The organism is Mycobacteriales bacterium (assembly GCA_035504215.1).
GTDB lineage: Bacteria > Actinomycetota > Actinomycetes > JAFAQI01 > JAFAQI01 > DATAUK01.
The window spans coordinates 1-40,508 of record DATJSI010000016.1; the positions used below are offsets into that span (position 1 = coordinate 1).

The 40,508-nt window shown below is 70.4% G+C and carries 37 protein-coding genes and 3 tRNA genes; 18 read left to right on the top strand and 22 right to left on the bottom strand.

Going from position 1 to position 40,508, the window contains the following annotated elements; genetic code table 11:
- Positions 1–145: 145 nt before the first annotated feature.
- The 3 genes from VME70_01425 to VME70_01435 all read right to left on the bottom strand — a co-directional run bounded on the left by VME70_01425 (position 146) and on the right by VME70_01435 (position 1,172).
- Positions 146–219: transfer RNA gene (locus tag VME70_01425), tRNA-Val, on the bottom strand.
- Between the two features lie 54 nt (positions 220–273).
- A complete protein-coding gene (locus VME70_01430; protein HTW18855.1) occupies positions 274–723 on the bottom strand; it encodes a peroxiredoxin in 450 nt (149 codons plus the stop codon).
- Between the two features lie 8 nt (positions 724–731).
- Positions 732–1,172 (bottom strand): DUF3052 domain-containing protein, encoded by a 441-nt coding sequence (locus VME70_01435; protein ID HTW18856.1) that lies wholly within the window; start codon positions 1,170–1,172, stop codon positions 732–734.
- A gap of 187 nt (positions 1,173–1,359) precedes the next feature.
- Here VME70_01435 and aceE point away from each other — a divergent pair, with 187 nt between their 5' ends.
- From aceE to VME70_01465, 6 genes are all read left to right on the top strand, one after another.
- Positions 1,360–4,092, top strand: coding sequence for a pyruvate dehydrogenase (acetyl-transferring), homodimeric type (aceE, locus tag VME70_01440; protein HTW18857.1), 2,733 nt, complete (start codon positions 1,360–1,362; stop codon positions 4,090–4,092).
- Between the two features lie 93 nt (positions 4,093–4,185).
- Positions 4,186–5,028 carry a hypothetical protein gene (locus tag VME70_01445; protein HTW18858.1) on the top strand — a complete coding sequence of 281 codons (843 nt, stop codon included), beginning with the start codon at positions 4,186–4,188 and terminating at the stop codon, positions 5,026–5,028.
- Positions 5,029–5,097: 69 nt separating this feature from the next.
- Positions 5,098–5,913 (top strand): dienelactone hydrolase family protein, encoded by an 816-nt coding sequence (locus VME70_01450; GenBank protein ID HTW18859.1) that lies wholly within the window; start codon positions 5,098–5,100, stop codon positions 5,911–5,913.
- Positions 5,910–7,361: an FGGY family carbohydrate kinase gene (locus tag VME70_01455; protein ID HTW18860.1), complete on the top strand. Its 1,452-nt coding sequence runs from the start codon at positions 5,910–5,912 to the stop codon at positions 7,359–7,361. Before VME70_01450 ends, VME70_01455 begins: the two co-directional genes overlap by 4 nt.
- The gene (locus VME70_01460) at positions 7,358–8,746 is read left to right on the top strand and encodes an NAD(P)/FAD-dependent oxidoreductase (GenBank protein HTW18861.1); all 1,389 of its coding nucleotides are present in this window, start codon (positions 7,358–7,360) and stop codon (positions 8,744–8,746) included. The genes VME70_01455 and VME70_01460 overlap by 4 nt, the downstream gene beginning before the upstream one ends.
- A complete protein-coding gene (locus tag VME70_01465) occupies positions 8,743–9,987 on the top strand; it encodes an FAD-dependent oxidoreductase (protein ID HTW18862.1) in 1,245 nt (414 codons plus the stop codon). The genes VME70_01460 and VME70_01465 overlap by 4 nt, the downstream gene beginning before the upstream one ends.
- A 76-nt stretch (positions 9,988–10,063) precedes the next feature.
- Here the strand turns inward: VME70_01465 and VME70_01470 are convergent, their stop codons facing one another.
- Positions 10,064–10,555 (bottom strand): DUF3145 domain-containing protein, encoded by a 492-nt coding sequence (locus VME70_01470; GenBank protein ID HTW18863.1) that lies wholly within the window; start codon positions 10,553–10,555, stop codon positions 10,064–10,066.
- Positions 10,556–10,807: 252 nt separating this feature from the next.
- Between VME70_01470 and VME70_01475 the strand changes: the two genes are divergently transcribed.
- Positions 10,808–11,365 carry a permease-like cell division protein FtsX gene (locus VME70_01475; protein HTW18864.1) on the top strand — a complete coding sequence of 186 codons (558 nt, stop codon included), beginning with the start codon at positions 10,808–10,810 and terminating at the stop codon, positions 11,363–11,365.
- A gap of 495 nt (positions 11,366–11,860) precedes the next feature.
- Here the strand turns inward: VME70_01475 and VME70_01480 are convergent, their stop codons facing one another.
- Genes VME70_01480 through VME70_01495 form a run of 4 tightly spaced genes read right to left on the bottom strand, consistent with a single transcriptional unit; the run spans position 11,861 to position 15,859 of the window.
- Positions 11,861–12,982, bottom strand: a complete 1,122-nt coding sequence (locus tag VME70_01480; GenBank protein ID HTW18865.1) for a 5-methyltetrahydropteroyltriglutamate--homocysteine S-methyltransferase — start codon at positions 12,980–12,982, stop codon at positions 11,861–11,863.
- Positions 12,979–14,235, bottom strand: coding sequence for an MFS transporter (locus VME70_01485; GenBank protein ID HTW18866.1), 1,257 nt, complete (start codon positions 14,233–14,235; stop codon positions 12,979–12,981). Before VME70_01485 ends, VME70_01480 begins: the two co-directional genes overlap by 4 nt.
- Positions 14,235–15,401 (bottom strand): 4-hydroxybenzoate 3-monooxygenase, encoded by a 1,167-nt coding sequence (locus VME70_01490; protein ID HTW18867.1) that lies wholly within the window; start codon positions 15,399–15,401, stop codon positions 14,235–14,237. Before VME70_01490 ends, VME70_01485 begins: the two co-directional genes overlap by 1 nt.
- A 44-nt stretch (positions 15,402–15,445) precedes the next feature.
- Entirely contained in the window at positions 15,446–15,859 is a 414-nt protein-coding gene (locus tag VME70_01495) for an aldehyde dehydrogenase family protein (protein ID HTW18868.1), read from the bottom strand.
- Positions 15,860–16,006: 147 nt separating this feature from the next.
- On the opposite strand from VME70_01495, the gene VME70_01500 reads away from it, so the two are divergent.
- From VME70_01500 to pcaC, 7 genes are read left to right on the top strand one after another with little or no spacing between them, the layout of a single operon-like run.
- Complete coding sequence (locus tag VME70_01500; protein HTW18869.1) at positions 16,007–16,897, top strand: CoA-transferase; 891 nt, start codon at positions 16,007–16,009, stop codon at positions 16,895–16,897.
- On the top strand, positions 16,894–17,679 hold the full coding sequence (locus VME70_01505) for a CoA-transferase (GenBank protein HTW18870.1): 786 nt from the start codon (positions 16,894–16,896) through the stop codon (positions 17,677–17,679). Before VME70_01500 ends, VME70_01505 begins: the two co-directional genes overlap by 4 nt.
- Positions 17,680–17,684: 5 nt before the next feature.
- Positions 17,685–18,398 (top strand): protocatechuate 3,4-dioxygenase subunit beta, encoded by a 714-nt coding sequence (pcaH, locus tag VME70_01510; protein ID HTW18871.1) that lies wholly within the window; start codon positions 17,685–17,687, stop codon positions 18,396–18,398.
- Positions 18,391–18,960 (top strand): protocatechuate 3,4-dioxygenase subunit alpha, encoded by a 570-nt coding sequence (pcaG, locus tag VME70_01515; protein HTW18872.1) that lies wholly within the window; start codon positions 18,391–18,393, stop codon positions 18,958–18,960. Before pcaH ends, pcaG begins: the two co-directional genes overlap by 8 nt.
- A complete protein-coding gene (locus VME70_01520) occupies positions 18,953–20,122 on the top strand; it encodes a lyase family protein (protein ID HTW18873.1) in 1,170 nt (389 codons plus the stop codon). Before pcaG ends, VME70_01520 begins: the two co-directional genes overlap by 8 nt.
- Positions 20,119–20,886 (top strand): 3-oxoadipate enol-lactonase, encoded by a 768-nt coding sequence (pcaD, locus tag VME70_01525; protein HTW18874.1) that lies wholly within the window; start codon positions 20,119–20,121, stop codon positions 20,884–20,886. Before VME70_01520 ends, pcaD begins: the two co-directional genes overlap by 4 nt.
- A 5-nt stretch (positions 20,887–20,891) precedes the next feature.
- Positions 20,892–21,266: a 4-carboxymuconolactone decarboxylase gene (gene pcaC / locus VME70_01530; GenBank protein HTW18875.1), complete on the top strand. Its 375-nt coding sequence runs from the start codon at positions 20,892–20,894 to the stop codon at positions 21,264–21,266.
- A gap of 7 nt (positions 21,267–21,273) precedes the next feature.
- On the opposite strand, the gene VME70_01535 is transcribed toward pcaC, so the two are convergent.
- Together VME70_01535 and VME70_01540 are read right to left on the bottom strand one after the other, a co-directional pair.
- The gene (locus VME70_01535; protein ID HTW18876.1) at positions 21,274–22,152 is read right to left on the bottom strand and encodes a cation diffusion facilitator family transporter; all 879 of its coding nucleotides are present in this window, start codon (positions 22,150–22,152) and stop codon (positions 21,274–21,276) included.
- 35 nt (positions 22,153–22,187) lie between these two features.
- Entirely contained in the window at positions 22,188–22,661 is a 474-nt protein-coding gene (locus VME70_01540) for a GNAT family N-acetyltransferase (GenBank protein ID HTW18877.1), read from the bottom strand.
- A 127-nt stretch (positions 22,662–22,788) separates the two neighbouring features.
- On the opposite strand from VME70_01540, the gene VME70_01545 reads away from it, so the two are divergent.
- Positions 22,789–23,427: a PadR family transcriptional regulator gene (locus VME70_01545; GenBank protein ID HTW18878.1), complete on the top strand. Its 639-nt coding sequence runs from the start codon at positions 22,789–22,791 to the stop codon at positions 23,425–23,427.
- 84 nt (positions 23,428–23,511) lie between these two features.
- Here VME70_01545 and VME70_01550 read toward each other — a convergent pair whose 3' ends face one another.
- The 4 genes from VME70_01550 to VME70_01565 form a co-directional block, all read right to left on the bottom strand.
- Complete coding sequence (locus VME70_01550) at positions 23,512–24,060, bottom strand: ferric reductase-like transmembrane domain-containing protein (protein ID HTW18879.1); 549 nt, start codon at positions 24,058–24,060, stop codon at positions 23,512–23,514.
- Complete coding sequence (locus tag VME70_01555; protein HTW18880.1) at positions 24,057–25,016, bottom strand: FAD:protein FMN transferase; 960 nt, start codon at positions 25,014–25,016, stop codon at positions 24,057–24,059. The genes VME70_01550 and VME70_01555 overlap by 4 nt, the downstream gene beginning before the upstream one ends.
- Entirely contained in the window at positions 25,013–25,321 is a 309-nt protein-coding gene (locus VME70_01560) for a hypothetical protein (protein HTW18881.1), read from the bottom strand. Before VME70_01560 ends, VME70_01555 begins: the two co-directional genes overlap by 4 nt.
- An 81-nt stretch (positions 25,322–25,402) precedes the next feature.
- Positions 25,403–26,311 carry a hypothetical protein gene (locus VME70_01565; protein ID HTW18882.1) on the bottom strand — a complete coding sequence of 303 codons (909 nt, stop codon included), beginning with the start codon at positions 26,309–26,311 and terminating at the stop codon, positions 25,403–25,405.
- Positions 26,312–26,330: 19 nt separating this feature from the next.
- Here VME70_01565 and VME70_01570 point away from each other — a divergent pair, with 19 nt between their 5' ends.
- Positions 26,331–28,211 carry a glycosyltransferase gene (locus tag VME70_01570; protein HTW18883.1) on the top strand — a complete coding sequence of 627 codons (1,881 nt, stop codon included), beginning with the start codon at positions 26,331–26,333 and terminating at the stop codon, positions 28,209–28,211.
- Between the two features lie 45 nt (positions 28,212–28,256).
- Here VME70_01570 and VME70_01575 read toward each other — a convergent pair whose 3' ends face one another.
- The 3 genes from VME70_01575 to VME70_01585 form a co-directional block, all read right to left on the bottom strand.
- Positions 28,257–31,757, bottom strand: a complete 3,501-nt coding sequence (locus tag VME70_01575) for an adenylate/guanylate cyclase domain-containing protein (GenBank protein ID HTW18884.1) — start codon at positions 31,755–31,757, stop codon at positions 28,257–28,259.
- 113 nt (positions 31,758–31,870) lie between these two features.
- Positions 31,871–31,944, bottom strand: a tRNA-Ile gene (locus tag VME70_01580).
- 27 nt (positions 31,945–31,971) lie between these two features.
- Positions 31,972–32,047, bottom strand: a tRNA-Asn gene (locus VME70_01585).
- Between the two features lie 118 nt (positions 32,048–32,165).
- On the opposite strand from VME70_01585, the gene VME70_01590 reads away from it, so the two are divergent.
- Together VME70_01590 and VME70_01595 are read left to right on the top strand one after the other, a co-directional pair.
- Entirely contained in the window at positions 32,166–32,609 is a 444-nt protein-coding gene (locus tag VME70_01590) for a transcriptional regulator (protein HTW18885.1), read from the top strand.
- Between the two features lie 4 nt (positions 32,610–32,613).
- Positions 32,614–33,042, top strand: a complete 429-nt coding sequence (locus tag VME70_01595) for a DUF3817 domain-containing protein (protein ID HTW18886.1) — start codon at positions 32,614–32,616, stop codon at positions 33,040–33,042.
- On the opposite strand, the gene VME70_01600 is transcribed toward VME70_01595, so the two are convergent.
- The 5 genes from VME70_01600 to ppdK form a co-directional block, all read right to left on the bottom strand.
- The gene (locus tag VME70_01600; GenBank protein HTW18887.1) at positions 33,013–33,714 is read right to left on the bottom strand and encodes a DUF5336 domain-containing protein; all 702 of its coding nucleotides are present in this window, start codon (positions 33,712–33,714) and stop codon (positions 33,013–33,015) included. The genes VME70_01595 and VME70_01600 overlap by 30 nt on opposite strands.
- A 166-nt stretch (positions 33,715–33,880) precedes the next feature.
- Positions 33,881–35,758 (bottom strand): DNA primase, encoded by a 1,878-nt coding sequence (gene dnaG, locus VME70_01605; GenBank protein ID HTW18888.1) that lies wholly within the window; start codon positions 35,756–35,758, stop codon positions 33,881–33,883.
- Positions 35,759–35,809: 51 nt separating this feature from the next.
- Complete coding sequence (locus VME70_01610; protein ID HTW18889.1) at positions 35,810–36,268, bottom strand: GNAT family N-acetyltransferase; 459 nt, start codon at positions 36,266–36,268, stop codon at positions 35,810–35,812.
- On the bottom strand, positions 36,265–37,506 hold the full coding sequence (locus tag VME70_01615) for a deoxyguanosinetriphosphate triphosphohydrolase (GenBank protein ID HTW18890.1): 1,242 nt from the start codon (positions 37,504–37,506) through the stop codon (positions 36,265–36,267). Before VME70_01615 ends, VME70_01610 begins: the two co-directional genes overlap by 4 nt.
- A gap of 56 nt (positions 37,507–37,562) precedes the next feature.
- Positions 37,563–40,253, bottom strand: a complete 2,691-nt coding sequence (gene ppdK, locus VME70_01620; GenBank protein ID HTW18891.1) for a pyruvate, phosphate dikinase — start codon at positions 40,251–40,253, stop codon at positions 37,563–37,565.
- Positions 40,254–40,508 lie beyond the last annotated feature (255 nt).

Here is a 40,508-nt window from a genome sequence, read left to right on the forward strand (position 1 = left end):
CGAGATCCTGCGCGACCTGCTCATCGACCCACGCAAGAACTACCAACCCCGAGGCATCCCACCCGGCCCAGCACCCAAAAAGCGATAACCCGAACCTGCACAATGCAGGTTCAGGCCATTCCGATGTCCCGAGACATCACAGAAGTGGTCCCAGCAGGACTCGAACCTGCGACCTCCTCGTTGTAAGCGAGGCGCTCTAGCCAACTGAGCTATAGGACCGTCGGGTCAGGATACGAGCCGGATCGCCTCGCATCGGGGAAGGCGTGCTGCCCCCTAAAGCTCAGCGAGCGCTTTCACGTAGTCCGTGATCCGTCGTGCCGTGTCGATCTCGTTGCGCACGCTCCAGCGCACGATGCCCGCACGGTCGATGACGAAGCTCGCCCGCACCGCCGCGCCGAGCACCGGTTCGAGCGCGTCGTACGCCGTGGCTACCGCGCCGTGCGGCCAGAAGTCCGAGCAGAGCGGGAACTCGATGCCCTCCCGGTCGGAGAACTCACGCAGGGCCGGCACCGGATCGCAGGAGACAGCGAGGACATCCGCGCCGAGGCTGTCCCACGTCAGCGCGTTGTCCCGAAGCTCGCGCAGCTCGCCCCCGCAGACCTGCGTGAAGGCGAACGGGTAGAAGACGAGCAGGACATGGCGGGCGCCCCGGCGGTTGGCCAGGGTCTGCTCCCGGCCGTGCTGGTCGCGCAGTGCGAACTCCGGGGCGGCGTCGCCGGCCACCGGCATGGTCAGCGGCCCTTGCCCCGCGCGGCCTTGGGCGCGACCAGCCGCGCACCGTTCCAGTCGCTGCCGGCCGAGATGCTCGAGGTCTGCTGAAGGCCCGCGGTCGGCGCGGCCTCGCTGACGTCACTCGGCTCGACGTGACCGTCGCGACCCGCCTTCGGGGTCAGCAGCCAGATCACCCCGTTGTCGGTGAGTGGCGTGAGCGCATCGACGAGCGCGTCGACCAGGTCGCCGTCGCCGTCGCGCCACCACAGCACGACCACGTCCACGACGTCGTCGTACTCCTCGTCAACCAGCTCGGATCCGGCACAACCGGCGATCGTCTGCCGGAAAGCCTCGTCGCAGTCGTCGTCCCACCCGAGCTCCTGGACGACCGATCCCGTCACGATGCCGAGCTTGTCCGCGACGCCGCGCGGGCCCGCCGCACCGCCGGCGGTGACGCTCACGTGCCTTCTCCTCCTTCGCGGACCGGTCGGCCTCGCTCGACCGCAATTCGGTCGATGAGGCACAGTCCACCCGCTGAACGCGCCAAACGCAAGTGACAAGCCGGTACGTCGCCCGGTTGGGCCGACCGGGCGACCGCTTCGGCGGGCGGTCCGACATCAGGCCGGCCACTCGGCGTACCGTCGCTGCATGGCGAAAGGACGTAACCGCTACTCGGTGATCAGCGACGGGCTACCGAGCCAGATCCCCGACGTCGACCCGGCGGAGACCCAGGAGTGGCTGGACTCCCTCGACGGCGTCATCGACGCGGCCGGACCGCGCCGGGCCCGGTTCCTCATGCTGAAGCTGCTCGAGCGCGCCCGCGAGCGGCAGGTCGGCGTGCCCGCGCTGCGCTCGACCGACTACGTCAACACCATCCCGGCCGAGGCGGAGCCGTGGTTCCCGGGCGACGAGTACGTCGAGCGCCGGATCCGCGCCTACATCCGCTGGAACGCCGCGATCATGGTCAGCCGGGCGAACACCCTGACCAACGTCGGCGGCCACATCGCCACCTACGCCTCCTCCGCCAGCCTCTACGAGGTCGGCTTCAACCACTTCTTCCGCGGCAAGGAGGGCGGCGAGTCCGGCGACCAGGTCTACATCCAGGGCCACGGCTCCCCAGGCATGTACGCCCGCGCATTCCTCGAGGGCCGGCTGACCACCGAGCAGCTCGACGGGTTCCGCCAGGAGATCAGCCGGCACGGCCTTCCGTCGTACCCGCACCCGCGGCTGATGCCGGACTTCTGGGAGTTCCCGACCGTCTCGATGGGGCTGTCTCCGCTGGAGGCGATCTACCAGGCGCGGTTCAACCGATACCTGCACGACCGCCAGATCAAGGACACGTCGCGCTCGCACGTGTGGGCGTTCGCCGGCGACGGCGAGATGGACGAGGTCGAGTCGCTCGGCGCGCTCGGGGTCGCCGCTCGCGAAGAGCTCGACAACCTGACCTTCGTCGTCAACTGCAACCTGCAGCGCCTCGACGGGCCGGTGCGCGGCAACGGCAAGATCATCCAGGAGCTCGAGTCCTACTTCCGCGGCGCCGGCTGGCACGTGATCAAGGTGGTCTGGGGTCGCGAGTGGGACGAGCTGCTCGCGCGCGACGCCGACGGCGTACTCGTCAACGCGATGAACACCACGCCGGACGGTCAGTTCCAGAAGTACTCGGTCAGCGACGGCGCCTTCATCCGCGACGACTTCTTCGGCCGTGACCCACGGCTGCGCAAGATGGTCGAGCACCTGTCCGACGACGAGCTCACCCGGCTCTCCCGCGGCGGTCACGACTACCACAAGGTGTACGCCGCCTTCAAAGCCGCGCGCGAGCACGTCGGCCAGCCGACTGTGATCCTCGCCCACACGATCAAGGGCTGGACGCTCGGCAAGGACTTCGAGGCGCGCAACGCCACGCACCAGATGAAGAAGCTGACCAAGCCGGAGCTCAAGGAGTTCCGCGACCGGCTCTACCTGGAGATCCCGGACTCGGCGCTCGACGGCGACCTGCCGCCGTACTACCACCCGGGCAAGGACAGCGACGAGATCTCCTACATGCTCGAGCGCCGTCGTGCCCTCGGCGGGTTCCTGCCCCAGCGCCTCGACCGCTCCAAGCCGCTCGTGCTCCCCGGCGACAAGGTCTACGACGTGTTCCGGAAGGGGTCCGGCAAGCAAGCGGTCGCAACGACGATGGCGTTCGTCCGCCTGCTGAAGGACCTGATGAAGGACCCGGAGATCGGCAAGCGGTTCGTGCCCGTCATCCCCGACGAGGCGCGGACGTTCGGCATCGACGCGATGTTCCCCACCGCCAAGATCTACTCGACGCACGGCCAGCGCTACGACCCCGTCGACGCCGACATGCTGCTCTCCTACCGCGAGGACACCCGCGGCCAGATCCTGCACGAGGGCATCAGCGAAGCAGGGTCGATGGCGAGTGTCATCGCAGCGGGTTCGTCGTACGCGACGCACAGCGAGCCGATGATCCCGGTCTACGTCTTCTACTCGATGTTCGGCTTCCAGCGCACCGGCGACCTGATGTGGGCGATGGCGGACCAGCTGTGCAGTGGCTTCCTGCTCGGCGCCACTGCCGGGCGTACGACCCTGAACGGCGAGGGCCTGCAGCACGAGGACGGTCACTCGCTGCTGCTCGCGGCCACCAACCCGGCCTGCGTGTCCTACGACCCGGCCTTCGCCTACGAGGTCGCGATCATCGTCAAGGAAGCGCTCAACCGGATGTACGGCGACCGCAGCAAGGGTGACGACCACCGGCACGTCTTCTACTACCTCACCGTCTACAACGAGCCGATGCCGCAGCCGGCCACGCCGGAGATCGACAACCTCGACGAGCAGGTCCTCCGTGGGCTCTATCGCTTCGCCGCCGCGCCCGAGGTCAGGGGCAACGGCGACGCGCCGCGCGCGCAGCTGATCGCCAGCGGCACCGCGCTGCACTGGGTTCTCGACGCGCAGGCCAAGCTCGCGGCCGACTGGGGGGTTGCCGCCGACGTCTGGAGTGCGACGTCGTGGACCGAGCTGCGCCGCGAGGCGCTCGAGTGCGATCTGCAGAACCGGCTGGCCGCCGCGGCGGGTGGCGAGGCCGAGCACCGGACCCCGTGGATCACCCACCAGCTCGAGGACGTGCCGGGCCCGGTGATCGCGGTCAGCGACTGGATGCGCGCCGTGCCCGACCAGATCGCACAATGGGTGCCCGGCGACTGGTCCTCACTCGGCACCGACGGCTTCGGCCGCTCCGACACGCGACCTGCGCTGCGCCGGTACTTCTCCGTCGACGCGGAGTCCGTGGTGCTCGCGACGCTGACGGAGCTGGCCAGGCTCGGCGAGGTCAAACCGGAGGCGCCGGCGGAGGCCATCGCGAAATACGGGCTGAACCAGGACTAAACCGCCCGATATCGCTGCTCGCTCCCCCGGCGTGTTCTCCCGGGCGTGAGCGTGCACGCGACGGAGGATTCTCCTCGAAGCCGAGGAGAGCTCGTGAGCCGTCGCCGTACCACCGAAGTGATCGCGTGCCTCGACGTGCATCCCAACGCCGGGGAGATCCGCGCGATCCTCTCCCGCCTGCCCTGCCTGCCCGACAGCGCCCTGCCGCTGCTGGCGAGCGCATGGCACAACACGACGCTGCTCGCCGAGGGTCGCCGCCGCGCGCTCGAGCCCGACTCGCCGTTGGTCGTCGAGGTGCTCGCCTGCTTCGAGACCGTGCAGTCGCTGTACGCCGAGGAGATCCGCGGCGGCGAGGACTACCTCACCGTGGATCCCGAGGTCACCTCCACCGCGCTCAAGGCGATCCGCGACGCGATCGCCGCCGCCTACGCCCGACCGGTCCTCACCGAGGCCGAGCACGCAGCGCTCATGCTGGCCTGGCGCAGCGTCTACCCGACCGATCTGGTGGCCGACCCGGATCTGGGTGTGCGAGCCGGGGACGTGACCGCGCTGCTCTCCGCGCTCCCGCGGCTCGCGGCGCGATGCCATGACGCCGGCGCGGCCGGCGAGTACGCCTCGATCCTGATGGCGGGCTCGGTGGCCGACGAGGAGATCCGCTGCGCGGCCCGGGACGAGGCGTGGCACGCGGCGATCCTGACGTCGAAGCGCCGGGTCTGGCAGCTGATCCGGCGCAGCGGCACCGAAAGCATCACGCGCTACTGCACGATCTGCCGGCAGCGCCGTCGCGACGAGGACACGACCCGAGTGCTGACCCTCTGCATCGACGCCGCCTGCGGGCTGGTGGTCGCCGGCGCCCTCGAGGAGGACATCGTCGACGTCCTCACCGCTCCGGTCAGCTGTCTGCTCCCGGCCCAGCGCCCGGCGTCCGGCAGCTGATCTCACCGCCACGCACAACACAGGGGCGGCTCGCGTGACGCGGGATCGGCCACGGGGGACGATGCGCTGGTGACGGACGCCCTCGCCGACTTCGAGCGGGAGAGCTTCGAAGCCCTCGGCACGACCCGCGACATCTACCGGATCGGCACCGGCCCGGCCGTCATCGTGATCTCCGAGCTCCCCGGCATCACTCCGCTCGTCGCCGAGTTCGGCCGCAAGGTCGCGGCCCGAGGGTGCACCGCCGTACTCCCGCACTTGTTCGGTACGCCGGGAGCGCCGCCAGCACTGCCGTACAACATGCGGGTCCTCGCCGGCACCTGCATCTCACGGGAGTTCACGATGCTCGCGCACAACCGGGCCAGCCCGGTGACAGTCTGGCTGCGCGCGCTCGCCAAGGCCGAGCACGAGCGGTGCGGCGGACCTGGCGTCGGCGCGGTCGGCATGTGCCTGACCGGCGGGTTCGCGCTCGCCATGATGGTCGACGACACGGTCGTCGCACCGGTGCTGAGCCAGCCGTCCCTGCCGTTCCCGATCGGGAGGCAGCGCAAGGCCGAGCTCGGGATCTCGCCCGCCGACCTGGCCAGGGTCAAGCAGCGCGTCGCCGACGGGACCTGCGTGCTCGGGCTGCGCTTCTCAGGTGACCTCTCGAGCCCCAAGGAGCGTTTCGAGACGCTGCACCGCGAGCTCGGCGCCGGGTTCATCGCGGTGGAGCTCGACTCCTCGGCCGGCAATCCCCATGGGCACCCGAAGGCGGCACACTCGGTGCTCACCGAGCACCTCGACGACCGCGAGGGCACACCGACCCGCGCCGCACTCGACCAGGTTCTCGACTTCTTCACCGAACGGTTGCACCCGCACCGGACGAGCGAGTCCGCTCCGCGATGAGCGGACCGGACTCCGGCGGCGCGATCCTCGCCGTCGACCAGGGCACGTCGTCGACGAAGGCGCTGGTGGTCGCACCGGACGGGTCGGTGCTCGCGGTCGCCCAGGTGGCCGTGCATCCGAAGCCGGTCGGCGATGACGGGGTCGAGCAGGATCCTGCGGAGCTGTACGAGTCGGTCGTTGAAGCCGGGCGACGCGCGCTCGCGAGCTCCGGCGTCGACGTCGTTACGATCGGCTTCGCGAACCAGGGCGAGACGGTCATGGCATGGGACCGCACCACCGGTGACCCGCTCGCGCCCGCGCTGTCGTGGCAGGACCGGCGCTCGGCTGCGATCTGTGCCGACCTGTCGGCGCACGCCGACCGGCTGCTCGAGCTGACCGGGCTGCCGCTGGACCCGTACTTCGCCGGCCCGAAGGTTCGCTGGCTGCGAGAACACGGCATCGCCGATGGCGTGGTCACGACGACGGACACGTGGTTGCTGCACCGCCTGACCGGCGCGTTCGTCACCGACGTGACCACTGCATCGCGGACCGCGTTGCTGGACCTGACGCGACGCGAGTGGTCCGCCGAGGCGTGCGAGCTGTTCGGCGTCGATCCCGATCTGCTCCCCGATGTGGTGGGCTGCACCGCAACGGTCGGGCACACCTACGCCTTCGGTCCGTCGTTGCCCGTGACCGGTCTCGCCGTCGACCAGCAGGCAGCACTGTACGGCGAGGGCTGCCTGCGTCCGGGCGATTCGAAGTGCACGTACGGCACCGGCGCATTCCTGCTCGCGAACGCCGGACCCGGTCGCCCGCGCTCGACCCACGGGCTGTCCGCGTCGGTCGGGTGGGACGACCGCGGTGACATCGTCTACTGCCTCGACGGCCAGCTCTACACCGTGGGCTCGATGGTCGACTGGCTGGTCGGTCGACGGCTGCTCGCCGGGCCGGCGGACCTCGACCCGGTCGCGTCGAGCGTGCCCGATGCCGGCGGCGTGGTCTGCGTACCGGCCCTCGCCGGCCTGGGAGCGCCGTACTGGACGCCGCAGGCGCGCGCGTCGTTCGAGGGGGTGTCGCTCGCGACGACCGATGCGCATCTGGTCCGCGCGGTTGTCGATGGCATCGCCGGACAGGTGGCGCTGCTCGCGCAGGCTGCGGCGGCGGACCTCGGCGAGGCGATCGGCCTGCTCCGCGTCGACGGTGGCCTCACCGCATCGCGGGTGCTCATGCAGACCCAGGCCGACCTGCTGCAGGCGCCGGTGGAGGTCTATCCCTCGCCGCATGCAACCGCGCTCGGTGTGGCCCAGCTCGCCCGACGTGGTCTCGGCGAGCCGGTGGTGCCGGTGACCGTACCCGGCGAGCGCTACGAGCCGCGAATCGGAGCCGATGAAGCGGCGGCCCGCCTCGATCGGCTGGCCGCGTCGATCTCGCGCGCGATCGAGGCCACGCCGTCCGGCGGCGACCGTTGACGGACGGGGCGGGGTACGACGTCGCCGTGATCGGCGCCGGCGTGGTCGGCTGCGCGATCGCCCGGCGACTCGGCCGCACCTCGCGGTCGGTCGCGCTGATCGACGCACGGTTGGACGTCGGCGACGCCACCAGCAAGGCCAACACCGCGATCCTGCACACCGGCTTCGACGCGCCGGTCGGCAGCCTCGAGGCGAGGTTGGTGCGCGACGGCCACCGCCTGCTCGCGGCCTACGCCGGACAGGTCGGGATACCCGTCGAGCGGACGGGCGCGCACGTGGTGGCGTGGACCGACGACCAGCACGCCGCGCTCAACGGGCTGCACGAGAAGGCGTTGGCCAACGGGTACGACGCCGCCGAGCTGATCGATGCTGCTTCCCTGTACGACGCCGAGCCCCATCTCGGCGCGGGAGCGTTGGGAGCACTACGGATCGCTGACGAGTCGGTGATCTGCCCGTGGACGACGACGCTCGCCTACGCGACGGAGGCGGTCGAGTGCGGCGTCGAGCTCAGACTCGACGAGGCGGTCAGCGGCATTTCGACCGATGCCGACGGCCACATGATCGCGACGTCCCGCGGCGTCCTTCGTGCGGCGTGGGTAGTCAACGCCGCGGGTCTGCGCAGCGACGAGATCGACCGGATGTTCGGCGGCTCCGGCTTTACCGTCACGCCGCGCCGGGGACAGCTCGTCGTGTTCGACAAGCTCGCCCGGCGCCTGGTCCGCTCGATCGTCCTGCCGATTCCGACCGGCACCACGAAGGGCGTTCTCGTCAACCCGACGATTTACGGCAACCTCCTGGTCGGGCCGACCGCCGAGGATCTCGACGACAAGTCCGACACCGCCACCACGCACGACGCGCTGCGCGCCTTGGTGGCCGCGGGCGTTGCGATCGTTCCCGGGCTGGCCGGCGAGGAGGTCACGAACAGCTACTCCGGGCTGCGTGCCGCGACCGAGCATCGCGACTACCAGATCCGGATCGCTTCCGAGCAGCGTTACGTGTGCGTCGGCGGCATCCGCTCCACCGGCTTGACCGCATCGCTGGCGATCGCCGAACACGTCGCTGGACTGCTCGACGCGGCCGGAGTCGATGTCGGCGAGCGGGCCGGTCTGCCACCACCGCCGCGGATGCCGAACCTCGGCGAGGCTTCCGAACGGCCGGCGCTGTCACCGAGCCGCGTGGCGGCAGATCCCGAGTACGGCCGGATCGTCTGCTTCTGCGAACGCGTGAGCCGCGGCGAGGTACGCGACGCGCTGCACTCACCGCTACCGCCGCGCGACCGCGGCGGCCTGGCCCGCCGGACCCGGGCGACGAACGGGCGCTGCCAAGGCTTCTACTGCGGTGCCGAGATCGCCGCGCTGCTCGGCGCGGGCCGGGGCGGGCGATGAGCGAAGAGGTGGTCGGCGTCGTCGTGGTCGGCGCGGGACCGGCCGGGCTGGCGGCCGCTCGTGCGCTACGCGCGGGTGGCGTCCCCGATGTCCTCGTCATCGACCGCGAACGCTCCGCCGGCGGCGTGCCTCGGCACTGTCACCACACCGGCTTCGGGCTGCGTGACCTGCACCGGTCGCTGACCGGTCCGCGCTATGCCGCCGAGCTGGTCCGTCGTACGACGGCAACGGGGGCCCGGATCGAGACGGAGACGATGGCAACCGGCTGGGCCGCACCGGGCGCGCTGTCGGTGACCGCGCCGTCAGGGATCCGGACGTTGACCGCGCATGCCGTCGTGCTCGCGACCGGCGCGCGGGAACGACCGCGCGCGGCCCGGTTGGTCGCCGGCGACCGCGGCGACGGCGTGTTCACCACCGGCCAGCTCCAGCAGTGGGTGTACGAGCAGCACCTCCCGGTCGGTCACCGGGCCGTCGTGGTCGGCGGCGAACACGTGTCCTACTCGGCGGTGCTCACGCTGCGGCACGCCGGCGCGCGAACCGTGGCAATGGTCACCGAACACTCCCGCCACCAGACCTATCCGGCCTTCGCGCGCGCAGTGCGAATCGGTCTGCGGGTGCCGCTGGTCACCGGCACGGAAGTCCTTGCGGTCCACGGCCGGCCGCGCGTTGCGGGCGTCGAGCTGCGCAACGTCGCTACGGGCGCGATCTCGACGATCGATGCGGACACCATCGTGTTCACCGGTGACTGGGTCCCCGACCACGAGCTCGCCCGGACGGCAGGCATCGATGTCGACCCGGGTTCCAAGGCACCGGTGGTCGACCTCGCCGGAGCGACTTCTGCGACCGCGGTGTACGCCGCCGGCAACCTGGTGCATCCGGCCGAGACCGCGGACATCGCCGCGCTCCGTGGCGCGGCGGTCGGGACCGCACTCGCCCGCCGCCTCACCGGCGTTGACCCGCCAGCCCGCAAGGCAACCAGCTCGATCGTGGTCGAGCCGCCGTTGCTCTGGGCCGCACCAGGACGGATCTCGTCGAGCCTCGGCACGTTGCCGCCGTACGGACTCGTGCTGCGGACCGCCGAACGGCGCCGACGCGCGACGGTCGTCGTCGAGCAGGGCAGCCGCGAGCTCGCGCGATTCCGCGTCCGGGTCGTGGTGCCGAATCGCTCGCTGCGCGTGCCGCTCGACTGGGCAGCACAGGCCAAGCTGGGCGGTGGCCCGGTCAGCGTTCGACTGACGTAGCCGCCGCGTCACGACGAGTCGACCGCATAGAACGGGGCGCAGAAGTCCGGACGTCCGTCGCCGTTCCGGCGGGCGGTCAGACGGCCGAGCTCAGCCAGCGCACGGGCGTGCCGTCGCCCGCGCAGCGATAGGGCTCGAGCTCCTCGTCCCATGCCTTGCCGAGCAACCGCTGGATCGCGTGCACGAGCGAGGGCGAGTCGGCCGCCTCGGCGAGCACCGCGCGCAGCCGGTCCTCCTGGACGAGCACGTCGCCGTTCGCGCTCATCGCGGTCCGGTAGATGCCGAGATCCGGGGTCATCGCGTAGCGCTCGCCGTCGCATCCCTCGCTCGGCTCCTCGGTGACCTCGGCCCGGACGAGCGGCCAACCCCGAAGGGCCGCGGCGATCCGGCCCGCCGTACCGCTCGGTCCGCGCCAGCCTGACTGCGCGCGCTGGCAGCCGGGCTGGATCGGCTGGTCGTGCCAGTCGAGCCGAACCGGTACGCCGAGGACGCCGGCGATCGCCCACTCCACGTGGGGCCGCACCGCAGGCGGGCAGGAATGCACGAACAGCACACCTCGAGCGCTCACCGTGACCTCCGTCGTGTCGGGAATCGCCTTCCCCAGCGGCCCGAGACGACGCACGCGGCAGCCCGCATGTGTGCTCCCACCAGTGTGCCTCATCCGTCACAGGAGTACCAGCATCGCGCTGAGATCACGCTCGGATAGGTTCGATGTCGTGCGCTACCTCGCCCTGCTGGTCCTTGGGGTCGTCTTCCTGACCGGGCTGGTCTGGTGGGTGGTCTTCATCGGCAACACCCTGTTGCACCTGATCCGCCGGCGGTGAACCCTCGCCGGCTTCGTCTGGCCGGTGCGCTGGCCGGCCTCGCGCTGGTCGCGGCCTGCGGGTCGAGCGGGCCGGTCGACAGCCCGCCGACCGCGGCGCCGGGCGTCGGCGGCGCCGGTTCCGCGCCCGACATCCAGAAGTTCCTGCAACTGCCGGTCGCCACGCCGAGCGTGTGCCCGAGCAACGAGAACGGGACCACGATCGGCCGCGCCTCACCCTGGGTCGGCCACGTCGACCTCTCGATCTTCCTCTCGACACCGGTCAGCGCGGCGCAGACCTCGCGGGTCCGCCAGGTGCTCGCCAAGAGCATGCTCGTGCACCGCTTGTACTTCGAGTCCCAGTCGGAGGCGTACGCCGAGTTCCAGCGGCTCTACACCTGTTGGGCATCCGTCTCACGTTCGCAGACGCCGCCGTCGTACCGCGTCCTGCTGCTGCCCAGCATCACGCTGCAGCAACGCAACGGCCTGGTGCAGCAGCTGGTCAACCTGGCCGGTGTCGACTCGGTCAGCTGCGACCCGAACGTCCCCTGCACCCAGATCCACCGCACCACCTAACGCCCCGATGTGTGACGGGCTACGTACAGCCCGCTGTACCCACCCCGTCACAATCCAGCGGGCAGCCGCTGAGGGCAGCGTGCACAGCGCGTGAATCGGCCGGCCCATCCTTGTTGGCGAAGTACCAGCGCCTGTTGGATCGCGACCTCACAGGGGCGCTCGACGATGTCCGCCCAGCCGTATCGCAGCTGACGAAGGCCACGCATTTCACTGCTGTTGTCGCGACGCATGTCGCGCCAGATCTCGTGAGCCCGATCGTGGCCGAGTCGACCGTCGACCTCGACATGCAGACGAAACTCGCCTCGCACTCAGCCAGCCCGACGGCGCCAGCACTCGCGGCACCCAAACCGGGACGTCGGCCGGGATAGGTCACGGATACGAGCCTCGGGTACGGACCTGAGCGGCGCAACCACGCAAGACGATCTGTGGACGCGGTCGCAATCGATTCGTGACGGACTGGATACAACCGGCTGTACGTAGCCGGTCACAAACCCGTTAGGACCAGACCTCGGAGGCGGTTTCGACGATCAGGCGGAGCTTCGCCACCTGCTCGTCGTAGCTCAACGAGTTGCCTTCGACGGTCGAGGAGAAGCCGCACTGCGGCGAGAGGCAGAGCTGCTCGAGCGGAACGTACGTCGAGGCCTCGTCGATCCGCCGCTTCAGGTCGTCCTTGGATTCGAGCGCTCCCCGTTTCGTGGTCACGAGACCGAGGACGACGTGCTTTTCTTCGGGGACGAAGCGCAGCGGCTCGAACCCGCCCGATCGGGCGTCGTCGTACTCCAGGAAGAACCCGTCCACGTCGAGTCCGCCGAACAGTGCCTCCGCGACGAAGTCGTAACCGCCTTCGGCCGCCCATGAGGACTGGAAGTTGCCGCGGCACATGTGAGTCGTGATGCGCATGCCTTCCGGCTTCGCGGCGATGACCCGGTTGAGATTGCGGATGTACAGCTCGTGCTGGTGCTCGCGGTCGCCGCCGAGCGAAGCGATCAGCTCGCGCTGTCGAGGGTCGTTGAGATAGGCAAGGCTCGTGTCGTCGAGCTGCAGGTACTGGCAGCCCAGCTCGCCGAGGCGGCGAACCTCTTCGGCGTACGCCGCGGTGAGGTCGTCCCAGAATGTGTCGAGATCCGGATAGACGGACTCGTCGATCGCTGCCCGGCCGCCGCGGTAGTGCACCATGCTCGGCGACGGGATGGTGAGCTTCGGTGTCACGCCCTCGCCGGCCTGCTCGCGCAGGAAGCGGAAGTGGTCGGCGAAGATGGTGTCGTTCAGCCGGACCCGATCCGCGATTCGCAACGCGGCCGGAGCGAAGTCGATCGTGCCGTTGTCGTTGAAGAACTGCACGCGCATCTTCTCGTTGGCCTGCGTGACGCCGCCGAGTGAGTAGATGAAGTCCATGTGCCACGCGGTACGACGGAACTCGCCATCGGTCGCCGACTGCAGGCCGACGTCGCGCTGCATTGCGACGACATCGCGGATCGCGTCGTCCTCGATTGCGCGCAGCTCGTCCGCGTCGATCTCTCCGGCGGCCTCGCTCGCCCGGGCCTTCATCAACCGCTCTGGTCGCAACAGGCTGCCCACGTGATCGGCTCTGAACGGTGGCTCGCTGCGTCGGGTCATGGTCCCTGCCTTTCGTCGTCGACGCCGACGGTGATGCCCGCCCCTGCCGTCACATAGCCGGTCGAACCGGCCGCCAGACCCGACACGAGCTGCGGAATCGTGAGGACCAGTAGGAAGACCAGCGGGGCACCCCACCCACCGGTCCACGAGTGCAGGGCGCCAACGAACAGCGGGCCAAGGCCGGCGATGAGGTAGCCGACCGACTGCGCCATCGATGACAACTGCGCGGTGGACCCGTGGCTTCGGGTCCGCATGACGATGAGCAGCAAGCCGACGGCGAACGCCGCGCCCTGGCCGATCCCGAGCAGCACGACCCACAGCACCGCGGGTTTCGTCGGCGCCAGCCACAAGCCGAGAAAGCCGATCGCGGTGAAGCCGGTGGCGAACGCGACCGAGACGCGCTGGTCGCGGGCCCGTTCCGCGTACGTCGGCAGCACCAGCGCGATCGGTAGCTGCACGAACGCGGTCAGCGACAGCAGGCCTCCGGCAGAAGCCGCCGAGTAGCCGTGGTCCTGGTAGAGCGACGGCAACCAGTTGAGTACGGCGTAGAAGCTCAGCGACTGCATCCCGAAGAACGCGGTCACGGCCCAGGCCATCGGGTCGCGCCAGAGCCCGGGAGCCGGCCGCTCCGGCTCGGCCACGAGCGGCCGGTCGGCGCGAGCGTGCGGCAACCAGAGCAGGAAGGCGATCGCGGCGGCCGCGACCCAGATCCCGAGTCCACCCCGCCAGCCGTGCCCGATCGCGTCGGCGATCGGCACCGTCAGGCCCGCCCCGATCGCGGCGGAGCCAACGACAGCGGTCGTGTACAGCCCCATCATGGTGCCGGTCGCCTCGGGAAAGTCCCGCTTGACGAGCACCGGCAGCAGCACGTTGGCGGTCGCGATGCCGGCCGCCGCGATCACCGTCCCGATGAACAGCGTCGCGATGTCGGGGCCGATGCGGATGACCAGGCCTACGGTCACCGTCGCGACGACGGCCAGCACCGCGCGATGCAAGCCCAGCCGGCGCGCAATCCGGGGGGCGACGAGTGCGAGCAGGCCGAAGCAGAACACCGGCGCCGCCGTGAGCGCCGACGCGCCTGCCGACGACAGCCCGAGCGAGTGCTGAACCTGGTCGAGGATCGGTCCTACGCTCGCGACGGCAAGTCGCTGGTTCAGTGCGACGACCACGACCGCGATGGCGAAGCCGATCGGCACGGCCCGCCCGGCCATGCCCGCCCGGCCTCGGTCCGGGCCGTTCTCAACAGTCGTCATCACGAGATCGGCATCCCGACATAGTTCTCGGCGATGCTGCGGCGGGCCGCCTCCGACCCGACGACGTAACGCAGGCGAGCGAGCTGCCGCCGGTCCTCGAACGGGTCCGGGTTGGTGTGCATCATCGCCGTCATCTCGTTCGAGAAGTCCTGGGCCCGCCACACCCGACGAAGGACGACGTCGGAGTAGTCGTCGAGTCCGGTGGCGTTCCCGTCACGCAGGAAGTCGACGATCCGTGGAGCGAGGATCGCGACGTCGGCGATGGCCAGGTTCAGGCCCTTGGCTCCGGTCGGCGGCACGATGTGCCCGGCATCGCCGGCCAGCAGTAGCCGGCCGTGGCGCATCGGCTCGGCGACGACGCTGCGCATCGGTGTGACGCCCCTTTCGAGAATCGGGCCCTCGTGCAGCGTCCAACCGTCGACCCCGAGCCGAGCCTGCAGCTCGGCCCAGATCTCGTCGTCCGTCCACGCCGCAACGTCCTCGTCCGGGGCACATTGCAGATACAGCCGGCTCACGGTCGGCGAACGCAGGCTGTGCAACGCAAAACCCCGCTCGTGGCGCGCGTAGATCAACTCGTCGCACGACGGCGCGACGGCAGCAAGAATCCCAAGCCAGGCGAACGGATACTCGCGCTCGAACACCCGGCACCGTGGCGCAACCAGCGGCCGCGAGACCCCGTGAAAGCCGTCCGCGCCGACGACCAGGTCGCACTCCAGCGTCTCGGTCGAGCCGTCCGGCGCGCGCACCCTCACCGTGGGCAGATCTGCGTCGATGCCGTCGATCGCGACGCACTCGGTGTCGAACCGCAACGGCAGAGCGGAACCGACTCTGGCCGCGACCAGATCCTTGACCACCTCCTGCTGGCCGTAGATGACGATGGTGCGACCACCGGTGAGGTCGGACAGCGCGATCCGGTGACGATCGCCGTCGACCTGCAGCAGCACGCCGTGATGCACCAGGCCTTCGAGACGAGCACGTTCGCCGACCCCTGCTTCATCGAGCAGGTCGACGGTCGACTGCTCGAGCACGCCGGCCCGCACCCGGTGCTCGACGTACTCCTGACTTCGGGACTCGACGATGACGGTGTCGATGCCTTCGAGCTCGAGCAGCCGGCCGAGCGTGAGCCCCGCCGGACCCGCACCGATGATCCCGACCTGGGTGCGCATGCTTCGAACCTAGACGGGCTGCGCGCGTGGAGATCGGACGGCCGCTAGAACGGGTGCGGCGGCACCTCGCTGCGCACCGTGACCCACTGGGTCTCGGTGAAGGCCTCGATGTTGGCGTCCGCGCCGCCGAAACGCGAGCCGGTGCCGGACGCTCCCACGCCGCCGAACGGGATCTGTGCCTCGTCGCACCAACGGATCTCCTCGCGGTTCGCTTCGACCAGCTCGCCCGCGCGACGCAAGATTGCCGCCCGCTCCTGGAACGGCGTCGCCGCCCAGCCCGGCTGCGCCTTCGCCGCAATCGCGGCGGCCTGCTCGACGTCGGCCGCACTTGCCAGGCCGATGCTGCCGAGGGTCGAGCCAGTGGCCGGCTCGACGACGTCCCGTGACCCGCCGAGCGCCTCATGCCATCCGTCGGAGGAGATCTGGCCGGTCCAGGCGGCCGAGTCCAACCACGCCATGTTGCGCCATCTAGAGAACCAACGTTCGCGAAGCGAACGGTTACTCTGATGCCGCAAACCCTACCGTGGCGCCGGGCGGCGTCAGCGCGGCTTCGGGGCCCGGCCCCCCGCGTTGACGACCCGAGTAGGTTCACGATAGGTACGGCGGTGCGTAATGCGCACACGTTTGCGACCGGCTCCGACATCGTCGACGGGAGACCAGGTATGGCCCGGGTCGTCTCTCTTCGCGATGCGATCGCCGGCCTGGTCGAGGACGGCGACACGGTGGCCCTGGAGGGCTTCACTCATCTCATCCCGTTCGCCGCAGCGCACGAGGTCATCCGCCAGGGCCGCAAGGATCTGAGTCTCGTGCGGCTCACGCCGGACCTGATCTACGACCAGATGATCGGCATGGGTTGCGCCCGGAAGCTGATCTTCTCCTGGGGCGGCAACCCGGGCGTCGGCTCGCTGCACCGCTTCCGCGACGCGGTCGCCGAGGGCTGGCCGGTGCCGCTCGAGGTCGAGGAACACAGCCATGCGGGCATGGCGAACCGCTACGTCGCAGGCGCGTCGGGTTTGCCGTTCGCCGTTCTGCGCGGTTACCGCGGCACTGACCTGATGGACCAGACCGAGAACATCGCGCCGATCACCTGCCCGTTCACGGGCGAGGTCCTGACAACGGTTCCGGCGCTCAACCCCGACGTGACCGTGACGCATGCGCAGCGCGCCGACCGGGCCGGAAACGTCCAGATGTGGGGCATCACCGGCGTACAAAAGGAGGCGCTGCTCGCGGCGCGATCGACGCTCGTGACGGTCGAGGAGGTCGTGGACGAGCTCGCCCCGATGCCCGGCCAGGTGATCATTCCGTCGTGGGCGCTCACCTACGTCGCGGTGGCGCCGAACGGTGCCCACCCGTCGTACGCCGACGGCTACTACGAGCGGGACAACGCCTTCTACCGCGAGTGGGATGCGATCAGCCGCGACCGCACGCGATTCCGGCAATGGATGGCGGACCATGTGCTCGAGGCCGGCTCGGGCGCCGGCGTGGCGGCGATATGACGGCGGTGGACACCGCGGGCGGTTGGACCGCCGACGAGATGATGACGGTCGCGGCCGCCCGCCAGCTGCGCTCGGCCACGACCTGCTTCGTCGGCATCGGGCTGCCCAGCACCGCCGCGAACCTCGCGCGCACGCTGTACGCGCCGGACCTCGTCCTGATCTACGAGTCGGGCTGTCTGGGCGCGAAGCCGAACCGGCTGCCGGCCTCGATCGGCGACGGGATCCTCGCCGAGACCGCGACGGCCGTCATCACGGTGCCCGAGGTGTTCAACTACTGGCTGCAGCCCGGGCGGATCGATGTCGGGTTCCTCGCAGCGGCCCAGCTCGACCGCTTCGCCAACATCAACACGACCGTGATCGGCGATTACGCCATGCCCAGCGTCCGGCTGCCGGGCGCCGGCGGCGCGCCGGAGATCGCGGCGTCCTGCCGCGAAGGCATCATCGTCGTGCGGCAGAACCGGCGGACGTTCGTCGAGAAGCTCGACTTCCTGACCTCGGTCGGCTTCGGCAGTGGTCCGGGCGATCGCGAGGCGCTCGGCCTTCGCGGGCGCGGCCCGCGTACGGTCATCACCGACATCGGAGTGCTCGAGCCCGACCCCGAAAGCTGCGAGCTCACGCTGACCGCGCTGCACCCCGGCTCGACCGTCGAGCAGGCGAAGGACGCGACCGGCTGGGATCTCGTCGTCGCGCGGACGCTGCACGAGACCGAGCCGCCAGGGGCCGACGAGCTCGCTGCGCTTCGCCGGTTGACTACCACGCTCGAGACGAACGGAACGCCGTGACCCAGCTGGATCTCCCGTCGTACCGGCGCGAGCCGGGCGTGCACCCTCCGCTCGCGTCGCCGGACTACCGGTCGACGCGGTTGCGCAGCCCTCGTACGCCGCTCGTGCTGCTGCCGGGCTCCCTGACCGAGGTGACCGGGCCGCTGTTCGCCGGAGATCGCATCGCACCGAACGACGACGACCTCACCCGCCAGCACGAGGGCGAGCCGATCGGCCAGCGGATCATCGTCCACGGCTACGTGCGAGACGGCGACGGTCGCGCCGTTGCGGACACGTTGGTCGAGATCTGGCAGGCGAACGCCGGCGGTCGCTACCGGCACGTCGTCGACAACTGGCCCAGCCCGCTCGACCCGAACTTCTCCGGCTACGGGCGAGTCGTCACCGACACCGACGGCCACTACCGGTTCACCACGATCAGGCCGGGCATCTACCCCTGGGGCAACCACCCGAACGCGTGGCGACCGGCGCACATCCACTTCTCGCTGTTCGGCCGGGCGTTCGCCCAGCGGCTGGTCACCCAGATGTACTTCCCCGACGATCCGATGTTCTCGCGTGACCCGATCTTCAACTCGATCCCCGACGAGCGGGCAAGGCAGCGGCTGATCTCGCACTATGACCACGGCACGACCCAGGACTCCTGGGCAATCGGCTACCGGTTCGACATCGTGCTGCGCGGACGGGACGACACGCCCTTCGAGACCGAGCCCGACGATGACTGAGCGCTTCGAGCTGACCCCATCGCAGACCGTCGGGCCGTTCCTTTCGATCGGCCTGACCTGGTCCGATGGGCCCCACGTCGTCCGGGCCGGGACGCCCGGCGCGATCGAGATCTTCGGCTACCTGTACGACGGCGACGCAGCCCCGGTCCCGGACGGGTTGGTCGAGACCTGGCAGGCCGACCCGGACGGCCGGTTCGCCCACCCCGACGATCCGCGCGGCGCCGCCGCCGGCCAGCCGGGTTTCCGTGGCTTCGGCCGGTGCGCCACCGACGCAGCGGGCAGATGGTGGGTTCGCACGCTCAAGCCGGGTCCGTTGCCGGCTCCCGACGGTCGGACCGAGGCGCCGCATCTCGACGTTTCGGTGTTCGCCCGCGGTCTGCTCGACCGGGTGGTCACCCGCATCTACTTCCCGGACGAGCCCGCAGCCAACGATGCGGACCCCGTCCTCTCGGCGGTAGACCCCGCCCGACGTGCGACGCTGATCGCGACGCCTGACGGTGACAAGCTGCAGTTCGACATCCACCTGCAGGGCGAGGATGAAACCGTCTTCTTCGATGTCTGAGCGCGGCCTGATGGCGCCGCTGTTCGGCGACCCCGAGGTCGACACGGCGATCGGTGACGCCGCGCTCGCCCGGGCGATGCTGACCGCCGAGGCCGCGCTGGCACAGGCGTGCGAGCAGGCCGGCGTGATCCCCCGCGGCGCGGGATCGGCCATCGCCTCCGCCTGTGCCGGTCTCGAGGTCGACATCGTGGAGCTCGGCGGAGCAGCGCGGTCGAGCGGCAACCCGGTCGTGCCGCTGGTCTCCCTGGTCCGGGACGCGGTCGATCCGAGCCATCGGCCGTCGGTCCACGCCGGTGCCACCAGTCAGGACATCCTGGACACCGCCCTGATGCTGTTGTGCAGGGACGGCGTGGTCCTCACGGTCAACCGCTTACGGACCGCCATCGCCTCGTGCGTCCTGCTGTGCCGGGATCATCGCGACACGGTGATGCTCGGCCGCACCCTGGGTCAGGCCGCCGCGCCGACGACATTTGGGCGCAAGTGCGCAGGCTGGCTGGTAGCGCTCGGCGAAAGCACCGATCGGCTCGAGGTCGTCGCACGGGACCGGCTCGCCGTACAGCTCGGCGGGCCGGTCGGCATCCTCGCGGCGTACGGCGACAAGGGCGCCGAGGTCGTTGCCGCGTTCGCGAGCCGGCTCGGCCTGCCGGCTCCGTTGCTGCCGTGGCACACCGACCGCGGGCGGGTCCACGAGCTGGCCGGCGCGATCGGTGCGGTCTCGGCGGCAGCGGCCAAGGTCGCCGGCGATGTCGTCCTGATGGCGCAGGCCGAGCTGGGCGAGGTGACGCTCGCCACCTCGGGAGGCTCGTCGTCCATGCCGCACAAGCAGAACCCGGTGACGGCGATCCTCGTGAACGCGGGCGCCATGCGGGTGCCGGGATTGGTCGCGACCCTGCTCGCGGTCGGCAGCCATGAGCACGAGCGCGCCTCCGGTCAGTGGCATGCCGAGTGGGAGCCATTACGAGAGCTGGTCTCGCTGGCCGGCGGCATCGCGGCGAACACGGCCGATCTGCTGGCCGACTTGCAACCACACCCGGATCGAATGCGCGCGAACCTCGACGCCGTCGCTGAGTCAATCGCACCCGCCGCCGATCCGCAGACCGTCCTCGGCTCAGCCGGGGCCATGGTCGACCGCGCACTGGCGACGTACGGCGTGACGCGGTGACCGCTCGGCTCGGCTACTCGATCACCGGAGCGGAGCAGGCACCGGTGCTGGTTCTCGGGAGCTCGCTCGGCACCACTCGCGCGATGTGGGACCGGCAGATCCCGGCCCTGTCCGAGCAGCACCGCGTCGTCGCGTTCGACCACCGCGGGCACGGCGAGTCCGAGGTGCCCGACGGTCCGTACTCGATCTCCGAACTCGGCGCGGACGTGCTCGCGCTGCTCGACGAGCTCGGGATCGCGCGGTTCAGCTATGCCGGGCTGTCGCTCGGCGGAATGGTCGGCATGTGGCTCGCCTCCGAGGCGCCGGACCGGGTCGACCGGCTGGCGCTGCTCTGCACGTCGCCGGCTCTGGACGCCTTGCCGGCCTGGCGTGACCGCGCGGCCTCGGTCCGGACCGACGGGATGGCGGCCGTCACCGACGTCGTGCTCGGCCGCTGGTTCACCCCCGGGTACGCCGCCGCGCACCCCGACGTCGTGGACACCTACCGCGCCATGCTGCGCACGACGCCGCCCGACGGTTACGCCGGGTGTTGCGACGCCATCGGGCCGATGGACCTTCGGTCCCGCCTCGCCGCGATCACCGCACCGACGCTCTCGATCGGCGGCGCCGAGGACCCGGCGATCCCGCCGGTACACGCAGAGCGAATGGCGGCCGCCGTCCCGCACGCCAGCCTGGAGATCGTGCCGGGCGCCGCACACCTCGCCAACGTCGAGCGGGCCGACGAGATCACCGCTCTCCTGCTCGACCACTTCGGAGGCGAATGATCCAGATGGATGATCGGGAACGGCACGAAGCCGGGATGCGCACGCGTCGCGAGGTGCTCGGCGACGAGCACGTCGACCGCGCGATCGCGCGAACCGACGACTTCGACGGCGACTTCCAGGACTTCATCACCCGGGTCGCATGGGGCGATGTCTGGCAGCGGCCCGGCCTCGACCGGCGGACCCGAAGCTGCATCACGATCGCAATGCTCGCCGCGCTCGGACGCGACGACGAGCTGGCCATGCACGTCCAAGCGGCGATCCGCAACGGTGTCACCCGCGAACAGATCGCGGAGGTCCTGCTTCACACGGCGGTCTATGCCGGAGTTCCGGCCGCGAACGCCGGCTTCCGCGCCGCTCGCACTGCATTTGAAAGCTCCTGACGCCGGGTCAGTGCGTGGCGGCCTCGTGCTCGCTGTGCCCGGCGGGTTCGAGCTGGAAGGTCGAGTGCTCGACATCGAAGTGGCCGGACAGGCACGCCTGCAGGTGGTCGAGCAGGATCGGAGCCTGACCAGTCGCGAAGCACTCGTCGGTGATCACGACGTGCACCGACAGGGCCGGCAGTCCCGAGGTCACGGTCCACACGTGCAGATCGTGCAGGTCGACGACGTACGGCGACTCGAGGACGTGCGTGCGGACCAGCGCAAGGTCGACCTCTGTCGGCGCCGCCTCGAGCAGCACCCGGCCGGAGTCAGCGATCAGGCCACGAGCCGCGCGCAGCAGCAGGAGTACGACGACCAGCGACGCGATCGGGTCGGCTCGCTGCCAGCCGGTCGTCACCACGACCACGCCCGCAATGATCGTCGCCGCGAAGGCGTAGGCGTCGGTGAGCACATGTGCCACTACGCCCGCGACGTTCATCGAGCGGCGGTCCGCTCGAGCGAGCACCGAAGCAACCGCGACGTTGACCACGAGCCCGATCACGGCAACCACGACGATCGTGCCGCCGCCGACGGTGACCGGAGTGACCAGCCGGCGGATCGCCTCGACCGTGACGATGACGGCCACCACGAGCAACGTGATCCCGTTGAACGCCGCCGAGAGGATCTCGGCGCGCGCCAGGCCGAACGTCCAGTGCCCTCGAGCCGGCCGGCGCGCGAGCCGCGCGGCAACCAAGGCGGCACCGAGCGCCAGCACATCGGTCGCCAGGTGGCCCGCGTCGGCGAGCAGCGCGAGGGAGTGCACGAGCAGCGCGGCAACCAGCTCGCCGAGCAGGAACGCCAGCAGCAGAGCGAACGCGACGAACAGCAACCGTTCGTCGCGTTTCATCCTTCGATGGTCCCATGCAGCGAGCGCCGGCAGCCTCAGCGCAAGATCGGCAACCGGTAGCCGAGCAGTTCCGGGTACGGCGGGAAGGGCGAGCGCAGGACCCGCCCGTCGGGGTTCCAGCCGCGCCGCTCGTAGAAGCGGCGGGCCCGGTGGTTGTCCGCCATCACGTCGAGCTCCGCGGCCGGGCAGCCGGCCGCGCCGATGATCTCGATCACCCGGTCGTGCAGCCGGCCGGCGACCCCGGTGCCCCAGTGCTCCGGGACCACGAACAGCGCCTCGAGCCGCGGCGGGCTCGCACTCGCCGTACCCACGATCTCGCCCTCGACGACGGCGAGCAGGACCCCGGCATCGCTGGCCAGCCGGGTGACCCACTCCGCCCTGACCACGTCGTCCGGGAACGGGTACACGTCCTGGCGAAAGATGTGGGCGTAGCCGGCCAACGCCGAACGGCGCTGCACGCCCAGGCAGGCCTCGGCGTCGGCGCCCGTTGCCGCCCGCAGATCGATCACCCGCCCATTCAAGCCGGAATCACCTTGGGAATATCCGAGCCAACGTGATATGTTGTCGATATATCGCGAGCGTACGCGAGGCACAGAGCGTGCCCCGGAGCGCCGCGACCTAGACAGGAGAACTGACATGAGACACGACCACCATCACGACCACGACTCACCACACGCCCGCGAGCACGACTTCGCCGGCCGCTACGAGCGGGGCGAGCGGCGCGCGCACCGGCACGACCGCGGTCGCGGGCGCGACCGGAGCTGGGGCAGCCCGCGCGGGCGCGGCTTCGGCGGCCCGTTCGAAGGCGGCCGGCGCGCCGGCCGCGGCGATGTCCGGGCGGCGATCCTCGCCCTGCTCGCCGAGTCCCCGATGCACGGCTACCAGGTGATCCAGGAGATCGCCGAGCGCAGCAACGGTGCGTGGACGCCGAGCCCCGGCTCGGTCTACCCGGCGCTGCAGATGCTGCAGGACGAGGGCCTGGTCAGCGCGACCGAGTCCGACGGCAAGCGGGTGTTCACGCTGACGGACACCGGTCGCACCGAGGCCGCCGCCCGCGGCGACGGCCCGCTGCCCTGGGAGGCGGCGGCGCGCGGCGAGCGCGGCCCGGCGAGCGATCTGCGGTCTGTCGTCATGCAGGTCGCAGCAGCCGTGCGCCAGATCGGAGTGGCCGGCAGCGACGCCCAGATCCAGAAGGCGATCCAGCTGCTCGGATCCACCCGGCGCGAGCTGTACCGCATCCTCGCGGAGGACGACACCGACACCACCGAGTCGTGAGCCACTCGACCGGTTCGGCGTACGCACAATTGGCGTACGCCGAACCGGCGTCCCGGCCCCTGAGCGTCCCCTGGCTCTGAGCGCTCAGACCGCCGGCGTGAGCTTCGGCGCGAGCGCCACCCAGCACCGCCAAACCACTGCGGTGACCACGGCACAGATCGTCACGAGCACGACGTCGAGCAAAACACCGCTGCGCAGGTCCGACGCGGCTCCGATGCCATGAACGGCGGCGATCGGCCAGATCGCATAGGCCAGCCAATGCACCGCTCGCCAGGTGTGAAAGCCGATCCGCCGGCGCAACAGGCTCGTCGCGACCACCGCAACTCCGAGGTCGAGAGCGAGCGCACCCAGTCCAAGCCAGACGGCTTCGTAGTGCGACGTGAACGGCACGATGACCGCAGCCAGGCTGATCGGCACGAACGGGTCGATCACGGCCGAGCCGACATGGATGACCAGCAGCGCGACAGCGAACAGCGCGGCGTTGCGATGGAAACCGACGCCGGCGAACCTGGGCAGGCCCGGGATCCTTCCCTTCCGCCCGATCGTCGCTCCGAGCACCACGACCAGCGACAGGACAACGAAGGACACCAGCCCGGTCGCCCGCGACAGGTACCACAGCGCCTGCGCGTTCACGGCCGGTCGCTTTCCACCGGCCACCCGGGCAGGAGCGTGACGTGCCCGTCGCGGTCGACGATGCGCGCCGCCAGGCCGAGGCCCACGAGCCAGTCGACAGCGGACCAACCGCGGACGATAGCGGCGGTACTCGCCACGTTGGCAGCCAGGCAGGTCGGCGCCGCGACGGTGACGGTCCGCCACGGGGAGGGCACCGGTACGCCGGTGCGCGGGTCGAGGATGTGATGCAGCACGCGCCCGCCACGAACCCAGCGACGGGCAGTGGTGCTCGACGTGGCGAGCCCACCCGAGGGCAACGACACCACCTGCGTCGGACCGGTCGGCTCCGCGCCGACCGGCCCGGTCACGTCCTGCACGCGCACACTCCACCCACCCGGCGGCGGCGTCCCTGCTGCCGCGACATCGCCGCCCAGCGCGACCAGCACTCCCCTGCCGTCGAGTGCATCCGCGATCCGGCCCGCCGCACGATCGGCGCAGAACGCCTTCGCGGTCGCCCCGAGGTCGAGCAGCACACCGCGCGGCACTCGCAGCGTGAGCGCCGACCGGTCCAGCCCGATCCGTCGCCAGCCGTGCGTGGACCGCCGGACAACGGTGACGGGCCCGGCGTCGGTCGGGATCGCCGCGTAATCCCGGTCGTAGCCGAGCTGTTCCATTGCCCGGCCCACGGTCGGATCGACGTCGCCGTCGCTCGCCGCGGCCGCCCACAGCGCGGCGTCAACCGCCTCGGCCAGCAACGCACTGATCGGAACCGGCCGGCCGGCACTGTCGGCACAGACCCGGGACAGTTCGCTGTCGGTGCGAAACCGGCTGCACACCCGATCGATCGCGCTGAGCTCGGCATCAAGAATCGTCGTCGCCACGGCCAGGTCGCGCGGCTCGCCGACGACCAGGCGCACCGCGCAGCCGAGCGCGGACCAGTCGGCGGCCGTCTCGGCGGCCGCGATCGCGGGCGTCACGATCCACCCGACGTCGCCTGCGGAGCCGACGACGACGCACTGAGCCCGGACGAGTCCGAACCGACCGAACCATTCGAATGGTTCGACTCGGACCTGCCGAACAACTCGCTCGAGGAACGCCGATCGGAGGTGGATCCGCCGGTGGTCGAGTCACTTGTCGAGCTGGCGCCGGCTTGCGCATGCGCGTCGTGCACCGCGACGACGGCAACTCCGCTGACGCCGAGCGCCACCAGGCCGACCGTCGCCTGTTGGAGGCGGCGAAGGCCGCGGGCTCGCGCGCTGCCTGGACGAAGCTTCGCTGTCATGGGTTCTTTGTGTCAGCCGGCACTGAACGGCCAGTGACCGTTGTCTGTGGCCCGGCTGTGAGCCCGCCCGGGCAGCCGGGCTCAGCGGAACGGGAGCGGGATGCGCTGCCACCGGGACACCAGTGACCACTGCCGTCCCGACGTGTCGATCCGCCACCTGGTTCGGCGCCGGCGCACGGTGCGCCGGCCGATCGACCGGACCAGTGGCGTCGCATCGCCGCCGAGGCCAGTGCTTCGGTGCAGCTCACCGTGGTCGATCGCCAAGCTGATCCGCCACCGTCCCGAACCCGCAGCGAGCGCGGCGAGGCTGATCGAGACCGACCACCCGGACCACGCGCGCCGAGTGAGCTCGGTGCCGGTGCCCGAGACCTGATCCGGGCGCCGGTGCCGGGCGCCCTCGACCACGACGTCCGGAACCCCGTCGCGGTGCAACACCGCGGTGATCCGCTCGCCCGCACTCGTCGACACGTTCCTGGACAGGTACGCCGTACCAGCCAACGACAGCGCGTCGGGAGTAAGGCTGACGTCGTCGACGCGAACCTGCAGCTTCACCGCTTCGGACAGCTCGTAGCACTCCTCCGGCGCGCCATAGCGCGGGTCGCGGAAGCCGGGCAGCCACGCGAACACGCGGGCCCCGTCAATATGGACGTAGGCCGGCGTGATCCGCTCGACCCCCTCCCTGACCAGCCGGGTGGCCTCGGTCAGCAGGTCCCATGCGGCCTGGTCGGCGCCCGCCACGATCAGCCGGTACGCGGTTCGCGGCCGCGTGTTGAGCGCATCCCACGCCGCCGGATCGGTCTCCGACAGCGCGCGCCGGATCGAGTCCAGCAGGTCGGCGGGCGGCTGGTCGAAGCTGCCGTGGGTGGAAACCAGCACGTCGTAGAAGGCGGCCAGCTCACGGGTCCTCGCGGTGGTGTCGCTGGTGTCGGCCAGCCGCTCGGCGAGAACCGCGAGCGCGTCACCGACCTGCGCCGAACCCGTCATTTCCACCCATCTATGATCCAACAGCGTGCAGCCGGACGTGAGTGTGGTGGTGCCGGTCTTCAATCCGGGGCCGAACCTGGACTATTGCGTCGGGTCGGTGCTCGGCCAGACGCTGGACCCGCGGCGTCACGAGCTGATCCTCGTGGACGACGGTTCGACCGACGGCTCGGCGCCGCGCGTCGACCAGATCGCCGCCGCACATCCGGATCGCATCAGGGCCACGCACATCCCGAGCTCCGGATGGGCGAGCCGGCCGCGCAACGTGGGCATCGAGATGGCGCGCGGTCGCTACGTTCAGCTGCTCGACAACGACGACACCCTAGCTCCGGACGCGCTGCGGCGTGAGCTCGAGGTCGCCGACAGCTCCGACGCCGACATCGTGATCGGCCGGTTCGCGAGCAACTTTCGCGGTCTCAACCACTGGTTGTTCAGAGAGACGGTGACCGGACGCACGCTCGCGGACTTTCCGATGGAGTACAGCCTGACGCCGCACAAGCTGTTCCGTCGCGAGTTCCTCGACCAGAACGCCCTGCGATTCGTCGAGGACATCCGCAACCTCGAGGACCAGATCTTCTGCATGCAGGCCTACGTCAAGGCCCGATCCGTCGCCCTGGTCGCCGACACGCTCTGCTACCACTACGAGCAGCGGCGTGGTCCGGGTCGGAACGCAGGCACCCGACGGCTGGACGCAGCGGCGTACTACGCCGCACTCGAGAGGGTCTTCGACGTCATCGACTCGGGAGTCGAGGACCCGACGCTACGGCTGCGGCTCTACCTGCGGTTCTACCGCGACGAGATGCTCCGGCGGCTGCGCGAGGACAACCTGCTGCGCTACCCGGTCCCCTACCGCGACCGGATGCAGGCGACGATCCTCGACCTCGCCCGCCGCCGCATTCCCGCGGAGCTGCATCCCACGCTCCCCGCACTGCTGCGCACCCAGTCCCGGCTGTTCCTTGACGACGACATCGAGGGGATGGTCGAGTACTCGAAGCAGCTCGTGGCGCTGACCCTCGACGCCCGGTGCGAAGACCCGGTCTGGGAGCAGGGACGGCTTTCGGTTCGCGCGCATGGCCGACTCATGCTGCGTGACCAGCCGTTCCGGCTCGAGCAGCACGACGGCGGCTGGGCGCTTCCGGAGGCGATCGCCCCGTCGGTGCGGCTCGAGGACCGCCGGCTGCTCGACCTCAACGACGAGGGATACACCGAGCTCAGCCTGGTCGCGCGCAGTGACGGCGCCTCCTGGTCGGCCGGTGCCGACATCGCGGTGACGATCGACGCGGACGGGTCCGTCCGCGTCGATGCGATCGCCGAGATCGACCCCGATCGCGTGGTCGGAGGCGGTCGGCTGGGACCAGGGCTTTGGGACCTCAAGCTGCGCGTGCAGTTCGCCGGGCTGACGCGCACCGCCATGCTCGGCATCGACCGACCCGCCGACTCGCCGCCCGGCGAGCCGTCCGCGTGGCTGACTTCGCAAGGTTCAGTCGAACCGTACTGGACGAACAAGACCGTCCGGCTCTCGCTCGACGTCGACCAGTGGATGCATCCACTCGCCGCCAAGGTCGGACGCCCGCTTCACGCGCGTGGCGGCCGGGGCCGCTCACTGTTGCTCGATGCGCCGCGGCTGCAGGGTCCGCAGGGTCACGTCGTACCCGCCGAGTGCATCCTGACCGCCGCCGGAAAGAACCCGGCCGACGGCCGGCGCCGGGCCAAGGTCAGCGTTTCCCCGTCCGGTGGCGTCGTCGAGGTCGAGCCTGCGCACGGTCGGCACGGTGCCCATCCCGATCGGAACGGCAACCTCCCCGGCTGGACGACCTGGTTGCGGATCGGAGCGCCCGGCACCGGGCCCATGATCGAGGTCGACCCCTCCAACGAGGCCACCGCAGCAGGGTCCGGCCCGCCGGCGTGACGTTCGCCCGATCGCGCGGGCGGTCTGTCGCGATCGCTGAAAGGCTCAGGGCACCAGGACGGAGCGAAGCTCCGCGACTTGACGGAGCGCGCGGGTCGCCCCCGCCGCAACCAGCACCGGCTCAGCCAGGTCCACCAGGCTTTCCGCTCCGGGCGCCTCGCGCTCGACCAGCGCGGCGGCGAGGTCGAGACGTGTCCGGGCGGCCCAGTACGCCGCTCCCATCGCCTCGAACGTTGCGATCGCGTCGGCGAGCAGCTGGTCGGGCGCGTCGCTCAGCAACGCTGCTGCGCGCAGGTTGGTCCCGTGCAGCAGCCGGAACCGCTGGCCGATGGCGATCTGTTCGAACTCGTTGCTGAGCTCGGTGAGCTCGGACAGCGAGTCCGCCTCGGCGAGCATGTCGACTGCGAGGGCGTACCCGAGGGGGACGTCCTCGTTGGCGGGCTCCACCTCCGCCATGGTGCGCACCGCCTTGACCGCGATCGCCGAGCCCGAGACCAGGTCTCCTTCGAGCGCGGTCGCGACGGCCACTCGCATCTGCTGCCAGCCGTTGATCACCGGATCGCGGGACAGGACCTCGTCCGGAGTGAGCATGAGGGAGGCGTCGTCCGAACCCCAGGCGATGCAGGCAGCCCCTGCGGCCAGATAGATCTCCCAATCCACCAGCTCCGTCGCGGCTTCTGCGGCGTGTGTCGCGATCACCTCGCGCGCTTGCGCCCAGGCCCCCGTTGCGATCGCGGACGCCACGTAGTGACCCATCGCAGCGATGACGCTCGTTCCCCGGCGCCGGCCCTCGGTGATGACCTCGGCCGAGATGCGCATCGCCTCGGCGGGGTCGTCGTGAGCAATGCTTGTGGCGAGGTTCAGCCTCGGTGCGATGTTGTCCGCGCTGCGGTTGTTTTCGGAAGCAACAGCAGCCCGCCGGACGACGACCGCCAGCCGACGGAACCCGCCGATCGACAACCACATCGAGATGGTGTCGAGGAACTCCGCGAACTCGGCATCGTCGGCGTAGCGCTCGATGTCGCCAAGAGCTGCCGTCACTGCTTGCTCCGCGATTTCGGCATCTCCGGAGTTCTGCGCGCAAAGGCACAACAACCGGCTGGCCGTACCGAGGTGCGCCACCCGGTGCGGCCGGCCGATGCTCTGCTCGAAGACCTCTCTCGCCAGCGGAAGCGCGGCGTCGCCGTTGCTGGCGGTGAGGTAGAGCTGCGCGGCAGCGAGCTTCACCCACAGCTCGTCGTCGATGGCGCCCAGGCGCGAGGCAGCCTGCGAAGCCCGTTGCGCCCATTCGAGCGCGTGCTCGCGATGCGCGCCGCTTCTCGCTGCCAGGCGAGCGCCGGCGATCGCGGCTTTGACGAGCAGGTCGTCCGGAGGGTCGAGCGCCATGAGCCGGTCGTAGTGCGAGAACGCGAGACCCGGCGAGCCCACCATTGCCGCCTGTTGTGCGGCTTGGTCGAGCAGCAATGCCGCGGATCCCTTGAGCTCGGCGTTGTCGGCTTCGTCGGGCATCGCCTCGAAGGCATCCAGATAGTGCGCTGCGATGACGCCCGCCAGCGACTCCGCATCCGGCTGGGCAGCCAGGAACCGAGCCACCTCGATGTGGCGCGCCCGGCGATCGCGCCGCGCAAGCGTGTCGTAGGCGACCGACCGCAGCAGCGCCTGGACGAATCGGTACTGCCCGCGCTCGGGTGACCGCGGGTCGTTGTCGATGCTGAAGATCTCTTTACGTCGAAGCGAGTCGAGGCAGACGTCGAGGTCGGCGTCGGCCTGAACGAGTGCAGCGATGGCCGCGCGGGTGAACGACTGCCCGAGAACGCTGGCGTCCCGCACGACGCGACGTTCCAGCTCTGACAGCGCGTCGAGCCGCGCCGCCAGCAGGGCCTGCAGGCTCGCCGGCGGCCCGATCGCGGCCAGGTCCAGCGTGGCCGCCGACTGTGCGTCGATGACGAAGCTGCCGCCGGACGGCGTCGCGATCTCACGGTCGATCAGTGCGCGAATGGTCTCGACGGCGTACAGCGGCACGCCTTCGGCGCGTTGGACGAGCTCCGCGCGCACCGCCTCCGGGAGGTTCGTGACCAGGCCGGAGACGAGCCGGTCCATCGCAACGTCCGGCAACGGCTCGAGAAACACCGTGGTCGACCGACGCCCGACGCCCGTGCCGGGATGTCGCTCCGTGACCTCGGTCCGGGCCAGAACCAGGATCATGATCGGTGCCTGGCCCACCTCGAGAATGTGGTCGATGAAGGCCCGCAGCCCGTCGTCGGCCCATTGGTAGTCCTCGATGACGATCGTGACCGACGATGCCCGGTCGTCCGGTAGCGCCTCGAGGAACGATCGCCAGCAGGCGAACAGGTCGGCCTGCTCGAACCCCCGGTCACTGAGGCCGAGCAGGCTCTCGAGCCTCGGCTGCAGGAACTCGCGCTCAGCCGGGTCCGGGACGTGCTCGCGCAGCCGCTGGTCGAGTGCCTGCCGAACGTCGGCCTCCACGCTCGCGTCGGTCAGCCGCAGCAGGTACCGGACCAGCTCGGCGATCACCCGGCCGGCAACCCCCTCGCCGTAGGACAAGCAACGTGCGCGCATCCACCAGGTCGTCGTGGTCGGGATCGCGTCGACGTACTTCTCGAACTCCCAGGCCAGTCGCGACTTGCCGATGCCGGGCTCACCGGTGACCAGGACGAGTCGCGGCCGGCCCTCCTCCGACGTGGCGTGGAAGAGCTCCTTCACCAGCCGAAGCTCGCGGTCACGCCCGACGAACGGGCCCTCGAGGCCGTCGACCCGCTGGTCGCCGCCGACCACTGCCGTGGTCCGGGTTGCGTGGAAAAGCTCGACCGGCTTCGCCTTGCCCTTCAGCTCGTGCGATCCCACCGACTCGTAGGCGAGCGACGCGGTGGTCAGCGACCGGGTGGTGTCGTCGACCCACACCTGACCGGGAGCCGCGATGGACTGGACCCGAGCGGCCGTGTTCACCGCGTCCCCGGCGACCACGCCCTCGCCGACCGCTCCGAGCGTCACCGCGACCTGACCGGTGGTGATGCCGACCCGCATGTTCAACGCTGGAACGCCGAGCTCCTCGCCCACCGCCGTCACCGCGCTGGTCAGGTCGAGGCCGGCGCGCACCGCCCGCTCAGCGTCGTCCTCGCGCGTGGCCGGCACACCCCAGATCGCGAACACGGCATCGCCGATGAACTTCTCGATCACTCCGCCGTAGCGCTCGACCACCGCGCGAACCGCCGCGAAGTACGCCGAGAGAAGTTCGCGGGCCGCCTCCGGGTCGAGTCCCTCGGCGATGGTCGTGAAGCCGACGAGGTCGCCGAACAACATCGAGACCACCCGGCGCTCGGTGGCCGGAAGCGGCCGATCCGCTGCCGCCCCGGGCGGCTCCGTCGTCGCAAGCGGGCTCCCGCACTCACTGCAGAACCTCGCCGGAGCGAGCGGCACGGTGCCGCACTGCGGGCACGGAACGAGCAGGGGCGCTCCGCACTCATGGCAGAACTTCGCACCCGCGACGTTGGGCGTCCCGCACGCCGTACACAAACGGTCCGCCATATCGTGACGCTAGCGCGCAGCACAAGCCCCGGGCAGGAGAAATGGCGCGCGCGCAAAAAGGATCAAGGAAATGAATGCGACGCGACCGTTCGCGGCGCAAAATCCGCGTTCGGTGGGGTGGGCAGGACTCGAACCTGCGGCCTAGGGATTATGAGTCCCCAGCTCTAACCAGCTGAGCTACCACCCCTGGTGGAGCCACCTCGGTGGTGGGCGATGGCTCCCGCACCTGGACTCGAACCAGGAACCTATCGGTTAACAGCCGAACGCTCTGCCAATTGAGCTATGCGGGAATGATCCTGCGATTGACCGGGCCAACCGACTAGCCAGATTAGCGCACCGCGCGGCGCCGGGCATGGCGTCCGCGGCGGCCGAGCGGCACGACCTGATCCGGCTGGTTACGCTGGGACCGTGCGCAAGATCCTGCTCTCGCCGAAGTGGTGGGGTCTGCACCTGTTCGTCGTGGTCCTCGTGTTGGTCTTCCTTCGCCTCGGCCTCTGGCAATGGCACCGCGCCCAGTCGCCGAGCGGCGGGATCCAGAACTGGGCATACGCCTTCCAGTGGCCGCTGTTTGCGGCGTTCGGGATTGTGCTGTGGTGGAGGACCTTGCGGATCGAGGCTGCGGGCGAAGCGGACGAGACCGGCACGAAGCCGCGTCCGCTGTCATCGCGGTTCGCCGCGCCCCCGCTGCCCAAACCCGAGATCGAGCACCGCGACGGCGTCCGGATCGGCATCACCACCCCCCCCGCGGAGGTGGACGAGGATGACGACGAGGTGAACGCGTACAACGCGTACCTCGCCCGGCTCAACGCCCGGGCGGAAGCCCTCACCACCGGACAGCGACGGAGTACCTGACAACGTGAGCACCCGACTGCTCGACGTGCACAGCGTCGAGGCCGCACTGCTGCGCTACCGGATCATCGCGCTGGTCGTCAGCGTGCTGCTCGTGCTGCTGTTCTTCGTCGGCCTGCCGCTGCAGTTCGCCGCCAACCAGGGCGGCGTCGACGCAGTGGTCGGCACCGTGCACGGCGTGTTCTGCTACCCGCTCTACATCCTGCTGACTCTCGACCTGACCCGCCGCGTGCGGATGACGCCGATCCAGCTCATCCTCACCATCCTGGCGGGCACGGTGCCGCTCGCGTCGTTCTATGCCGAGCGGCGTACGACGGCATACGTGCGGGCCCGACAGGCGGCCTTGACGGAGCAGGCCTCGCCAACCGCCGCAACGGCCGTCGATGCCCCCGGCGCGACGGTCGACTCAGACGGGAGCGGGGTCGTCGCCGGCTGACGGCTCGGTCGACTGCGCCGGCGGGGCCGGTGGCTGCATCGGCGGGGCCGGTGGCGCCGGCGGCGGCGCGTAGGTCGGCGTCGAGTAACCGGCTGTCGGCGCGCCACCCATCGGCGCGGGTCCGCCCGTCATCGGTGCGGCGCCTCCGGCGCCGGCCGCGCCGAACTGGTGCCACGGCACCTGCTCCTCGCTGCTCAGCGCGCTGATCACCGCGCACGCCGCGTTGAGCAGCACGATGATCAACAGCAGGTAGCCACCCCACTTGACTCCTTCGGAGGCGCTGATGCCGGCACCGAAGGAATGGTGGTGATGCGGAAGCGTGAACAGCCGGATCAAGTACAGCAACGCGCCGAGTGCACACAGCCCGGCCGCGATCCAGCGCAACCCGATCGGCAGGCTCGGCGCCGACGATGACGCGAAGATCGCGATCGCTGCCACGATCGTGCCGAGCAGGATCAGCAGCAGTGCAAGCGTCGAGTAGCTGTGCCACGCCGTCACGGTGCTGCTCGTCTGGCCGAAGGTAGAGACGTTGATGCCGAGCACCGAGCCGGAGACCTTCACTCCGTAATAGGGAAAGAAGGAGAAGATGAAAGCGAGCAAGCCGGTCGCGAGCACACCGAGATCGAACGGCGGCAACGACTTGAGGTCGGGCATCGGGCTGGACTGCGACATAGCGGATCCCCCAAGCTGGCGTCGGTAGTCGGCGACATCCTGTCGCCCGGCCCGCCAGAACACAAGCACCACGCCGTAAGCGGCAAAGCCGACCTAAGCGGCCGCAAGCCGCCGATCTGCGGGCGACGAGGACAACGCCGCGAGCCGCCGCCTGGGTCGTCGCACGCTAGAGCTCGCCGGCGCCTCGGCTGCGGAGCCCCTTCTTCTGCTGTTCGAGCACGATCAGCTCGCCGAACATCCGGTTGTACTCCGTCGCCTGCTCCACCGGGTTGAGCCGCTGCAGCCGGGACTTCAGCTCCTGGACCCGGCGGGTGAGCGCCATCTCCTCGAGCCGTACGACGAGCGCGCCGGCGTACCGGGCGTCGTCCTCCTCGACCGACTGCATCGGCTCGACCGCGAGCTCGGTGACCAGCTCGCGAACGGCGTCCACCTCTGCCGCCTCCTGCACGGACGCCACCCACTCGGCGCCACCGGCGGCCGCGGACACGCCGCCGGCCTTGCCGATCGCAGCGCGGACGGCGGCGTAGGCGGGCGAGGTGAAGCATTCCTCGCCCAAGGCGTCGAACGCCGGCCCGGCCAGGGCCGGTCGTTGGACCGCGAGCTTGGCAACCTCCCGCTCCACGACCAGGCGTGGGTCGCGCGGATCGGGGCGGGTGTGCACGGCGCGGGAGCCACCACGTCGGGAGCCCGACGAGGCGTCGGCGCCCTGCACGGGCGGGCGGCCGCCACCGTGGCGGACCCGCTCGAGCACGGGCTCGACCTCCATGCCGAGCCAACCGGCCAGCCGGCGGGCGTACTCGTCGCGCAGCGAGACATCCTTCAGCCCGGCGACCACCGGCGCCGTCGCAGCGAGCGCCTGGACCCGGCCCTCGGGAATCGAGAGGTCGAAGCGTTCGAGGGTGACCCGGATCGCGAACTCGGCAAGCGGGATGTGGCTCGCGATCAGGTCACGCACGGCGAGGTCGCCGCGTTGCTGGCGCAGCTCGCACGGGTCGAGCCCGTCCGGCTGCACCGCGACGAAGGTCTGCGTCACGAACTTCTGGTCTCCGGCGAACGCCTTCAACGCCGCGTTGCGGCCGGCCTCGTCCCCGTCGAAGGTGAAGATCACGCGCCCTCGCAGCTCGTCCTGGTCCATGAGCATCCGGCGCAGGATCTGCACGTGCTCCTCGCCGAACGCCGTCCCGCAGGTGGCGACCGCGGTCCGCTCGCCGGCGAGATGGCAGGCCATTACGTCGGTGTAGCCCTCGACGACCACCGCCTTCAGCGTCGTCGCGATCTCGTGCTTGGCAAGGTCGACGCCGTAGAGCACCTGGCTCTTCTTGTACAGCGGCGTCTCCGGGGTGTTCAGGTACTTCGGGCCGTTGTCGTCCTCGCGCAGCCGGCGGGCGCCGAAGCCGATCACGTCACCCTTGCGGTCGCGGATCGGCCAGACCAACCGGCCGCGGAAGCGGTCGATCAAGCCCCGCTGGCCCTGGCTGGCGAGGCCTGCCGTCGACAGCTCCGCGTCGCTGAAACCGGCCGCGCGCAGATGCTTGATCGTGATGTCCCAGCCGTTGGGCGCGTAGCCGACGCCGAAATGCGCCCACGCCGCCTCGTCGAAGCCACGTTCGGCGAGGAAGCGCCGGCCGATCTCGGCCTCGGGCGAATTGAGCTGCGAGCCGAAGTACGCCGCCGCGGCCGCGTTGACGTCGAGCAGCCGCTGGCGTTGACCGTGATGGGCGCCCGGAGCGGATCCGCCCTCCTCGCGCCGCAGCTCCACGCCGGCACGGCGAGCGAGCATCTCCATCGCATCGGAGAAGTCGAGATGCTCGATCTGGCGCACGAAGGTGATGACGTCGCCAGAGGCACCGCAGCCAAAGCACTTGTAGAAGCCGAGGGCGGGGTTGACCGTGAACGACGGCGTCTTCTCGTCGTGGAACGGGCAGAGTCCCTTCAGCCGGCCGGCCCCCGCGCTGCGCAGCGCGACGTGGTCGGCAACGACCTGCTCGAGCGACACCCGTTCGCGGACCGCCGCGATGTCCTCGTCGCGGATCCGTCCGGGCACTGGTCCTCCGTCGCTGTGGTCGGTCGGCGGGGGAAGACGCCGCGACCTACTTTACGGCGGCCCGCCGACGTCGCCCGGTGCGAGCCGCCGGATCACCACCCGGTGCGGCAGGTCGTCGGGACCGTGGTTGAACACCGGTCCGGTCGCCACCCATCCCAGCCGACGGTAGAACTCCAGCGCGCTGACCCGGCCGTTCGCCCACAGCTTCGAGGCGCCGGCCGAGGCGGCAACCCTGGTCGCCTCCTCCAGCACGGCCCGGCCGATCCCCCGGCCCTGATGGTCGGGGAGGACGGCCATGCCGCGCATCCGCCACGACCGCTCGTCCCCGTCGTACGGCTCCGGCTGGACGGTGACCGTTCCGACCGCGACGCCGTCTTCGAAGGCCGCGACATGCACCGTCTCCGGGTCGTGGTCGCGCGGGTTGGGCACCCTCGGCACCGTCGGCCGGAGCACGCCGAGGCGCAGGTCGAGGACCTCCTCGGTCACGGCCCTGCGCACGGTGACGGTCATCCGGAGGGCACCCGGGCACCGAGCTGCCGCTCGTGCCACAACACGGCGGTTCGGTCGGTCAGGGATGCGACCTGGTCGACGACCACGCGCAGGCGGGCCGCGTCGTCCGGCGCGGCTCGGTACGCGTCGTGCAGCCACGGCTCGAGGGAGTCCGGCGCCGAGGCGCACAGGGCCCCGAGCAGCTCGGCCAGCTGCTCCCGCTGGCGCTGCTGGGTGCGGATCGCAGCGTCGCGTTGCATGACATAGCGGTCGGCGATCGCCTTGAGCACCGCGCACTCCGCTCTCGTGGCATCGGGGACGACCAGCTGGCCGTCGTAGCGCTGGACCGGACGTCCCTCGGCGCGGTCCAGCGTGGCCACGGTCGCGGCGCTGCACAGCCGGGCGATCAGCTCGCTCGTCATGCGCTTCAGCGCCACCATTGCCCGCATCGAGCCGTCGAAGTCTGCCAGCCAGTAGTCCTGTGCACGCAGGCGCTCGAACGCCGCGGTCAGCGCCGCGACGTCGACCTCGAGGTACGACGTACGAGCGACTGCCACGATCTGCGCCGCATGCTCGCGTTCGTCGAGCACGCGGAGAGGAACGTGCCCGGCCTGGACACCATCCTCGAGGTCGTGGACCGAGTAGGCCACGTCGTCCGCCCAGTCCATGATCTGCGCCTCGACGCAGCGCGCCGGACCGGCGCGACCGGAGCGCATCCACGTGAACACCGGGAGGTCATCGGCGTAGACGCCGAACTTGCGCGAGCCCGGCTGTCTGGTCCATGGGTACTTGGAGGCCGCGTCCAGCGTCGCGCGGGTCAGGTTGAGCCCGGCTCCGGCTCCGGCCCGGTCGACGACCTTCGCCTCCAGCCGGGTCAGCACCCGGAAGCTCTGCGCGTTGCCCTCGAAGCCACCGATCCCGGCTGCGAACTCGTCGAGCGCCGCCTCGCCGTTGTGGCCGAACGGCGGGTGGCCGAGGTCGTGCGCGAGGCACGCCGCGTCGACGAGGTCGGGGTCGGCGCCGAGAGCGCCGGCGAGCTCGCGGCCGATCTGCGCGCACTCCAAGGAGTGCGTCAGCCGGGTGCGAGGGAAGTCGCTCTCGCCGACGACGACGACCTGGGTGCGTCCCGCCAACCGGCGCAGCGCCGCCGAGTGCAGCACCCGGGCGCGGTCGCGGACGAAGTCGTCCCGACTGCCGGGCGACTGTTTGGGCGGCTCCGGCACCAGCCGGGCACGCGACTCGTCGTCGTACCCGTTCACGTCACACCCGCCCGGCGCTCGTCGTCGTAGCTGCGCGAGCGATCATGCCAACCCGGTCAGCGACTGTCGCTGCCCTGGGCATCCAGCGCGGCCCGACCGGCCTCGAGCCGCGCAACGGGAACGCGGAACGGCGAGCACGAGACGTAGTCGAGACCGGCATGGTGGAAGAAGTGCACGGACTCGGGGTCGCCGCCGTGCTCACCGCACACGCCGACGTGCAGGTCAGGTCGGACCGCCCGGCCCTCCTCGACGGCGATCCGCACCATCCGGCCGATCCCCTCGGGGTCGAGCGTCTCGAACGGGCTGACCCCGAAGATGCCGAGGTCGATGTAGCGCGGGAAGAATGCACCTTCCACGTCATCTCGGCTGAAGCCCCAACCCATCTGGGTGAGGTCGTTGGTGCCGAAGGAGAAGAACTCGGCCGCCTCGGCGATCTGGCCCGCAGTCAGCGCGGCCCGCGGGACCTCGATCATGGTCCCGATCAGGGTGTGCACCTCGACGCCCGACTCGGAGGCGACCTCGGCGAGGATCCGCTCGGTCTCCTCGCGCACGATCTCGAGCTCCTGTACGGCGCCCACGAGCGGCACCATGATCTCCGGCTTCGGATCGCGCCCCGCCTTCTTCATCTCCGCCGCCGCCTCGGCGATCGCCCGCACCTGGAGCGCGAACAGACCGGGGATGACCAGCCCGAGGCGCACGCCGCGCAGGCCGAGCATCGGGTTCTGCTCGTGCAGCCGCCGGACCGCCTCGAGCAGCTTGCGGTCGTTGTCGGAGACGGTCGCACCGGTCGCCTCCGCAACCGCGATCTTGACCGACAGCTCGGTGAGGTCGGGAAGGAACTCGTGGAGCGGCGGGTCGATCAGCCGCACCGTGACCGGCAGGCCGTCCATCGCGGTGAAGATGCCGATGAAGTCCTCCCGCTGCAACGGCAACAGGGCGTCGAGCGCGGCTCGCTGCTCGTCCTCGCCATCGGCAAGGATCAGTCGCTCGACGTGCTTGCGTCGCTCGCCGAGGAACATGTGCTCGGTGCGGCACAGGCCGATGCCCTGCGCCCCGAACCGGCGGGCGCGCGCGGCGTCCTCCTCGGTGTCGGCGTTCGTGCGGACACCGAGCCGCCGCTTCGCGTCGGCATGCCTGACGATGCGGTCGACTGCCGCCACGAGCGGGTCCGAGGACGCGTCGAGGGTGCCTTCGAAGTACTGCACGACAGGGCTCGGCACCACGGGCACCTCGCCGAGGTAGACCTTGCCGGCGGTGCCGTCGATCGAGATCACGTCGCCCTCGCCGAAGCTCACCCCGTTCTTCGTGGTCGCGACCTTGCCGCGGACGTCGACCTCGAGGTCGTCGGCACCCGAGACGCAGGTCTTGCCCATGCCTCTGGCTACGACGGCCGCGTGGCTGGTCTTGCCGCCGCGGCTGGTGAGGATGCCCTCGGCGGCGATCATGCCCGGGAGGTCGTCGGGGTTGGTCTCGCGGCGGACGAGGATGACCGCCTCGCCGCGCGCCGCCCACTCTCCGGCGGTGGCACTGTCGAAAACTGCCTTGCCGACGGCAGCGCCCGGAGATGCGCTCACGCCGCTCGAGATCTGGTTCTTCGGGGCGTCGTCGTCGAAGCGCGGGAACATCAGCTGGGCGAGCTGTGCGCCGTTGACCCGCTGCAGGGCCTCGTCCATATCGATCAGGCCCTCGTCGACCAGCTGGATCGCGATCTTGAACGCGGCGCCGGCGGTGCGCTTGCCGACCCGCGTCTGGAGCATCCACAGCTTGTTGCGCTCGACCGTGAACTCGATGTCGCAAAGGTCGCGGTAGTGGTTCTCGAGCGTCGCCATGATCGACATCAGCTCGTCGTACGCCGGCTTGTCGATCGACTCGAGGTCGGCGAGCGAGACGGTGTTGCGGATGCCCGCTACGACGTCCTCGCCCTGCGCGTTCTGCAGGTAGTCGCCGTAGACGCCGCGGTCACCGGTGCCCGGGTCACGAGTGAACGCGACACCGGTGCCCGAGTCCATGCCGAGGTTGCCGAACACCATGGCGACCACGTTCACCGCCGTACCGAGGTTGGCCGGAATCCGCTCCTGCCGGCGGTAGAGCTTCGCGCGGTCGCCGTTCCAGGAGTCGAAGACGGCGCGCACCGCGAGGTCGAGCTGCTCGCGCGGCTCAGCGGGGAAGTCGCGCCCGGTGTGCTCCGCGACCACCGCCTTGTAGCGGGCGACCACATCGCGCAGGTCGTTCTCGTCGAGGTCGAGGTCGTTCGTAACGCCCTTGGCGCGCTTCGCCTCGTCGAAGACCTCGTCGAAGTGCTCGCCGTCGACGCCAAGGACGGTCTTGCCGAACATCTGGATCAGGCGGCGGTAGGAGTCCCAGGCGAAGCGCTCACTCCCCGACTGCTTGGTCAGGCCGACCACCGAGTCGTCGTTGAGCCCGATGTTGAGGACCGTGTCCATCATGCCGGGCATAGAGAACTTCGCTCCGGACCGGACGCTTACGAGCAGCGGGTCGTCGGCCTGGCCGAGCGACTTGCCCATCGTCTGCTCGAGCGCCGCGAGGTGCGCACTCACCTCGGCCTCGAGATCCGCGGGCTCGGTGCCGGTCTCCAGGTAGACGTTGCACGCCTCGGTCGTGATCGTGAAGCCGGGCGGGACAGGGAGCCCCAGGTTGGTCATCTCGGCGAGGTTCGCGCCCTTGCCCCCGAGGAGGTCCTTGAGATCGCGATTGCCCTCGTTGAAGTCGTAGACGTACTTCGGCACCCCTGCTCCTCGACTCGCAACGTCCGCCCATCCGGGCCCGGCTACGACACTACCCAGCGCGCATGAACCGCGACCGCCCGCGTCCGCCGGTCAGGGTCGCCGGCGCGCGGCCTTGAAGGCCGCCACCGCCGCACCGTGCTCGACGATCGGCGGCGGGTAGTCCGGCGTACCGAACTCGGGAACGTACCGGCGGACGTACCGCAGGTCCGGGTCGTAGCGGCGCTGCTGGAGCTCGGGGTTCAGGATCCGGTTCGG

Bases quoted from the DNA above. Each gene is read 5' to 3' on its own strand.
- aceE (HTW18857.1), top strand. From the start codon at position 1,360: ATGGCGAAAGGACGTAACCGCTACTCGGTGATCAGCGACGGGCTACCG.
- VME70_01455 (HTW18860.1), top strand. From the start codon at position 5,910: ATGAGCGGACCGGACTCCGGCGGCGCGATCCTCGCCGTCGACCAGGGC.
- VME70_01465 (HTW18862.1), top strand. From the start codon at position 8,743: ATGAGCGAAGAGGTGGTCGGCGTCGTCGTGGTCGGCGCGGGACCGGCC.
- VME70_01480 (HTW18865.1), bottom strand. From the start codon at position 12,982: ATGACCCGACGCAGCGAGCCACCGTTCAGAGCCGATCACGTGGGCAGC.
- VME70_01485 (HTW18866.1), bottom strand. From the start codon at position 14,235: ATGACGACTGTTGAGAACGGCCCGGACCGAGGCCGGGCGGGCATGGCC.
- VME70_01490 (HTW18867.1), bottom strand. From the start codon at position 15,401: ATGCGCACCCAGGTCGGGATCATCGGTGCGGGTCCGGCGGGGCTCACG.
- VME70_01495 (HTW18868.1), bottom strand. From the start codon at position 15,859: ATGGCGTGGTTGGACTCGGCCGCCTGGACCGGCCAGATCTCCTCCGAC.
- VME70_01505 (HTW18870.1), top strand. From the start codon at position 16,894: ATGACGGCGGTGGACACCGCGGGCGGTTGGACCGCCGACGAGATGATG.
- pcaG (HTW18872.1), top strand. From the start codon at position 18,391: ATGACTGAGCGCTTCGAGCTGACCCCATCGCAGACCGTCGGGCCGTTC.
- VME70_01520 (HTW18873.1), top strand. From the start codon at position 18,953: ATGTCTGAGCGCGGCCTGATGGCGCCGCTGTTCGGCGACCCCGAGGTC.
- pcaC (HTW18875.1), top strand. From the start codon at position 20,892: ATGGATGATCGGGAACGGCACGAAGCCGGGATGCGCACGCGTCGCGAG.
- VME70_01535 (HTW18876.1), bottom strand. From the start codon at position 22,152: ATGAAACGCGACGAACGGTTGCTGTTCGTCGCGTTCGCTCTGCTGCTG.
- VME70_01545 (HTW18878.1), top strand. From the start codon at position 22,789: ATGAGACACGACCACCATCACGACCACGACTCACCACACGCCCGCGAG.
- VME70_01560 (HTW18881.1), bottom strand. From the start codon at position 25,321: ATGACAGCGAAGCTTCGTCCAGGCAGCGCGCGAGCCCGCGGCCTTCGC.
- VME70_01575 (HTW18884.1), bottom strand. From the start codon at position 31,757: ATGGCGGACCGTTTGTGTACGGCGTGCGGGACGCCCAACGTCGCGGGT.
- VME70_01600 (HTW18887.1), bottom strand. From the start codon at position 33,714: ATGTCGCAGTCCAGCCCGATGCCCGACCTCAAGTCGTTGCCGCCGTTC.
- VME70_01610 (HTW18889.1), bottom strand. From the start codon at position 36,268: ATGACCGTCACCGTGCGCAGGGCCGTGACCGAGGAGGTCCTCGACCTG.